Consider the following 57397-nt stretch of genomic DNA (forward strand, 5'->3'; position numbering starts at 1 on the left):
GGAACTGGAAGTATGTGGGGCGGTGATTGGGGATTCGGGATTCGGGATTCGGGATTCGGGATTGGAGATTCGGGATTGGCAAGGGCTGAGAACCCAAACCCAAAGCCGGGACTCGACGGGATCTCGGACGGCGGCGCTGCTGTGAGCTCAGGCAATACCACGAAAATTAGCCCCCTTTGGAAAGGGGGCTGGCGCCTTGCGCGACGATGGGATGCGCAGAGGGAGCGGCGCCGGGGGATCTGCTCCGGGCGCCGCCGCCGAATCAGCGGCGGAAATCCACCGCGAACGCGATCAGCGTGCCGGGGATGCGCGCGGTGCCGGCGGGGCAGGCGGCGTCCAGCGGCACCTGGGTGCGGGTGCCGCCGAGGCGGTCGATGCAGACTTCGAACTGCTCGCCGGCGCCGGTCTGGGTCACGCTGTAGTCGTTGTCGCTGCCGACCAGCACCAGATGGCGGCCGTCGCGCAGGCGCGGGCCGATCGCCAGGCCTTCCAGCTTCTCCGGAACATCGCGTACGCCGGCGCCGTGCAGCGCGGCAAGCAGATCGACCTCCGGCGCCTTGTCGACCGCGCGCACGCCCGCCGGCAGGTCGTTGCTGCCGGCCAGCGAGCGCTGCGACACGTCGCTCGCGCCGCGCAGCGAAATCCGGTAGACGCGCTTGTGCAGGGGCGCTGCGGTGACTTCCACGCCGAGGCCGCGGTTGTCGCGTTCCAGCACCAGGAAATCCTGGTCGCTGAGCGCATGGATCGCGCTCAGGCCGATGCTGCGGCCCTGCTGGGTGGCGGAGAAGTCGTCCCGGGTCGAGGGATCGATCGCGTTCAGCGTCTCGATCGGCTCCAGCCGGTACACGTATTGCGCGCCGGCGCGGCCGCGGCGCAGATCGAACTCGACGATGCGCACGTTGCGGCTGCGGCGCCCGTCGTTGCCCGCGCCTTCATGGACCAGCGGGTCTTGCATCACCGCATAGAGCTTGTCGCCGGAGGCGTTGAGCGTCAGGCCTTCGAAGCCGCGGTTGTCCTGGCGCCCGGCGACCACGCTCTTGCGATCGCCGACATAGTCCAGCGCGCCCTGGGCATTGCGCGGGCGCAGGTTGTCGGGAATCTCGAACGCGCGCAGCAGGCGGCCGTTGGGCGCGAACTCGTACAGGCTGGGGCCGTACTCGTCGGCGACGTAGAAGTGGCCGTTGCGGCCGATGGCCAGGCCTTCGGGATCGAAACTCAGGCCGAGCCGGGATGCGTCGCCGTTGAGCAACTGCGGATTGAGGCCGTTGAGGCTGTCGCGGCGACGAGCGTGGAACAGCACGGTCTTGTCGACGATCGGCTGACCGATGCGGCCGCTGCGGCGATCGTAGGGAATGCGCAGGCGTTGCACGCGAGTGGCGTAGTCGATCACACCGCCGCCCGGGCCGCGGTCGGACAGGGCGTACCAGTAGCCGTCGCGCGGGTTGTAGCTGAGGTCGGAGTAGAAGCCGAAGCGATTGAGGTTGGCCTGGTCCGGCGTGCCCGGCGGCAGGCGCACGGCATCGCGGGTCGTCGCCGCGGTCTCGACCACGTTGCGCAGCGACCAGGAAGCGGCGCAGGCGGGCAGGGCGCAGGCGAGCAGCACGGCGGCGCCGAGGACGGAACGGATCATGCGGGGCTCCAGGGGGCACGGGAAACCGGTCATGCTGAAAGCGGCAGATGTCAGCGGGATGACGGTCCGCCAGCGTCGCGACGACCTACCCCTGTAGGAGCGGCGCAAGCCGCGACCACGGAGCGCGCAGAGGCCTCAAGGCTTGCGTCAACGATCGAAGCCCGGAACCTTCGTCGAAGCGGACGCCACGCAGGCCACGCGCGGGAAATTGCAACATCGGCACCGACGACGCCCTCCGTCGACGCCGCCTCCCGCGCTCAGCGCAGCCGCAATACCGCCAGCATGCCGAAATGATCCGACGCCCACACGCCTTCGCGGCTGCGGTCGAGGACGATTTTGGCTTCGACCAGCTCGAAACGTTGCGGGTCGTAGAACACGTGATCGATGCGTTGCGCCGGTAGATACGCGGGGTTGAGCGTGGTGTGCGCGGCCGGATCGGCGCTCGCCTGCGGATGCGCGCTGCCGTAGGCGTCGCGATAGCGTGCGGCCAAGGCATTCAACTCCGGCGAATCGGCGTCGCTGTTGAAATCGCCGGCGATCAGCACCGGCCCGTCGCCGCGCGTGGCGTCGACGAAGTCGAGCAGACTGGCGACCTGGCGCGCGCGGATCGCGCCGCCCTGGCGGTCGTTGTGCAGATGGGTGGCATAGACCTCGACTGCGCCGGTGCGACCCAGCGCCACGCGCGCATGCGCCGCGGTGCGGTAGTCGTCCAGGGGGTCGAGTTTGCGCTGGTCCCGGGCGCGGCTGCGTGCCCGCGTCAACAACGCATTGCCGTAGCGGCGCGCGGCCTGCGGCGGATCGACCGAAACGAACTGGACCCGGTAGCCCAAGGCGGCGCCCAGATCCTCGGCCTGATTGCGCAGGCCGTCGCGCTGCAGCACTTCCTGCAGCGCGATCACGTCCGGGCGCAGGCGGCGGAGCTCGTCGACGATCAGGGCGCGGCGGCGCGGCCAATCGCCCTTGTCGTGCCACAGATTGAGGCTGAGCACGCGGATCGTCGGCGCTGCACGCACGGCGGTACGCGATGCCGCAGCGGGAGCGGCGGCAGGATCGGTGGCGGAACCGTCCGCTATTGCGGACTCGGCTGCGCCGGCGAGGCAGGCAGACGCCAATGCAAAGGCGGCGAGCGCGGCCTGCGCGAGATGTCGCAAACCTCGCACGAAGCGGTGCGCGGCGACGCCGTCTGCGGGACTTCGGTGCGACGGCGAAACGGGCGCGGAGCGGCTCATGGCGCCCGAAACTCCGCGCAACCGCGATACGTCTGTGCGCCGACTTGCAGCGTCACGCTGGCCGGATAGTCGCGTTCGCTCATGCCGTCGCTGCAGGTCTCGCGCCGATAGCGCAGTTCCACCTCAACGCCGTCGGCGGTGGTGCCGCGATAGCCGGCGTCGCCGAGCCGGGCCGCGGCGGCGACGTCGAGCCTGCGCTCGCCGTAGTCGAGAGTCAGGCGCATGGCCGGCGTGTCGCCGGCCCCGACTTCGACCAGCCAGCCAGGCTCGTTGCCGACCGCGCGCAGTCCGGAAGGCGGAATGGGCGTTGTGCCCGCGGCGGTCGGTACGGCGGCGGTCTGCGTCGCCGCGCCGTGGCAGGCCGGCAGCGCCGTGGCGACCAGCAGGACGAATGCGAGGCGCGAAAGCATGGCAGTCTCCGATCCGAGTCGCAGCGAGCATAGCGTCGGGCGCGTGAATGCCGCCGCGCCGTACCGCCTGTAGGAGCGGCGTGAGCCGCGACCGTCGAAGCGGTGACGCTCCGCGCGGTCGGTCGGGGGGCGGGCGCATCGTCCGCCGCTTTTGCGGGCAGCAAAAGCAGCCCCCTTTGCCCCCTTTGCAAAGAGGGGGCCGTAAACGGGCCTCACGAACCTAGGCGGAAGGCTCGGTCGTAATGCCGCTCAGTGCGGCACGTGCTCGGTGCGCAGCACCGGGTAGAGGTTGTAGCGCGCGTCCCAGGCCGAATGGCGGCGGTAGAAGAACTCCAGCCGGGCCTGCGGGCTCTTGGCGAATTCGGGCTCTTCGCGCAGTTTGCGCTCGAATTCGGCCTTGAGCTGCGGGTCGCGCCCCAGCATTTCGCGGGCGACTTCTTCGGCGACGTAGTCTTCCATGTACTCCTTGCGCTCGAAGGCGTTGTTGAACTCGCCCCAGGACGCCAGCGAGTCCGGCGCCTGCGGTTCCAGCATGGACATGACCACGCGCGCCTTGGGCTGGGCGATCGGCACGAACAACGCGCCGGCGGCCAGGTCCTGGGTTTCCGCCTTCCATTCGCCGTCCAGCGTGGCGCGCTGATGCCCCTCGACCGATTGCGCGGCGAACGCGGCCTTGTCGGCGCGGAACGCCGCCACCGCCGCCTGGCTCAGGGCGTGGTCGAGACGGCGGTAGCTCACGCCGTGGCGGTCCAGGCGCGCCCCGACCCAGGCCGCATGCGCGGCCGGCACCAGGTAACCGCCGCGCGGCGCGGTCACGCTGCGCGCGGGCTGGATGTCGTACTTGAGCGGCAGCTTCCACACGTCCGGCTTGGTCTCGTCGTAACGGGTCATCAGCGCCCCGGAGACGTCCGAAGGCGTGCGCGTATAGGCATAGCCGCGGAAATCGACCGTGCGCACCGCGTCGCCGGTCTTGTAGTCCAGCGCCACCGTCTCCCCGGCCAGGGCTTCGGCGCGCCGGTCGGCGGCATCGGCCTGGCGGCGCCAGCCGGCGCCGTCGCGGGCGACCAGCTCCAGCACGTCGACGATGGTATTGCGGGTGATCCCGACTCGGGTCGGGTAGTCCTTCCAGGAATGGGTCTCGACCAGCATGCCGAGACGGTTGCGCAGGAAGAAATAGCCGTGCGAGAAGCGCGGCGGCGGTACGCCGTCCTCGAAGCCCGAGGCCGGGTTGTCGGCTTCGACGAAGGACGGATAGAACGACAGCGGCAACGAGCCCTGCTTGGCCAGGCGGGCGATGACGCCGTCGCGCAGGGCGAGGCCGGCCTGGCGCAGCGGCGCATCGCCGGCGTGCACCGGCTCGACCTGGATCGACACGTCGTGCTCGAACTTGGCGCCGTCGGTGACGTGCAGGTCGACGTAGACCAGTGGGTCCCAGGCCTCGATCAGCTTGAGCATGGCCTGCATCTCGGCCGAGTCGGCCTTGAGGTAGTCGCGGTTGAGGTTGTAGTTCTGCGCGGTGGTGCGCCAACCCATCTCCTCCGGGCCGCGCTGGTTCGGCCGGTTCCAGCGGCCGAAGCGCTCGTGGCCGTCGATGTTGAACACCGGCACGAACACCAGCACCTGCTTGTCCAGCGCGCCCTTGGCGGCTTGGCCGTCCAGGAGCTGGCGCAGCGCCAGGAAGCCGGCATCCTTGCCGTCGATCTCGCCGGAGTGGATGCCGCCCTGGATCAGGGTCACCGGCAGGCCTTGCGCCTTGGCCTGTGCGGGCGAGAACGCGCCGCTGCGGGTGGCCACCAGCGCTTTCATCGGCCGGCCCTCGGGCGTGACGCCGAAGTCGATGCAGCGCACCGCATCGGCGTAGCGCTCGGCATAGGCGGCGCACAGCGCCAGCACTTCGTCGTAGCGGCCGGTCTTGAGGAAGCCGCTGCGTTCGGCGACGGTGGTCAGCGGCGCCTGCGCGGGCGCGGCGGAAGCGAGCGGAGCGGCGGCGAGCAGGGCGGACAGCAGGGCGGTGCGGGCAACGGTGCGTGGCATCGGATCGGTTCTCCCCGGAATCGCCGTGCATGGTAGCGAAGTGCAGGGCGCGCGAATTGGCCCGAGAGGCCCGTTCGGCGCCGGAAATCGGCGACTGCTGCCAGCGTTTTGGCAGCAATCGCGTCCGCGCCCGGGTCGGGCACGCGCGCGAGCGCGGCGGTGCGGATTAGACTGTCGCGCCCTGCCGCCGCGAGAACGCCGCATGTACGCGCTTTATTACGCCCCGGGCGCCGCCAGCCTGGTCGTGCACTGGTTGCTGATCGAGTTGGGCCTGGAACACGAACTGCGCCGGGTCGACATGCAGGCGCGCGAACAAAAGAGCGCCGAGTATCTGGCGCTGAACCCCAACGGCGTGATCCCGACCCTGATCGTCGACGGCCGCCCGCATTACGAGGCCGCGGCGCTGGCGATGTACCTGGCCGACCGCCATCCGCAGGCCGGCTTCGCCCCGGCGCTGGACGATCCGCAGCGCGCCGAGTATGCGCAGTGGATGTTCAATCTGGCCAGCACCCTGCAGGCGCCGCTGCGGCTGTGGTGGTACCCGTGGGACCTGCAGGCCGACGACGCGGCGGTGCGCGCCGGCGCCCAGGCCCAGATCGAGGCCGCCTGCGCACGCTTCGAGGTTCAGTTGGCCCAGCGCGGCCCCTACCTGCTCGGCGAGCGCCTGAGCGCGGCCGACTTCTACCTGACCATGTTGATGCGCTGGAGCCGCAACCTGCCCAAGCCCGCGCACGACTGGCCGCACCTGGCCGAGTATGCGCGGCGGATGAAGGCGCGGCCCTCGTTCAAGACCCTCTACGAACGCGAAGGATTGACCGAATGGGCCTGAAAGCCGGCGCGATCCTCGGCGTCGTTCTGGCGGCCTGCACGGCGTCGACCGCGATCGCCGCGCCGGCCGCGCCGCAGCCGGTCCCGGCGCCGCTGGGATCCGTCGCCGAGGTCGACGGCGTCGCCGCCGCCGAATGGACGGCGCGCTGGTGGCGCTGGGTCTACGCCTTCCCGGCCGGGCGCGAGCCCTATCGCGACCGCAGCGGCGCGCAGTGCGCGCAAGGCCAGGATGCGGACGGGCCGGTGTGGTTCCTGGCCGGCACCGACGGCCGCTTCGACGTCAAGCGCCGTTGCCGGGTTCCGGCCGGGAGACACCTGCTGGTGCCGGCGATCAACATGTACTTCCATGCGCCGTTGCGCGGCGAGAACGCGATGAGCTGCGCGCGGGTCAAGGCCGAGGCGGCGCTCAACAACCAGGCCCTGGTCAGCGCCGTGGTCTTGCTCGACGGCCGTCCCTTGGCCCGCCCGGTGCGACTGGTCTCGCGCTGTTTCGATACGTTCGCGGCGTCGCGCGATTCCCTGCGCGAGCGGGGCGGCCGGGTGCGCGCCGCGGCCGACGGCTACTGGCTGCTGCTGCCGCCGCTGGCGCCGGGCCGGCATCGGCTGGTGGTCGGCGCCAATTACGGCAACGACGCCGACCCCGACTTCGGCCGCATGATCCAGAATTTCGAGTACGAGCTGGAGATCGGCGAGCCGGCGATCTGAGCGAGGCCTCGCGACGCTGAACGGCGCGGTCCGCCGCACTGCGGAAACCGCCGGCGCGGCCGATCGGTTAGGCTGTGGGGCTGGACTGCCCGGCCGCCTTTGCGCCCGGGCCACGCGATGGAACGCGCGACCCGACCGCCGAGGACCGCCGTAGATGAGCCAAGCCGCCACCGCCCCCGTCACCGCCGATTCGCAGGGCAAGATGCCCCGCCAGATCGCCTTCATCATCGGCAACGAGGCGGCCGAGCGCTTCAGCTTCTACGGCATGCGCAACATCCTGACCGCATTCCTGGTCGGGACCCTGCTGATGGCCTCGACCGGCGACCTGGCCGAGCGCGAGCGCATGGCCAAGGACGTGTTCCACACGTTCATGATCGGCACCTATTTCTTCCCGCTGCTGGGCGGCTGGCTGGCCGACCGCTACTTCGGCAAGTACAACACCGTCATCTGGTTCTCCCTGGTCTACTGCGCCGGCCACGCCTGCCTGGCGCTGTTCGAACACAACCAGACCGGCTTCTTCACCGGGCTGTTCCTGATCGCCTTCGGCGCCGGCGGCATCAAGCCATTGGTGGTGTCGTTCTGCGGCGACCAGTTCGACCAGAGCAACAAGCACAAGGCCAAGCTGGTCTTCGACGCGTTCTACTGGACGATCAACTTCGGCTCGCTGTTCGCCTCGCTGCTGATGCCGATCTTCCTGCGCGAATACGGCCCCTCGGTGGCGTTCGGCATTCCCGGCGCGCTGATGTTCCTGGCCACGTTGATTTTCTGGCTGGGCCGCAAGCGCTATGTCATGGTGCCGCCGACCCGCAGCGCGCCGGACCCGGATTCGTTCTTCAACGTCGCCCGCACCGCGCTGCGCGGCAAGGTCGCCGGGCAGGGCAACCCGGGCGTGGCGGTGGCCGCGGTCGGCGTGGCCCTGGCGGCCGGCGCGCTGGCGCTGATCCCGAGCCTGGGCTTCGTCAAGAGCGCCTGCCTGGCGCTGGGCCTGCTGATCGGCTTCGGCGGCTACGGCATCGCGCTGCAGCTCGAGCGCGCCCGCGGCATCCATCCCGACGCGGCGGTGGACGGCGTGCGCGCGGTGCTGCGGATCCTGATCGTGTTCGCCTTCGTCACCCCGTTCTGGTCGCTGTTCGACCAGAAGGCCTCGACCTGGGTGCTGCAGGGCCAGCGCATGGTGGTGCCGACCGAGCTGTGGTGGTGGCCGAGCTGGCTGATCTCGGGCGAGGGCGGGGCCAAGGCCGCCGCCTCGCAGATGCAGGCGATCAACCCGCTGCTGGTGATGCTGCTGATCCCGTTCAACAACCTGGTGCTGTACCCGGCGCTGCGCAAGATCGGGATCAACCCGACCCCGCTGCGGCGGATGGGGTTCGGCATCGCGGTCTCGGGCCTGTCCTGGGTCGTGGCCGCCTCGATCCAGTTGTATATGGACGCCGGTCACCCCATGTCGCTGGCATGGCAGATCCTTCCCTACGTGCTGCTGACCTTCGGCGAGGTGCTGGTGTCGGCGACCGCGCTGGAGTTCGCCTACAGCCAGTCGCCGCAGTCGATGAAGGGCGTCATCATGGCCCTGTGGTACCTGACCAGCACCTTCGGCAACCTGTGGGTGATGCTGACCAACGCGGCGGTGCGCAACGAGGCGGTGACCTCGCACATCGCCGCCACCGGGCTGAGCGAGAACGCGTTCCTGATGTTCTTCTTCGCCGGTTTCGCCTTCGTCGCCGCGGCCGCGTTCGCCTTGTACGCACGCAGTTACCCGATGCAGGACCACTACCGCAGCGTCTGACCGGCGCCGCGGCCGTCCCCTACGAGACTCCGATCCGATGCTGACCCTGATCCTGATCGCCGTGACCGCCCTGGTGTCGTGGCAGGCGTTCGAGAAGAAGCGCATCTTCGAGCGGCTGGTGCTGTGGCCGCCGGGGGTGGAGCGTTTCCACCAGTACGATCGGCTGCTGACGCACGGCTTCGTGCACGCCGATTGGACCCACCTGCTGTTCAACATGATCACGCTGTATTTCTTCGGCGGCGTGATCGAGCAGGTGTTCGCCCAGACCATCGGCCAGGCCGGATTCGTGCTGTTCTATCTGTCGGCGATAGTGGTGGCGATCCTGCCCAGCTACCTGCGCCATCGCCGCGACAACGGCTACGTCAGCCTGGGCGCGTCCGGCGCGATCTACGGCGTGTTGTTCATGCTGCTGATGGAACCGCGCATCGGCCTGATCTTCCTGCAGCGTCTGGCCAGCCCGAGCTTGCCGAGCTTCTTCGGCGGCTGAGGGGCTGCGGCCGCGATGGCGGCTCAGGCCGCCATCGGGTTGTCGCGGTAGTCGCTCGGGGCTTCGCCGTAAGACGCCATCAGGCCGGCGTAGATCTCGGCGTCGAGTGCTTGCAGTTCGCTGGTCTCCAGATCGCCGACATAGGCGAGTTCGTAGAGGCGGTAGACGATCGCCAGGCTGCGGGGATCGCAATGGAGCGGGGCGACAGGACGCATATGAGACCTTCCTCTCGTATTAACCGGAACTCAATCACAAACAAAGCACATTTCGTGCCAGCAAGGACGGGCTTTTTTTCCCGATTCATGTGACGCGCGAGGTCAAACACGAGCCGGCGGAACGGCGCAGCGTGACGCGACGCGGCGACTCTCACGCCCGCTCACCCGCCTTGAAGGTCGGCCGTGCTACCACACGGTGACGGCCTGGGGGGCGGCCGTTCAACCAGCAAACTCGACAGGAGCGAGGCATGGCGACCAAGAAGGCCGGCAAATCGGCCAAGACCACCGCCAGCAAGGCCGTAAAGAAGAGCGCCGGCAAGACCGCGCGCGCGACGGCCAAGAAGGCGAAACCCCAGGGCGCGGCCAAGAAGGCGGCGACCAAAAAGAACGCCGTCAAGCCGGTAGCCAAGAAGGCGACGACCAAGAAGGTTGCGGCGAAGAAGGCTGCGACCAAGAAGGCCGTGACCAGGAAGGCCGTGACCAGGAAGGCGACGGTCAAGAAGGCGACGGCCAAGAAGCCGGCGGCCAAGCGCGTCGCGGCGAAGAAGACGGCGCGGCCGGCCTCGGTCAAGCAAGCGGCCTCCAGGAAATCGACGGTCGGCAAGTCGGCGGCGAATAAGGCCGCAGGCAAGAAGCTCGCGACCAAGCGCGGCGCCGCGAAGCAGGTTCTGGCGAAGAAGCCATCGGCCAGGACACTCGCGACCCAAAAACCCGCGGCCAAGAAAGCAGCGGCCGGAAAGACCGTCGCGCACAAGGCCGCGACCCAAAAGGCGGCCGCCCGGAAGGCGGCGCCGCAAAAGGCCGCGGCGGTCCAGCGCACGCTCGCCAAGAAAGCGGCCAAGCCGGTCGTCGCAAAGCGTGCCGTCGCGCAGAAGCCGGCGGCCAAGCCGGCAGTGACCCAGCCCGTCGCCAAGCAAGCCGCGGTCAAGCAAGCCGCGCGCAAGCCGGCCGCGCCCAAGCAGGCGCCCGTCAAGCCGGTCGCGGCCGCGAAGCCCGCTCGGGCGACGCCGACCCGCAAGCCGGCGCCGATCAAACCCGAACCCGCGATGCCGGCGATTATCCGTCTGCCGGAACCGGCCGCGCCCGCCAAGGCGGCCAAGCGCGCGCCGACCCGGCCGACGACCGAAGCGAGCGCCCGCTCTGCGCCGGCCGTCGAGGTTCAGGCCGCGGCCGCGCCGGTCAAGGCCAAGGCGCCGCGCAAGCCGCGCGCGCCCAAGCCGCAGCCCATCGCGGCCGGCACCGCGCCGGCCGCCGCGTCGCTGGTGGCCGGCGCCGAAGCCGAAGCGAGCGCGCCGACCTTGCAGCCGGCGAGCCATGAGCCGGCCGCCGGCACCGCCGCCGGTTCGCTGATCGCGCAAGGCGCCGCCGAATCGGCCGCGCCTGTCGAGGGCGAGCAAGACGGCGGCGCGGTGGAAGCCGAGACCGTCGAAGCGCAGGGACGCGAGGACGAGCCGGAGGCGGTGGAGGCTTCGGTCGAAGCGGACGCCGCCGACGCCGCGCCGGCGCGGATCACCCCCGAGCAGGCCTTGGCCAATACCCGCCACCTGCTCGAGGCCAAGCAGGAGCAGGCGCGCGAGCCGCAGCCGTGGCAGCAGTTGGATCCGCAGCACGGCCATGTGCCGGCCCCGGGCCCGCAATCGGGCGCCGCCGCCGACAAGGCCAACGAACTGCACGCCGGCGAAAGCCGCATGCAGGCGATCCAAGGCTCGGTCAGCACCCAGGACCGCCACAACCAGGGCAAGCGCGACAACCGCTGAACGCCGCCAGCCGGAGCCGCCGTATGCGGCTCCGGCGCCGCCGCCACCGTACGAGGATCCCCGGCATGGCCGTCAACGTTCTCCACGACCCCGCCCAGCGCCGTTTCCAGACCGAAGTCGAAGGCGTGCTGGCGCTGCTCGACTACCGCCTCGACCAGGGGCACCTGGTCATCGCCCACACCGGCGTGCCCGACGCGATCGGCGGCCGCGGCATCGCCTCGGACCTGGTCCGGGCGGCGTTCGACTATGCCCGCCAGGCTGGCCTGAAAGTGAGGCCGGCCTGCTCCTACGCCGCCGCCTGGATTCAGCGCCATCCCGAGTACACCGACCTGCTGGGCTGAGCGACCGGCCCCGCCGCGGCCGCCCAGCCGCCGCGGCGATCCCGTGCCCCGGGCACCGCGCCCTCGCACCCGGCGCCGGGCGCGGCGCCCCGAAGCGGCCCTGAGCCGGCCCTGCCGGAACGGCCCGAGGTCCTGCAGATCGCCCCCAGGGGTCGCCAAGCCGGCCCGGCTGTGCCAGCCTACGCGCCCTTCGCCCCACCGGCGGCGTCCGTCCCCTGGTCCTTCCCATGCGTCTGAACAAACACATCAGCGACACCGGTTTCTGCTCGCGGCGCGAGGCGGACAGGCTGATCGCCGAGGGGCGGGTGACGGTCAACGGCCTGCGCGCGCGAGTCGGCGCCGAGGTGGGCGAGGGCGACGAGGTCCGGGTCGATGGCGACGTGCTGCGCGTCCGCGCCGCGGTCAAGGGCAAACGCCAGCACGTCTATATCGTGCTCAACAAGCCGGTCGGCGTCGTCTGCACCACCGAGTCCGGGGTCAAGGACAACATCGTCGACTTCGTCGGCCACGAGCGCCGGATCTTCCCCATCGGCCGCCTCGACAAGGACTCCGAAGGCCTGATCCTGCTGACCAGCAACGGCGACATCGTCAACGAGATCCTGCGCGCCGAGAACAAGCTGGAAAAGGAATACCTGGTCGCGGTCAATCACGAGGTCACCCCGGAGTTCCTGCGCGGCATGAGCCGCGGCGTACCGGTCCACGGCCAGACCACCCTGCCGTGCAAGACCGGCAAGCTCGGCCGCTTCGGCTTCCGCATCGTCCTGGTCCAGGGGCTCAACCGGCAGATCCGCCTGATGGCGGCGCACTTCGGTTTCCGGGTCAAGCAGCTGCTGCGCGTGCGCATCGGCAACGTCAAGCTCGGCCACCTCAAGCCGGGCCAGTGGCGCAACCTCACCGACCCGGAACTGCAGGGCTTGCTGCCGCACCGCAACGAGTGGTGAACGAACGGCGCGGCGCGCGCCGGACACCGCTTCGGCGGACCGCGATCTAGATGTGGGCGTCACGCCCTGCGCGATAATCTCGCGCGAAACATCCATGGACCGCCGTCGAAAAGGATAGCTGCATGAAGCGCGTCATCGCCGTTTCCCTGCTTGCCCTGGCCCTGGCGGCCTGCAAGAAAGAAGCCACGCCGCCGGCGCCGGCCGCGGGGACGCCGGCCCCAGGCACATTGCCCGCACCGGTGGCGACCGACGACGGCCCGGTCGAACTCAAGGAAGTGGTCGAGACCACGCCCGACTACGTGATCGGCATCAGCTACGCCACCCAGGCGGCCAAGTACCCCGGGCTGGCGCGCGAACTGCGCCGCTATGCCGACGCCGCCCGCAGCGAATTGCTGGAGGCGGCCAAGGGCCGCACCGCCAAGGAGAACCCGTCGCCGTACGAACTGTCGCTGACCTTCGACGACGTACTCGACGCGCCGCAGATGATGGCGGTCTCGGCCGACGGCAGCAGTTACACCGGCGGCGCCCATGCCGCGCCGCTGATCGCGCGCTTCGTCTGGCTGCCGCAGCAGAACAAGCTGCTGACCGCGGCCGAGCTGGTGCCGCAGAAGTCCGGCTGGGACGCGATCTCGCGCTATGTGCGCGAACAGCTGCATTCGGCGCTGTCGCAGCGCATCGACGCCGACGACCTGGCACCGGCGGTGCGCGCCGAGCAGATCGAGACCGGCGGCCGCATGATCGACGACGGCACCGCGTCCGACCCGGCCAACTTCGCCATGTTCGAACCGGTCAAGGCCGCCGACGGCAAGCTCGCCGCGCTCAAGTTCGTGTTCGCGCCCTACGAGGTCGGCCCGTATTCGGACGGCACCCAGACCGTGGAAGTGCCGGCCGCGGTGCTGCTGCCGCACGTCGCGCCGGCGTACCGGAGTTTGTTCAGCGGCGGCTGAGGCATGGCGCGGCCGCGGCCGGCCGTGCGGATCGCGTTGCGCGAAATCCACACGATTCGGCACATTGCCGCGCCAGGCGTTTGCTAAGGTGCGGCTCGAACGCGGAACCGGTGCCGGACGGTCGCCGGCGCGTTCGGTTCGCAGGCCGCAGCGCGCCGTCGGGCGCGCCGCGGCGTCGCCGGTTGGTTCGCCGATCCTGAGCGAGGTCCGCATGTCCGTTGCGTCGTTGCGCAAGCGAGTGGAGGAATTGCTGGAGCTGGCCGACGTGCGCATCGACGGCGACCGGCCCTGGGACCTGCAGGTCGACGACGACGCGTTCTACGCTCGAGTGCTGGCGCAAGGCTCGCTGGGCCTGGGCGAAAGCTACATGGACGGCGCCTGGCGCACCCAGGCGCTGGACGAGATGCTGGTGCGGCTGATGCGCGCCCACGTCGACGAGCGCGTGCACGGCTGGGCGGCGATGCTCGACGGCTTGCGCGCGCACTTGATCAACCTGCAGAGCCACCGCCGCAGCTTCACCATCGGCGAACGTCATTACGACCTCGGCAACGATCTGTATGCGGCCATGCTCGGCCGGCGCCTGGTCTACAGCTGCGCCTACTGGCGCGACCGCGACGGCGTGCCGCTGGACGATCTGGATGCCGCCCAGGAGGCCAAGCTGGACCTGGTCTGCCGCAAGCTCGGCTTGCGTCCCGGCATGCGCGTGCTCGACATCGGCAGCGGCTGGGGCGAGGCGCTGAAGTTCGCCGCCGAGCGCTACCTCGTGCGCGGGGTCGGGGTGACGGTGTCGGGCGAGCAACTCGACTACGCCCGGCAGCGCTGCGCCGGCCTGCCGGTGGAGTTCCGCCTGCAGGACTATCGCGAGCTCAACGAGCCCTTCGACCGGATCTTTTCGCTGGGCATGTTCGAACACGTCGGGGTCAAGAACTACGAGACCTATTTCGACGTGGCCCGGCGTTGCCTGGACGGCGACGGCCTGTTCCTGTTGCACACCATCGGCGGCAACCGCTCGGTCGGCCACAGCGATCCGTGGATCGCCAAGTACATCTTTCCCAATTCGATGCTGCCCTCGGCGCGGCAGATCGCCGAGCACGTCGAAGGCCGCTTCGTGATCGAGGACTGGCACAACTTCGGCGCCGACTACGACCGGACCCTGCAGGCCTGGCGTCGCAATGTCGAGGCCGCCTGGGACCGGCTCGGCCCGCGCTACGACGAGCGCTTCCGGCGCATGTGGCGGTTCTACCTGGCCGCCTCGATGGCGACCTTCCGCAGCCGCCACGCGCAGCTGTGGCAGTTGGTGTTGTCGCCGGAGGGCGTGCCCGGCGGCTACGTCGCGCCGCGCTGAAACTTAGAAACGAGTGAAGAGAAACAAGAAACGAGTGAGCGAACCGGTCCCGGCTCTTACTCGTTCCTCTCCACTCGTTTCCGCGTTACTGCTCCTGCGCCAGCTTCGAATGCCGGATGCCGTAGCCGAAATACACCAGCAGGCCCAGCGAGACCCAGATCAGGAAGATCAGCCAGGTGATCGCGGCCAGTTCGGCCAGCAGCCAGATCGAGAAGGCGATGCCGACGATCGGGATCAGCGGCACCAGCGGCGTGCGGAACGAGCGCTCCAGGTTGGGCTTGCGCACCCGCAGCACCCACACCGAGGCGCAGATGACGATGAAGGCCGAGAGCACGCCGATGTTGACCAGCTTGGCGACCTCGCCGATCGGCAGGAAGCCGGCGACCAGGGCGGTGAACACGCCCAGCACGATGGTCGGGCGGTGCGGGGTGCCGTACTTGGGGTGGATCTTGGCGAACCAGCCCGGCAGCAGGCCGTCGCGCGACAGCGAGAACCAGATCCGCGCCGCGCCGAGCATGAACGCGAACAGCACGCTGGCGATGCCGACCACGGCCGAGAACGCGATCGCCTTGGCGATCCACGGCAGGCCCAGCGCGGCGAAGGCGTCGGAGACCGGCGCGTCGCCGCCGAGGGTCGAGTAGTGGGCGATGCCGGTCAGCACCAGCGACACCGCCAAGTACAGCACCATCGACACGCCCAGCGACAGCAGCACCGCGCGCGGCAGGTCGCGCTGCGGGTTCTTGGATTCCTCGGCCGCGGTGGTCAGGGTGTCGTAGCCGAACACGGCGAAGAACACCACCGCCGCGGCGGTGCCGACGCCCTTCCAGCCGAAGTGGCCGACGCCGTCTTCGCCGATCACCCGCTCGGGCACGAACGGCACCCAATTGGCGGTGTTGATGTAGAACACGCCGACGCCGATCACCAGCACCACCGCCAGGATCTTGATCGCCACGATCAGGGTGTTGAAGCGCGCGCCCCATTCGGTGCGGAACACCAGCAGCGCCGAGACGGCCAGGGTGACCGCGGCGGCGATGACGTTGAATACCCGGCCTTCGCCGGTGCCGATCGCGCCCTGCGCCCAGACCGGCAACTGGATGCCGACGCCTTCGAGCAGGACTTGCACATAGCCCGACCAGCCGATCGCCACCACCGCGACGATCAAGGCGTATTCCAGCAACAGGTCCCAGCCGATCAGCCAGGCGGCGAGTTCGCCCAGGGTGGCGTAGCTATAGGTGTAGGCGCTGCCGGTGACCGGGATCATGCCGGCGAACTCGGCGTAGCACAGCGCCGCGGCGGCGCTGGCGATGCCGGCGATCAGGAAGGCGAGGGCGACCGCGGGGCCGGCGTTGGTCGCCGCCTCGTGGCCGGCCAGCACGAACACGCCGACGCCGATGATGCCGCCGATGCCGATCGCGGTGAGCTGCCACAGCCCGAGCACGCGGCGGAAGTCCGAGCGTTTGCCGGCCTCGGCCTGCAGTTGTTCCACCGATTTGTGCCGCAGGACCTTGGCGATCAGGCTCATCGAACGCGTACTCCGCGAGTTGGACGCCGCATCATAGCTGCTGCCGCGCCGGACGGTGGCGCACGGTCGCGGCTCACGCGGCCGCGCCCGGGACGTTGTCACGGATATCCATCGCGAGGGGCCGCGCATGATCCGCTGGAACCGGCAGTTCACCGAGTTGATCCGACGCAGCCGGGCCGGCTACTGGGGCAATTGGGGCCTGGCCATGCACGTGCGCCCGGGGGCGGTCGGCATCGTCGATCCGGCCAGCGGCGATTTCCAACTGGTGCATCCTTCGTTGCCGCAGGTGCAGATCCGCCACGACCGCATGTCCGGGGCCTGGAAGCTGCTGTCCGAACACGTCAGCCGCCAGGAGCTTGCGGTCGACGTCAGCGGCGAAGCCGAGACCGGCGCCGGAGTCCGTGCCGAGGGGGGACTGGAAGTGCGCTGGAGCATGGGGCGGGCCGGCGCGATCGCCTCGGAATTCTCACTGCGCGAGCAGGCGGTGATCGCCGACCTGACCCAGATCCGCAACCAGTTCCGCTGGCTGGCCGAGCAGGCGGCGCGGGTCGGCTTCGGCCGCAACGGCGCCATCCACCAGGGCTTCGGCGTGGTCACTGCGGCGATCTACGCCAACAGCGGGCTCAACGTCGGCTCGCAGAGCGAAAACGCCGAGTTCGCCATCGCCGGCCGCGCCGGCGCGGTGCGCGAGATGCTCGGCGGCGTCGCCGGCAACGGCAGCTACAGCTCGGTGCGGCGGGTGCGCAACGTCGACCGCCAGGTCTGGCCGGCCCAACCCAACAGCCGCAGCCGCGATGCGGTGCCGATCGCCTACGCCTTCGCCTCGTTCGACGGCGAACTGCTGATCCCGAACTGGCAGCGCCGGCTCGGCGCGCTGGAGCTGGTGTTCCGCAACGGCGCCGGCGGCACCTACCGGGTCGAGATCGAGGTCGGCTGGCAGGTCGGCCGGCAGCCGCGCACCGTGCAGCGGGTGGCGGTCAGCGGCGCCATGACCCGCACCGTCGGCAACATCCCGCTGGCGGCGCGCGATCTGCGGGTGTCGGCGCGTTTCGTCGCCTCCGGCAGCTCGCCGATCGTGCGCGAATGGGCCGATCCGCTGCGTCAGTGGAGCAACGGGCGGCGCCATATCGATCTGGGCGGACGTTGGCCCGGACGGATCTCGTTGCAGGTGCGCGAGGAGGACTAGGCGGCGATCGCCACCGGCGTCCGCAGAGCTGTCATCGATTTGCGGCATGCTGGACCCGCGGCGCCGTGCGCCGTTGCGGGCCGGGCGTTCGGCTGCGGCCGCCGAACGAGGAAGCGCTACGCATGCCGCATTGCTTTAAGCTGAGCCGTCCGTTCGCCGCGCTGGTGTGGCTGGCCGGCGCCGTCTTTGCCGGAACCCCTGCCGTGACCGAGGCTTCGCCCCCTGCCGTCTCCGCCGCGGCGCCGCGCCCGATCGTGATCGCCCACCGCGGCGCCAGCGGCTATCGCCCCGAGCACACCCTGGAGGCCTACCGCCTGGCCATCGCCCAGGGCGCCGACTTCATCGAGCCCGACCTGGTCGCGACCCGCGACGGCGAACTGGTGGTGCGGCACGAGAACGAAATCTCCGGCACCACCGACGTCGCCGCGCACCCCGAGTTCGCCGCCCGCAAGACCACCAAGACCATCGACGGCGAGGCGCTGACCGGGTGGTTCACCGAGGACTTCACTCTCGCCGAACTCAAGACCCTGCGCGCGAAAGAACGCATCCCGCAGATCCGGCCCGGCAACACCCGCTACGACGGCCAGTTCCGGATCGCGACCCTGCGCGAAGTGATCGCCCTGGCGCGCGAGGAGAGCCGCGACGGCCGCTCGATCGGCATCTATCCCGAGACCAAGCACCCGACCTGGTTCGCCCACGAAGGCCGGCACCTGGACGGCTCGCCGATCGGCATCAGCCTGGGGCAGAAATTGATCGACATCCTGGTCGCGGAAGGTTTCACCGATCCGCGCCGGGTCTATATCCAGAGCTTCGAAGTCGCCAATCTGATCGAACTCAAGCGCGAGATCATGCCGCGCGCCGGCGTCGACCTGCCGCTGGTGCAGTTGTACGGCGACTTCGAGCGCGACCGGCCCTACGACGTGGTCTATCACCTCGGCCGCGGTGAAGTCCCGGCGGCGCGCTACCGCGGCTTGGAGCGCGCGATCCCCGGGGGCCTGAGCGCCGACACCCGCTACGTCGCATTGACCGAGCCTGCGGCGCTGGCCTGGATGCGCGAGCACTACGCCAGCGGCCTGGGGCCGTCCAAGAGCAGTCTGCTGCCGCGCGCGCCGGCGCCGGCGGGTGGGGCCGGGCTGAAGACCCGCAACACCGGCTACGTGCATCCGCTGCTCGGGCGCGCGCTGGCGCTGGGCTTGCAGGTGCACCCCTATACCGTGCGCGCCGAGGCGCCGTTCCTGAGCCAGAGCGCGAACGGCGTCGACCAGAACGCGCTCGGCGAAGCGCTGCAGCTGTATGCGTTGGGCGTGCAGGGCTTGTTCATCGATCAGCCCGATATCGGTGTCGCCGCGCGCGACCTGTTCCTGCAGCACAGCCGGTTGCCGGACGCCGGCCGATAAATCCGCACCCGCGCCGCTCCTCCCGGTTGCGCTGGCGTACACCGCTTCGGATGTCGCGGCTTACGCCGCTCCTACAGGGGCCGCGCTATGGCTTTGGCGAATCCCCAATCCTCAATCCCTAATCCCCAATCGCGGCGACCAGCGTCGCCGCGCAATCGGCCGGGAGCTTGAGCGTGGCGATGTCGTCGGCGCGGGTGACGCCGCGGTTGAGCAGGGCCAGCGGCAATCCGGCCTCGCGCGCGGCGCGGGCGAAGCGGTAGCCGGAATAGACCATCAGCGAGGAGCCGACCACCAGCATCGCATCGGCCTGGGCCAAAGCCTGCTGGGCGGCAGCTACGCGCGGACGCGGCACGTTCTCGCCGAAGAACACCACGTCGGGTTTGACCAGGCCGCCGCAGGCTTCGCAGACCGGGGCGACGAAGCGTTCGAACGCCAAGCCTTCCAGGTCGGCGTCGCCGTCGGGCAGCAGCGCCGCATCCAGCCCGGTCCAGTCGGGATTGCGCGCGGCCAGTTCGGCCTGCACCGCCTCGCGCGGTCGCTGCGCGCCGCAATCCAGGCACACGACCTGATCCAGGCAGCCGTGCAGGTCGATGACGTCGCGGCTGCCGGCACGGGCATGCAGGCCGTCCACGTTTTGGGTCACCAGGGCCGTGTCCGGCGTGCGCGCCTGCCATTGCGCGAGCGCGGCGTGGCCGGGGTTGGGCCGGGCGCGCGCGAACGCCGGCCAGCCGACGAAGCTGCGCGCCCAATAGCGCGCCCGGGCGCGGGGGTCGCCGACGAAGGCGCGGTACTCGATCGGCGGCTTGCGCTGCCAGGCGCCGGTCTCGTCGCGGTAGTGCGGAATCCCCGAACCGGTGCTCAAGCCGGCGCCGGTGAGCACGAACACGCGCCGATGCGGGCGCAGCCAATCGCGCAGGCGCTGGGCGGCGTCGGTGTGGGGCAGGGCGGCATCGGCGGTCATGACGGGCTCGGCAACGCGGGGCGGGGCTGGACGGGATATGGCGCCCCTCGCGGCCGATAGCAAGGTGGGATTGGGAATTGGGGATTCGGGATTCGCCAACAGCGGTTTTGCTATCTCGTGCCGAACCCCGAACCCCGAACCCCGAACCCCGAACCCCGAATCCTCCAATCCCGAATCCCGAATCCCGAATCCCGAATCCCCAATCACCACATGACGCCGGCGCCGATGGTCACGCCGACATCGCCTTCGGAATTGCTGTTGCCGGAGAACTTGTACACGTAGCGTCCGTCCTCGCTGATGGTCGACACCCCGATGGCGAAGCCGGTTTCGCCGCGGAAGGAACTGGCGGCGACCGCGGCCATGCTCTTGCCCGGCACGTAGGCCTGCGGCAGGCCGGCCACCGCCATCGCCGAGGCGACCCCGGCGCTGGCCTTGTCGTCGAGCTGCCCGATCTCGCGGCGCAAGGTGATGCCCCAATTGTCGGTGTATTGGTTGGAGGTGTTGATCGCGCGGTTGATGCCTTCGTTGAGCTGTTGCACGTTGACTGCGTCGCTGTTGTGGGTGCCCGCGCGGACGTTGCGGATGGTCACCGGGGCGCCGCCGTTGTTGAGCGTGACCTGGGTGGTGTTGACGCTGCCGTCCACGTGGGTGTCGTAGCGCACCGTGCCGCTTTGCGAGGCGCGCAGCTGGGCGAGGTTGACCGCATCGTGGTCCTGCGTGCCGGCGGCGACATTGACCACCTGGCGCTGCTGGCCGGCATTGCCGACCGACACCGTGTTGGCGCGGTCGGCGACCGCGCCCTGGCCGAGCGCGACCGCACCGGAAGCGGTCGCGCTGGCGCTTTCGCCGACCGCCACGGCATTGGTCGCGCCGGCGGCGATGCTGCTGTTGGCGCCGAGCGCGGTGCTGCCGTCGGCCTCGACCCGGGCATTGCCGCCGATCGCGGTGTCGTTGTCGCCGGCGGCATAAGCGTCGCCGCCGACCGCGACCGCGTGGCGGCCGCCGGCGTGAGCGCTGGCGCCGGCGGCGATCGCGCGGGTGCCGGCGCCGACCGAGGCATTGCCGGTCCCGTCGATCGCCAGCCTCGGTTCGGGCGAGGTCGGCCCCGGCAGGTTATCGATGCGGGTGTTGAGCTGGGTCAGGCTGGCGTCGACCGCGGCGAAGGCCGCGCCGACATTGGTGTAGGTGCCGCCTTGCACGGTGAAGTTCGGCGCGCCGAACACGCCGCCGGCGAACAGCGAGCCGCCGCCGAAGATCGAGGCGATGGAATTGCCCATGGCGAAGATCTGCCCGCCGTTGACCGCCTGCAAGCTGCCGGCGGCGATCTGGCCGCCGGCCAGATTGTCGAGCACGCTGCCGGTGCCGGCCGGGCCGCGCAGGGTGATCGAGCCGTAGTCCGGATTGCCGCTGCCGTCGTCGTCGTACTGCACGGCGAAGGCATTGCCGCTGCTCAGGCCGCTGTTCAGGGCGGCGAGCGCGGCGCCGACGTCGGTATAGGTGTTGCCGCCGATGAGGTAGCTGGGCGCGGTGAACGTACCGCCGGCGTTGAAGACCGCGCCGCCGCCGAACAGATTGGCGATCGAGCCGCCGATGCCGAAGATCTGTCCGCCGTTGACCGCCTGCAGGCTGCCGACGGCGATCTGGCCGGCGGCGAGATTGTCGAGCACGCTGCCGACCCCGGCCGGGCCGCGCAGGGTGATCGAACCGTAATCGGGGTTGCCGCTGCCGTCGTCGTCGTATTGCACGGCGAAGGCGTCGCCGGTGCTCAGGCCGCTGTTCAAGGCGGCGAGCGCGTCGCCGACGTTGTCGTAGGGGGCGCCGGCGATGACGTAGCTGGGCGCGGTGAAGCTGCCGCCGGCATTGAAGGCGGCGCCGCCGCCGAACACGGTGGCGATGGAGCCGCCGACGCCGAACAATTGTCCGCCGTTGACCGCCTGCAGGCTGCCGGCGGCGATCTGGCCGGCGGCGAGGTTGTCGAGCACGCTGCCGACCCCGGCCGGACCGCGCAGGGTGACGTGGGCGTAATCGGGATTGCCGCTGCCGTCGTCGTCGTATCGCACCGCGAACGCGTCGGCGGCGGCCAGGCCGTTGTCGAGCGCGGCCAGCGCAGAGCCGACATTGTCGTAGCCGGTCCCGGCGACGAGGTAGTTCGGCGCAGTGACCGTGCCGTCGGCGGCCACGGCGGCGCCCGCGCCGAGGCGCTGGGCATTGGACTGGCTGATCGCGAACAACTGCGCGCCGTTGACCGCCTGGGTGCTGGCGGGATTGATCGCGCCGGCGCGCAGGTTGGCGACGGTCGTGCCGCCGGCGCCCTGCAGGGTGACGTTCTGCAGATCCGGCGCGCCGCCGAGATCGTCGTACTTGACCGCGAACGGATCGGCGACGGCGCCGGCCAACGCCCCCTGCAATTGGGCGAGGTTGACTGCGTCGGTGCCGAGGCTGCCGGCGGCGACGTTGGTCAGCTTGCGCGTCGCGCCGGGCGCGCCGACCGAGACCTCGCCCGCGGAGTTCTGCGGCGCGGCCAGGCCGAACGCGATATAGCCGGTCTGGGCGCCGATCACGGTCGACGAGCCGGCGCCGAGCGCGACGCTGTTGGCGTGGGTGGAGGTCGCGCCGAAGCCGAGCACGGTCTGGCGGTCGGCATTGCCGAAGCTGTTGTCGCCGATCACCACCGAATTGCCCAGGCGCGCGGCGTAGTTGGTGTCGGGGCCGCCGGTGAAGCCGGCCGAGGCGGCGCTGACGGTCGGCAACTGGTGGCGCGCATTGGTGCCCAAGACCACGGTGTTGGAGCCGTTGGCGTAGCTGCCGTCGCCGATGATGACTTGGTTGTTCTGCGCCGGATTCGTGCGCCAGGTGCAGGCCAGGCCGACTATCACGCAGGAGGGATTGTTGTTGTTGCCGAAGTAGTTGCTGTCCTGGAACTGGATGTAGCTGTCGGAATGCACGCTGCCGATCAGGGTCAGATGGTCGGCCGGCTGGTTGCCGTCGAGGTCGGCGACATTGGGCGCCTGGATCAGGTTGAGGATCAGCGACAGGTAGGAGTAGTTGAAGTTGGCCCGGTCGATGGTCAGGCAGTCGCTGCCGAGCAGGCCGCAAGCCTGGTAATCGTTGCCGAGCAGCCAGTTGCTCAGGTAGACGTTGAGATCGGGCAGGCTGCTGGTCGGCGGCGGCGGCTGGATCACGCTCATCGGCGAAACCAGCCCGCCGTCGAACGATTCCTGGTTCCAGGTCGAGCTGTTGGGAATGCCGTCGAACACCAGCGGCAGCAGGGGGCCGGGTTCGGCCCAGGGGTCTTGGTCCGTCGCCGCTTCGGTCGTCGACGCGCTGCCCGTAGCGTCGCTGGGCTCGCTGGCCGCGACGGCGTCGGCCGCCGGCACCGTGACAACGGAATCGGGCATGGCGTCGGCGGCGAGCGCCGGCGGGCAGGCGCAAGCTGCGGCGAGCGCGAGCCAACAGGCTGCGCTCAGATGCGACAACGCCGGAACCATTGGATTCCGGCGCCGGTCGTGGGTGGAAGAAACGGTGCGGTGAGCGGTGCGGGTGCTGCGGGTCCCCTGGGTCATGACACGGCCTCCGTCTGCTGAGCCTACGTAGCGCCGACGGCGGCGATGGAGCGCATGGCGGGCGGCGATGCGCCACCGGTCTCCCCCGTCGCCGCGACCGACCGTGTTCGCTGGCACGTTCGATGCATCGGCCTACGCAGGCTAGAAAAGCGCGTCGCTGTGCGCACTCATGGTGGTTCACGCACGATCACGCCGGCTCACCGAGGTTCACGCAACGCAAAACGCGGCGCCGAGGCGGCGCCGTCGAATCCGGGGGATGGAAGTGGAACGGCGAAGCTCAGCCGGAAGCGCGAACCACCGTGCACAGATAGCCCATGCCGCGCACCGCACGCAGCGGCAACGGCAGCGGGCTCATCAATGCGACTTTCTTGCGCAGCCGGTAGATCAGCATTTCCAGGCGATGCGGATCGAAATCGTAGACGTTGCTGGTCAGCGAGCCGATCAGACTGTCGTGCGAGACCGGATGCTCTCCGGCGCCGGCGTTGACCAGGCGCAGCAGCACGCTGCGCTCGGGCGCGCTGAGGTCGATCGCCGCGCCGTCGGGCGTGCGCAGGGTCCAGCCGTCCGCGGCCAATTCCCAATCCGGCATCGCACCGGTGCCGGCGCGCGCGGGCAGGGCGCGCATGTGGTGCTGCAGGCTGTGCATCGCGGTGACCACCGAGGTCAGCCGGTCCAGGTCGACCGGCTTGGCCAGGCAGGCGTCGGCGATTTCCTCATAGGCATTGCCGCAGACATCGCCCTCGGCGTCGAGCACGACGATGCCGATATCGGAATGCTGGCGCAGGTGTTGGGCGACGACGCGCGGGTTGTCGTCGGGCAGATCGCTGGCGATCACCGCGATGTCGCACGGAGCGTTGAGCAGATTGCGGTACAGGGCCGTGGCGTTGGCGCATTCGAGCACGGCGAACTGTCGGGTTTGCAGCGATTGCAGGATTTGCTGCCGCAGCGCCGGGTCGCGTTCGACCACTGCGATGCGACGCTCGTTGCGGCGGTCGTTGCCGGTGCTGCCGGGCAGGACTGTGGGAATGGCGGCCATCCTGAATTCCCCTGTTGATCGAGCTAACCGACCGGCCCGCGGCTGCGGGACGGTGCCGTCGACGTCCAAAATCAGGTTAATGGGGCTCCACTGAAACCTACAGTGACATAGGTCGGCCTTCGCGGAAAGCACTGAAATCTCAGGGAATCCAGGCCGGTCTTTTAGATCGAGACAACGGTTTTCCAGGCGCTGGTGAGCGTATGAGAGTGGTCTTGTCGGCTCCAACGAAAAAAAAGCCGCCCACCGGACAGGTGGGCGGCTTTCGGGGCGCAGACCGCTGCGGAGGCCGGATTATTGGGCCGGCGCAGCGCCCGCCGGGGCGGTCAGGCCGCGACGCTCCAGCAGCGGCTGGATCTTCGGCTCGTGGCCGGAGAAGTCGCGGAACAGCTGCAGCGCGTCCTTGCTGCCGCCGCGCGAGAGCAGCGTGGCGCGGAAGCGGTCGCCGTTCTCGCGGGTCAGGCCGCCGTGCTGCTTGATCCACTCCACCGTGTTGGCGTCCAGCACTTCCGACCAGATGTAGGCGTAGTAGCCGGCCGCGTAGCCGCCCATGATGTGGCTGAAGTACGGGGTGCGGTAACGCGGCGGCACCGGCGCGTAGGCGATGCCGTCCTTCTTCAGCGCCGCGGCTTCGAACGCCATCACGTCCTTGGCCGCCGGCACCTGCGAAGCGTCGGAGAGTTGGTGCCAGTTCTGGTCGAGCATCGCCGCGCCGAGGTATTCGGTGGTGGTGAAGCCCTGGTTGAACTTGGACGCCGCCAGCACCTTGTCCAGCAACTCCTTCGGCATCGGCTCGCCGGTCTGGTAGTGCTTGGCGTAGTTGGCCAGCACCGACGGCCAGTCGGCCCACATCTCGTTGACCTGCGAGGGGAACTCGACGAAGTCGCGCGGCACGCTGGTGCCGGAGAAGTAGGGGTACTTCACGTTCGAGAACATGCCGTGCAGGGCATGGCCGAACTCGTGGAACATGGTGGTGACCTCGTCCCAGGTCATCAGCGTCGGCTTGCCGGCCGGCGGCTTGGGGATGTTGAGGTGGTTGGCCACGACCGGCAGGGTGCCGAACAGCTCCGACTGCTCGACGTAGGAGTTCATCCACGCGCCGCCGCGCTTGGAATCGCGCGCGTACATGTCGGCGATGAAGATCGCCAGCTGCTTGCCGTCGGCGTCGTACACGTCGTAAACGCTGGTGTCGGCGTGGTACAGCGGCAGGTCGGTGCGCTGCTTGAACTTCAGACCGTACAACTGGCCGGCGGCGTAGAACACGCCGTTCTCGAGCACGTTCTTCATTTCGAAGTAGGGCTTGAGCTGGGCCTCGTCGAAGGCGAACTTCTCCTTGCGCACCTTCTCGGCGTAGAAGGCCCAGTCCCACGGCTCGAGCTTGAAGCTCTTCTCGCCCTTGGCGGCCTGTTCCTTGTCGATCATCGCCTGCAGATCGGCGGCCTCGCGCTGGGCGTTGGCGACCGCGGCCGGGGCCAGCTGGCCGAGCATCTTGTTGACCGCGTCGGCGTTCTTGGCGGTCTCGTCCTCGAGCACGTAGGCGGCGTAGTTCGGGTAGCCCATCATCTTGGCGCGTTCGGTGCGCAGGGTGACGACCTTGGAGACGATGGCGGTGTTGTCGTACTTGTTGCCGCGGCTGCCGCGCGCGACCGAAGCCTTGTGCAGCTTCTCGCGCAGAGCGCGGTTGGTCAGGTCGGTTTCCGGCGGCTGGCCGGTGGTGTTGAGCAGGGTCAGCAGGTACTTGCCTTCCAGCTTGCGCGCCTTGGCCGCTTCGGCCGCGGCGGCGATGCGTTCGTCGGACAGGCCGTCGAGTTCGGCCTTGCTGTCGACCACGATCGCCGAGTCCTTCACTTCCTCGAGCACGTTCTCGCTGAACTTGGCGCCGAGTTCGGCCAGCTCGGAATTGATCGCCTTCAGGCGCGCCTTCTGCGGCTCGCTGAGGGTGGCGCCGCCGCGCACGAAGTCGGTGTAGTAGCGTTCGACCAGGCGCACGCCTTCGGCGTCCAGGCCCAGCGATTCGCGCTGGCCGTACAGGGTCTTGATGCGTTCGAACAGCTTCGGGTTCAGCGCGATCGCGTCGCGGTGCGCGGACAGCTTGGGCGCGTAATCCTGCTGCAGCTTCTGCCGGGCCGGGTTGGTGTCGGTGCCGACCAGGTTGAAGAAGGTCGCGGTGGCGCGGCTGAGGATGCGGCCGGAGCGCTCCATCGCCAGGATGGTGTTGTCGAAGGTCGGCGCCTGCGGATTGTCGGCGATCGCCTGGATTTCCTTGAGCTGCTCGGCCATACCGCGATCGAAGGCCGGCGCGAAGTCGGTGTCCTTGATCTTGTCGAACTGCGGGAACTGCAGCGGCAGCGGGCTTTCCTGGAAGAACGGATTGGCGTGCGATTGGGCGTCGTTTTTCACGGCTTGGGCGGCGGGAGTCTGGGCCTGGGCATTGTGGGCCAGACCGGGAACGGTGGCGACCAGGGCCACGGCCAGCGCCAGGGCGAGGGGATGCTTCATCGTACGAAACCTCGTCAATAGGAGGCCGAAAGCCTAACCGATGGGGGGCGGGCGGACCCATGACGAAAGGCATGGGCCGGCGGGCCGGCGCGTCCGGGACCATCGCGGGAGCCGGCGCCGGGCGGGGGCTGGCACCGACGCGCCGCATGGACGACCCGCTACAGGAGCCCGCATGTCCGCCATCGACGTCCCGTCCGTCGCGCCGCCGAGCGCGGCGCGCTTCGTGCCGATGCTGCACGTCGCCAGCGTGATGCGCGCGGCGCGGTTCTACGCCGCGTTCGACTTCGCGATCGGCGAGGTCCATCGCGAACCGTCCTGCGACGATCCGGACCGCGACGAGCCGGTCTGGGCCTGGCTGGGCAGCGCGGCCGGCGCCGAACTGATGCTGGTGCGGGCCGATGCGCCGGTGGACGCCTCCGCCCAGGGCGTGCTGTTCTATGTCTACTGCGACGACGTCGCGGCGATGCGCGAGCGCACGCTCGCGGCCGGCATCGATGCCGGCGAAATCGCTTATCCGTTCTACCGCCCGCGCGGCGAATTCCGGGTCCAGGATCCGGACGGCTACGTGCTGATGGTCACCCATCAGGACTGAGCCGCGCGTGGCAACGGCCGAATCCCACTTCATGGAGCTGCACCGATGATCCGAACGCTTTCCCCGTCCGCCGTTGCGCCGCGTCGCGGTCGTACCCGGTTAGCCCTCGCGCTGTGCCTGATCGGCGGTTTCGGCGGCAACGCGCTGGCCGCCGAGACCGTGCGCTACCTGGCCCTGGTCGACGGCGGCAAGCAGGCCGGCCAGCAGGTAGTGACCCGCGCCGACGACGGCACCACCACGGTCGATTTCGTGTTCAAGGACAACGGCCGCGGCCCCGAGCTCAAGGAAACCTACACCCTGGCCGAGGACGGCACCTACCGCAGCTACAAGGTGACCGGCCTGGAAACCTTCGGCGCCAAGGTCGACGAGAGCTTCCGCCGAGACGGCGACAAGGCGGTATGGAAATCGACGTCCGACTCGGGCGAGATGCAGGTCCAGGGCACCGGGCTGTATTCGCCGCTGGGCGGCACCCCGGCCGGCTATTCGGTGGCGTTGCAGGCGCTGGCCAAGCGCAAGGACGGCAGCCTGCCGCTGCTGCCCAACGGCAGCCTGAGCCTGCGCAAGCTCGACGAGGCCGAGGTCAGCCGCGACGGACGCAGCCAGAAAGTGGAGCTGTACGCGGTCAACGGCGCCGGCTTCTCGCCGGACTTCGTCTGGGCCACCAGCGGCGCGCAGCCGCGCCTGTTCGCCTCGATCTACCCCGGCTTCCTGCAGTTGATCGAGGACGGCTGGCAGGGCAACGCCGCGGCGCTGGAGGCGCGGCAGAAGGCCGCCGAGGGCAAGTTGCTGGTCGACCTGCGCAAGCAACTGGGCATGCCGCTGCGCGGTTCCAGCGTGATCCGCAACGTGCGCGTGTTCGACAGCGAACACGCGCGCCTGGGCGAGGCCACCGACGTGGTGATCGCCGACGGCAAGATCGTCTCGATCGGCAAGGCCGCCGACCAGGCCAAGTACGACCGGGTCATCGACGGCGCCGGCCGCAGCCTGCTGCCGGGCCTGTTCGACATGCACGGCCACGTGTCGCGCTGGGACGGCGGGCTCAACATCGCCGCCGGTGTGACCACCGTGCGCGACATGGGCAACGACAACGCGTCCCTGCAGCAGATCATCGGCGAGATCCGCGACGGGGCGCTGATGTCGCCGAACGTGGTCCCGGCCGGCTTCATCGAGGGCGAGAGCAACTACTCCGCGCGCAACGGCTTCGTGATCAAGAACCTGGACGAAGCCAAGAAGGCGGTGGACTGGTACGCCGCGCACGGCTATCCGCAGATCAAGATCTACAACTCGTTCCCGAAGGATGCGCTGCGCGACACCGTGGCCTATGCGCACGGCAAGGGGCTGCGCGTCAGCGGCCACGTGCCGGCGTTCATGCGCGCCCAGGACGTCGCCGACCAGGGCTTCGACGAGATCCAGCACATCAACCAGCTGATGCTGAACTTCTTCGTCGACGACAAGACCGACACCCGTACCCTGCAGCGCTTCTACCTGGTCGCCGACAAGACCGCGGCGCTGGACCTGGACTCCAAGCCGGTGCAGGACTTCATCGCCATGCTGGCGAAGAAGCAGATCGCGATCGATCCGACCCTGGCCACGTTCGAGTTCCTGCACCAGCGCAACGGCGAGTTGTGGCCGGGCTTCGCCGAAGTCGCCGAGCACCTGCCGCCGGACGTGCAGCGCGCGCGCCGCGCCGCCGAGCTGGACATTCCCGACGACGCCACCGCGGCGCGCTACCGCCAGTCCTACGACAAGCTGGTCGAGTTCGTCGGCCGCGCCTACCAGGCCGGCGTGCCGCTGCTGGCCGGCACCGACGAGGTGCCCGGCTTCACCCTGCAGCACGAACTGGCCCTGTACGTGCGCGCCGGGCTGACCCCGGCCCAGGCGCTGCAGGTGGCGACTTGGAATGCGGCCAAGGTCGCGCGGGTACTCGACGACCGCGGCTCGATCGCCCCGGGCAAGCGCGCCGACCTGCTGCTGGTCGACGGCGACCCGACCCGCAACATCGGCGATATCCGGAAGATCGCCCTGGTCGTGCAGGGCGACACCGGCTACTACCCCAGCGAGATCTACAAGGCCCTGGGCGTGCGCGCCTTCGCCGAGCCGGCCAAGATCTCCCACTGACGCCGCCCGCGAACGCCCCGCGTTCGCGCGCGTCGCCGAACATGCCCCGGTCGTCAGCGACCGGGGCATCGTTTTTTCCGGCGCCGTGCACGCCCATTGCGCGTCGCGCTTCGCAGTTTTTCCGTGCCTGCGTTGCAAGCCGCCGCGATGTGGCCGCTGCCGCGATCCGCGTGCGTATGTACGGCAGAACCGCGGCGCAGGAGCGCTGCGGCGATTTCGTCGCCGCTGACGCAGTGCGCGGCATCCACGATGCGAGGAGGCAACCATGCACGGAAACGGTATCGCAGACGGCGTTTCGCGCAGGCAGTTCCTGATCGGCTCGGCGCTCGGCGCCGGCGCCCTGGCGCTGCCGCGCTGGGCGCGCACCCAACCCAAGCCGAAGTACCTGCGCCGCAACCTGGCCAAGCCGGGTTTTCCGCTGCGCGTGCTGGCCAGCTACGAGAAGGCGATCAAGGCCATGCTCGCGCTGCCGCCGACCGATCCGCGCAATTGGTACCGCAACGCTTTCATCCACACCCTGGATTGCCCGCACGGCAACTGGTGGTTCGTGGTCTGGCACCGCGGCTACATCGGCTGGTTCGAGCGCATCTGCCGCGATCTTAGCGGCGACGCCGAATTCGCCCTGCCGTACTGGGACTGGACCGCCGAGCCGCGGGTGCCGGCCTCGTTCTACGACGGCCTGTTGAATCCGGCGCATCCGGACTACATCGCCAGCTACGAGCGCTTCTACGATCTGTTCGAGGGGCCGATGAACGATTTCTGGAGCGGCATGAGCGCCGGCCAGATCGCCGAACAGAAGTATCGCCATTACACCTCGATGGCCGACGTGTGGGCGCAGGTCAAGGGCAATCCGATGTTCTTCGACCCGGCCAACGCGCGCGCGCTGACCAAGGCCCACCCGGACTTCGACCCGCAGACCCAGGATGCGGTGTCGATGAGCAAGCTCGAGGAGTCCTTGGCGCCGATCGACTTCGTCGATTTCGGCAGCGACCAGGCCTTGCAGCACAGCCAGATGGTCGGCTTCGCCACCCTGGAGCAGTTCCCGCACAACCAGGTGCACAACGACACCGGCGGTTTCATGGGCGACTTCCTGTCGCCGGTGGACCCGGTGTTCTTCGCCCACCACGCCAACATCGACCGGATCTGGGACGTGTGGACGCGCAAGCAGCAGGCGCAGGGCGGGCCGACCCTGCCCACCGGGGCGGACCTGACGGCCTGGTCGAAAGAACCGTTCCTGTTCTACATCGACGAGAAGGGCCAGCCGGTCGCGCGCAACACCGCCGGCGACTACGCGACCATCGGCGATTTCGACTACGGCTACGAGCCCGGTTCCGGCGAAGAGGTGGTCAAGGCCGCGCGAGTGCGCAGCAGCAATACCGAAGTGGCCGCCAAGATCGAGCCCAGCATGCTGACTCCGGACCAGGACGCGACCGCATCGGTGAAACTGCCGCCGGCGTTGCGCGCGGCCGCGTTGCGCGACGGCCGCGCCGCGCCGGTGTACGTGCGCGTCTACCTGCGCCCGGACGACACCAAGGCGATGCGCTACAAAGTGCTGCTGAACGCGCCGGAAGGGCGTACCGACTACGGCCCGGGCAGCCCGTACTATGCCGGCACGCTGGAGTTTTTCGGCCGTCATCGCGGCCACGGCGAGGCGGTCGCCTTCACCGTGCCGATCAGCGCCAATCTGCGCGGCCTGGCCGAGGCCGACGCGCTGGACGCGCAGGAGCCGTTGCGGGTCCAGGTGGTGGCCGAGCCGCGCGAGGACGCCGGTGCCGCGGCGCCATTGAAGGCGCGGCTGGAAAAGCTCAGCATCGGTCAGTTCTGAGCGGCGGCGCAGTCGCTCGGCGACGGACGCGGACGGCGAGGCGGGCGCAACGATGGCGATGCGGCGGTTGCGGGGATGGCGGGCGTGGGCGGCGGCGGGCGGGCTCGCTTGCGCCGTCCTCGTCGCTGTGTTCGCCGCTGCCGCCACGCCGCCGCCTCTGCGCGAGTTGGCCGTGCCGCCCCGGCCGGCGGGCGCCGCGCGACTGCTGCTGGTGGTCGAGTACCGACCCCTGCAGCCCGGGGAAACCCTGGAAGTGCGCGACGCCGACGGCACCGTGCTCGGGCGGCTGGTTCCGTACGGACGCGCCGAGGCCGAACGCCGCCTGCGTTATCGATTGAGGGTGCCGGCGGCGAGCGTCGGTGGGGCCTCGCTGCGGTTCCGGTTCTGCCGGGTGCCGCCCAAGACCGCGACCGAGCCGGCGCGGCCGCCGGCGCAGCGGGGCCTGGACCCGGCTGCGCTGCCGGCCCATCTGGAATGGCGTCCCTGAACCGACCCGATGGTAATGGGCTTTGGAGCACCAGCTCTTTTAATGATTTGGTAACATTCCCCGGTCAATGAGTCGCCCAGGGGCGCGGGCAGGTCCGCGTCACGGCCGTCAAGGGACGGTCCGATCGCCGAACGCCGCGCGCGCATTCCCGTTGAGGAGCCGCGGCGGTCTTCCCCCCGAACTGGCGCCGCCGCGGCGCCGCGTCCACGAGAAATCCGACCATGCCCCAGCACCTTCGTGCGCTTCGTCGTCATGCCCCGCGCGCCGGCGTCCTCGCCGCCGCCATCGGCCTGAGCCTGGCTTCCGCCGCCGCCTTCGCCCAGGACACCGCGCCCGCCGCGCCGGCCGAAGGCGAAGCCAAGACCCTCGATGCGCTGATGGTGACCGCGCAGCGCAAGGTCGAACGCGCCAAGGACGTGCCGGTCGCGCTGACCACGGTCGACCGCGAGAAGCTGCACGTGCTCGGCTCCGGCGGCGGCGACATCCGCTTCCTGTCGGGCCGCCTGCCCAGCCTCAACATCGAATCCTCGTTCGGCCGCGCCTTCCCGCGCTTCTACATCCGCGGCCTGGGCAACACCGACTTCGATCTCAACGCCTCCCAGCCGGTGTCGCTGGTGTACGACGACATCGTCCTGGAGAACCCGCTGCTGAAGGGCTTCCCGGTGTTCGACCTGGAGAACGTCGAACTGCTGCGCGGCCCGCAGGGCACCCTGTTCGGCCGCAATACCCCGGCCGGCGTGGTCAAGTTCGAATCGGCCAAGCCGACCCGCGAGCTGGAAGGCTACGGCCAGATCTCCTACGGCACCTACGGCACCACCAACTTCGAAGGCGCGATCAGCGGCCCGCTCGGCGCCAACTGGTCCGGCCGCGCCTCGGGCATGTACCAGCGCCGCGGCGACTGGGTCGACAACACCAATCCGAACGCGCGCAGCAACCGCGAGCTGGAAGGCTACGACGAGTCGGCGCTGCGCCTGCAGCTGCAGTACGACGGCAGCGACACCTTCGATGCGCTGTTCAACGTCCACGCGCGCCACCTCAAGGGCACCGCGCGCCTGTTCCGGGCGATGCTGTTCAAGCCGGGCAGCAACGACCTGGTCGACGGCTTCGACGTCGACAAGGTCGGCATCGACGGCCGCAACTTCCAGAAGCTGGACACCTTCGGCGCCAGCGCGCGCCTGAGCTGGGACCTGTCCAACGACCTGACCCTGTACTCGATCACCGGCTACGAGTCGGCCGACTCGCTCAGCCGCGGCGACATCGACGGCGGCATCGGCGCCGAGTTCCTGCCCGGCGGCAGCACCCCGCGCGGCATTCCGTTCACCGCCGAATCGGCCGACGGCCTGCCGGACCACCGCCAGTGGACCCAGGAATTCCGCCTGGAGTCGAACTACGCCGGCCCGTTCAACTGGCAGGCGGGCCTGTTCTACTTCGACGAAGACATCACCGTCGACAGCCTGAACTACGACACCCTCGGCGGCGGCGCGCAGGCCGGCCATGCGCAGCAGAAGCAGCGCAACAAGGCCTGGGCCGCGTTCGGCTCGGTCGAGTACGCGGTGACCGATCGCTTCAAGCTGCGCGGCGGCCTGCGCTACACCCAGGACGAGAAGGATTTCAGCGCCAGCGTGCTGCAGAGCGCGCCGTTCGGCGCGCCGGTGTCGGGCCCGTTCAAGGTCAACACCGACGTCGACGACGTCAGCTGGGACGTCAGCGGCGTGTTCCAGGCCACCGACGACATCAACCTGTACGCGCGCGTCGCCAAGGGCTTCCGCGCGCCGAGCATCCAGGGCCGCCTGCTGTTCCAGGTGCCGCCGAGCCCGTCGGTGGCCGACGCGGAGAAGGTGATCTCCTACGAAGCCGGCCTCAAGGCCGACCTGTGGGACAAGCGCGCCCGCCTGGGCGTGGCGCTGTTCCGCTACACCGTCGACAACCAGCAGCTCAACGCCGTCGGCGGCGCGCTCAACCAGACCATCCTGGTCAATGCCGACAAGACCGTCGGCCAGGGCTTCGAAGTCGACCTCGACGCCTACCTGACCGACAACCTCATGGTCACCTTCGGCGCCAGCTACAACGACACCGAGATCCAGGACGGCAACCTGTTCGTCGCCCCCTGCGGCGGCGGCTGCACCGTGACCGATCCGCTGGTGGTGCGCAACGGCCAGACCCTGGCGGCGATCGACGGCAATCCGCTGCCGCAGGCGCCGAAGTGGGTCTACAACCTGACCGCGCGCTACACCCTGCCGCTGGCCAACGGCAACGAGTTCTACGTCTACACCGACTGGGCCTATCGCAGCGAAGTGAACTTCTTCCTGTATGAGTCCAAGGAGTTCCGCGGCAAGTCGCTGACCGAAGGCGGCCTGCGCGTGGGCTACATGTGGGACGGCGGCCGTTACGACCTGGCCCTGTACGGCCGCAACATCCTCGACGAAGTGCGCGCCGTCGGCGGCATCGACTTCAACAACCTGGTCGGTTTCGTCAACGACCCGCGCATCGTCGGCGTGGAGTTCAAGGCTTCGTTCTGAGCCGAGGCGCGGGCTGAGCCCCCCAAAAAAAGAACGGCCCGCTTCGGCGGGCCGTTTTTTTTGGGCTGGGATTCGGGATTCGGGATTGGGGATTCGGGATTGGGGATTCGGGATTGGGGATTCGGGATTCGGGATTGGGGATTGGCTAAGTGAAAGCGGGATTTGATCTCGATCTCCAATCGCACTTGCCTTTTCGCCCGTGAAAAAGGGGGAGGGGGATTGGTTTTTTTGCTTTCGCGCGCTCTGCCCGGACAACGTCATCCCGACGCGCTATGGTGGGCCATCCCCACGGCCGCGAGCCCGCCATGACCACCGCCTACGACTTCTCCGCCAACGACATCGACGGCCAGACCCAGTCGCTGGACCGTTACCGCGACAAGGTCCTGCTGATCGTCAACGTCGCCTCCAAATGCGGCTTCACCCCGCAGTACACCGGCCTGGAAAAACTGCAGCGCGAGTACCATGCCCGCGGCTTCGAAGTGCTCGGCTTCCCCTGCGACCAGTTCGGCCACCAGGAGCCCGGCGACGAGGCCGAGATCAAGAACTTCTGCTCGCTGACCTACGACGTGACCTTCCCGATGTACGCCAAGATCGACGTCAACGGCGACGCCGCACACCCCTTGTGGAAATGGCTGAAGGACGAGAAGGGCGGCTTCCTCGGCATCGATGCGATCAAGTGGAACTTCACCAAGTTCCTGGTCGGCCGCGACGGCAAGGTGATCAAGCGCTACGCGCCGACCGACAAGCCCGAGTCGATCGCGGCGGACATCGAGAAGGCCCTGGCCTGACGCGGGGCCGCTCGCGGACATGCCGCCGGGTGCGTGGTGGTTGGCGCCGATCGCCTATGCGCTGACCGTGGCGGCCGCCGCCGCGCTGCAGCGGCGCGAGTTCGCCCGCGCGCCGGGCAAGGCGCGCCGCTACCGCGCCTTGCCGTGGCCGTACAAACGCGCCGGCTGGGGCGGGGTGGCGCCGTTGTTCGCCGCCGCCTGGGCTGCGCCGCTGTTGTTCGCGCCCGCATGGTGGGCGTCGGCGGCCTTCGGCGCGATGGGGGCGTGCGCGCTCGCCACGCTCGACATCGCCTGTGTGCGTTGGGATCGCCGGAACGGACTGTAAGCCGGGCGCTCTTGCGGCCGCGAACCGTCGGTTCGGTAACCGTCTCTTCGACGATCGGACGCGAACCGCGGCCGCGAGGTCGGTCCGGATCGCGCGCTCAGTCGCGCCGGCCGGTAGACGGCAGCAAGCCGCGCAGTTCCCGGGCCAGCGCGTCGATCTTCTCCGGCGAGTAACCTCGCTGTTGATGAGTCAACCGCCCTTGCGCGTCGATCAGGAACACCTGCGGCACCGCGCGCACGCCGTAATGGCGCGCCACCGTGCCCGGGTCGTGGACGAATTCGAAGTCCAGGCCGGGGTTGAGCCGGACGAAGGCATCGAAGTCCTGGCGCGATTCGGCGTGGTTGATCGCGACCACGGCCAAACGTTCGCGGCCGAAGCCGCGGTGCAGCGCCGCCAACAGCGGCAGTTCGCTGCGGCATTGCCCGCACCAGCCGGCCCAGAACACCACCAGCAGGGCCCGGCCGCGATACTGACCGACCTGCAGCGAGCGGCCGTTGCGGTCCAGGCCCAGCCATTCCGGTGGGGCCTGACCGATCCGCAAGGCGGTACGGGGGGGCGGTGCAGCGGAAACCGGCGGCGGGGTCAGCGGCGCGCCGGCGAGTTCGGCGGCACAGGCGGCGCCGGACAGGCCGAGCAACAGGGCGGCGAGCGCGCCACGCCGCCGGCGTCGCGCGCCGGCCGCGTCGGGCCGCGTGACCGATGCGGGAATCACTTCTCGACGAAGGCGCGTTCGAACACGTACTGGCCCGGCGTGCCGATCCGCGGTGCGGCGACGAAGCCGCGGCGGTCGAGGATTTCGCGGAAGTCGGCCAGCATCTGCGGGCTGCCGCAGATCATCGCCCGATCATGCTCGGCGTCCAGCGCCGGCAGGCCGAGCTGCTGCATCATCCGGCCGCTGTCCATCATGTCGGTCAGGCGGCCGCGCTGGTCGCGGCCGTCGAACACGAAAGCCTCGCGGCTGACTGCCGGGTAGTACTTCAACTTGGCGGCGATCTGCTCGCCGAGGAACTCGTGGCGCGGCAGCTCGTTGACGATGTAGTCGCGGTACGCCAAGTCCTGTTCGCTGCGCACGCCGTGGCACAGCACCACGTTCTCGAAGCGGTCGTAGGTTTCCGGGTCCTTGATCACCGACAGCCACGGCGCGAAACCGGTGCCGGTGCCGAGCAAGTACAGGTTGCGGCCGGGGTGCAGGTCGTGGATCAGCAAGGTGCCGGTCGGCTTGCGTCCGATCAGCACGCTGTCGCCGGGCCGGATCGACTTCAGGCGCGAGGTCAGCGGGCCGTTGGGCACCTTGATGCTGAAGAACTCGAGCTGTTCTTCCCAGTTCGCGCTGGCGATCGAGTACGCGCGCAGCAGCGGCTTGAACGAGCCGTCCGCCTGCTCGACTTGCAGACCGATCATGACGAACTGGCCGTTCTCGAAACGGAAGCCGTCGTCGCGGGTGGTGGTGAAGCTGAAGTAGTCGTCGGTCCAGTGACGGACGTCCAGCACCGTCTCGGTGCCAAAAGCGGAGGACATGCCGGTGAGGTCGGGTGGCGCGGGGCGGCCATTGTAGCCGATGGATGAGAGCGGTTCTTATCTGGGGCAGGGGATAGCGGCCGGGCGACAGGACGCGGCAAAGTCCCGGACCGCTTTGCGCCATCGCCGGTCCGGTCCGTCATTCGCCGGTGCCTGCCCGCGTCCCTTTCCGGCCGCAAAAATCCAGCCCTGTCAATGGGTTTCGTCTTCACGCCGGCATTGCCACAATCGTCCCGTCCCCCGCCCGGCGGGGCCAGCCGATTGGAAACGATGCAAGACAAGAACGCGCAGTCCGCACAGGTCGCCAAGAAGATCGCCCTGCTCATCGCCGCCGAAATCAACGCCCAGCCCGCCCAGGCCCAGGCCGCGATCGGCCTGCTCGACGAAGGCGCCACCGTGCCCTTCATCGCCCGCTACCGCAAGGAAGTGACCGGTGGGCTCGACGACACCCAACTGCGCGATCTGGAAAGCCGGCTGCGCTATCTGCGCGAGTTGGAAGACCGTCGCGCCGCGGTGCTGGAGAGCATCGCCGAGCAGGGCAAGCTCAGCGACGAACTGCGCGCCGACATCGAGGCCGCCGACAGCAAGGCGCGGCTGGAAGACCTGTATCTGCCGTACAAGCCCAAGCGCCGGACCAAGGCCCAGATCGCCCGCGAGGCCGGCCTGGAACCGCTGGCCGACGCACTGCTCGCCGATCCCATGCTCAAGCCGGAGGAGTGCGCTGCCGGATTCGTCGACGCGGACAAGCAGGTCGCCGACGTCAAGGCGGCGCTGGACGGTGCGCGCGCGATCCTGATGGAGCGCTGGGGCGAAGACGCCAAGCTGGTCGGCGAACTGCGTACCTGGCTGACCGAAGTCGGGGTGATCCGCGCCCGCGTCGCCGAGGGCAAGGAGAACGAAGGCGCCAAGTACCGCGACTACTTCGACCACGCCGAACCGCTGGCCAAGATTCCTTCGCACCGCCTGCTGGCGCTGTTCCGCGCGCGCCGCGAAGAGGTGCTGTTCCTCGACCTCGACCCAGGCAGCGACGCCGAGGCCGGGCATCAGCAGGGCGAAGCGCGGGTCGCGCTCAACGCCGGCATCCGCGACCAGGGCCGTCCGGCCGATCGCTGGCTGCTCGACTGCTGCCGCCTGACCTGGCGCGCCAAGCTGCACCTGCACCTGATGTTGGACCTGTTCGGCCAGGCGCGCGAGAAGGCCGAGGCCGAGGCCATCGATGTGTTCGGCGACAACCTCAAGGACCTGTTGCTGGCCGCGCCGGCCGGTCCGCGCGCGACCCTGGGCCTGGACCCGGGCCTGCGCACCGGGGTCAAGGTCGCGGTGGTCGACGCCACCGGCAAGCTGGTCGCCACCGACACCATCTACCCGCACGAACCGCGCCGGCAGTGGGATCAGTCGCTGCACGCGCTGCGCGCGTTGTGCGCCAAGCACCAGGTCGAGCTGATCGCGATCGGCAACGGCACCGCTTCGCGCGAGACCGACAAGCTCGCCGGCGACCTGATCAAGCTTGCGCCCGAACTCAAGCTGACCAAGGTCGTGGTCAGCGAAGCCGGCGCTTCGGTGTACTCGGCCTCCGAGTTCGCCGCCAAGGAGTTCCCCAACCTCGACGTCAGCCTGCGCGGCGCGGTGTCGATCGCACGGCGCCTGCAGGACCCGCTCGCCGAACTGGTCAAGATCGAGCCCAAGGCGATCGGCGTCGGCCAGTATCAGCACGACGTCGACCAGTACCGCCTGGCGCGCGCGCTCGACGCCAAGGTCGAGGACTGCGTGAACGCGGTCGGCGTCTACGTGAACACCGCTTCGGCGGCGCTGCTGGCGCGCGTGTCCGGGCTGTCCTCGACGGTGGCCGAGAACATCGTCCGCCACCGCGACGAGAACGGCCCGTTCGCGTCGCGCAAGGCCCTGCTCAAGGTGCCGCGCCTGGGCGAGAAGACTTTCGAACAATGCGCCGGATTTCTGCGCATCGTCGGCGGCGAGGAGCCGTTGGATGCGTCGGCGGTGCACCCGGAGGCCTATCCGGTGGTCGAGCGCATCGTCAAGCAATGCGGCCGCGAGGTGAAGCAGTTGCTCGGCGATCCGCAGTTCGTGCGCAGCCTCAAGCCGGAGTCGTACACCGACGAGAAGTTCGGCGTGCCGACCGTGCGCGACATCCTCAAGGAAATGGAGAAACCCGGTCGCGACCCGCGCCCGGAGTTCAAGGCGGCCAAGTTCGCCGACGGCGTGGAGGAGCTCAAGGACCTGCAGGTCGGCATGATCCTGGAAGGCGTGATCAGCAACGTCGCCGCGTTCGGCGCCTTCGTCGACATCGGCGTGCACCAGGACGGCCTGATCCACATCTCGGCCTTGTCGGACAAGTACGTCAAGGACCCGCGCGACGTGGTCAAGGCCGGCGACGTGGTCAAGGTGCGGGTGTTGGAAGTCGACATCGCGCGCAAGCGCATCGCCCTGACCCGTCGTCTGGACGACCCGCTGCCGGCGGCGCCGCGTGCGCCGGGCGAGCGCAGCGAGCGTCCCGAGCGCAACGCCGGCCGCGGCCACGACCGCGGCGGCCGGCGCGACAATCATGCGCGCGGCGGATCGTTCTCGCCGCCGGGCAAGGCCGCCGCCGCGCCGCTGGGCGGCGCCCTGGCCGACGCTTTCGCGCGGGCCAAGCAGAAGAGCTGACGTGGCGGCGCGGCCCTCGCCCCGGGCACGTGGCCCTCATCCCAACCCCTCTCCCGCAAGCGCGAGAGGGGCTATCCATTGCCGCGGCGAGACGAGTTTGCGCCTGGGGGTAGGAGCGGCGCGAGCCGCGACCAAGGGACGCGCATAACTCCCAGGGCCTTAGAAAACGATCGAAGCCGGCAACCAGCGCCCGTAGGGGCGGCGTCCCACGGGATTTCCTGCGGTCGCCGGCCGCGACCGCGGTAGCGGTGAAGTACCACGCCTGCCGCCGGCGCCGCGCGGCTGCCGTCGCCGTACAACACGGCGTCGCTTCCCGACTGCCCGGGCTTCGCCGTTGCGCTTGTGTACGTCGCTGCGGTTGTCGCGGCTCGCGCCGCTCCTACAAAAGCCTGGGCCCGCCGCTCACTTCGCCGCCGGCGGGTCCAACCGCAGCAGCTTGCCGTCGGTTTCGTCGGTCAGCACGAACACCTTGCCGTCGGACGACACGCGCACGTCGCGGATGCGCCAGTCCAGTTCTTTCAGCAAGCGCTCCTCGGCGACGATCTTGTCGCCGTCCAGGCTCAGCCGGATCAGACTGCCGTCGGCCAGCGCGCCCAGGAACAGGCTGTCGTTCCAAGGCGACTGCGGTTGATTCACGTAGAACGCCATGCCCGACAAGGCCGGCGATTTTTCCCAGACGTGGTAGGGCGATTCCATGCCCGGCTTTTCCTTGCCTTCGGCTTCGGAAATCTTCAGCCCGCTATAGTCGATGCCGTGGGTGACGATAGGCCAGCCGTAGTTCTTGCCGGCCTGCGGCAGATTGATTTCGTCGCCGCCGCGCGGACCGTGCTCGGCTTCCCACACGGTACCGGTGCGTGGGTCGACCGCCAGCGACTGCATATTGCGATGGCCGTAGCTCCAGATCTCCGCACGCGCGCCGTCGCGGCCGACGAAGGGGTTGTCGGCGGGCACGCTGCCGTCGGCGTTGATCCGCACCAGCTTGCCCTGCAGTTTGTCCAGTTCCTGCGAGGCCATGCGTTGCTGGCGCTCGCCCTGGCTGACGAACAAATGCCCTTGCCGATCGAAGGCCAGGCGCGAACCGAAGTGGTTCGGCCCTTCGAGCTTGGGCTGCTGGCGATAGATCGTTTTGACCTCGCTCAATGCGGCATCGCCGAGCGTGGCCGAGGCCACCGCCGTGCCGGCGCTGCCGTCCGGGCCCGGCTCGGCGTAGCTGAGATAAATGCGTCGGCTGCTGGCGAAATCCGGCGCCAGGATCACATCCAGCAGACCGCCCTGTCCCTGCGCCCAGACTTGCGGTACGCCGGCGATCGGCGCGGAAATCGCGCCGTCGGCGCCGACCCGGCGCAGGCGGCCGGGCCGCTCGGTGACCAGGAAGCCGCCGTCGGGCAGCAGCGCGACGGCCCAGGGGTGCTCCAGACCGGTGGCGACTTCGACTACCCGCACGGTGCCGCGCTCGCTTGCGACGTCGTGCGCGATCTGCTGCTTCGGCGCCGGTTGCGCGGTCGCCGCGGCGGCGTCCTGGCCGCGCTGGCAGGCGGCCAGGGCGGCGATCAGGGCCAGGCCGAGGACGGCGCGGCGGAACATCGGCTCGGGTCGGACGGCGGTCATGCATGGCTCCCGGTTTTCAAGCGGATCGTGGATTCGGATCTTTCGATCGGATCGGCTGCGGCGGCGTCGCGACGGCTCAGCGATAACCGGCCGCCTGCAATTCGAACAATTCGGCGTAGCGCCCGCCCTGGGCGAGCAGCTCGGCATGCGTGCCGCTGGCCTCCAGGCGGCCCTCGGCCAGCACCAGGATACGGTCGGCCATGCGCACGCTGGAGAACCGGTGCGAGATCAACACCGCGGTGCGTTGCGCCGACAGTTCCTTGAAACGCTGGAATACCTCGAACTCGGCGCGCGCGTCCAGTGCCGCGGTCGGTTCGTCCAGGATCATGACTTGGGCGTCGCGCATGTAGGCACGGGCGATGGCGATCTTCTGCCATTGTCCGCCCGACAGGTCGACCCCGGTTTTGAAGCGGCGCCCGATCACTTGGTCGTAGCCGCGCGGCAGCGATTCGATCACTTCGTCGGCGAGCGCGCGCCGCGCCGCATCGCGGATCCGCGCCCGGTCGTGCATGGCGTCGATCTGGCCGACGCCGATGTTCTCGCCGGCGGTGAGGTGATAACGGACGAAATCCTGGAACACCACGCCGACGTTGGCGCGCAACTCATCCAGGTCGTACTCGCGCAGGTCGCGGCCGTCGAGCAGGATGCGGCCTTCGTCGGGGTCGTACAGTCGCGCCAGCAGCTTGACCAGGGTGGTCTTGCCGGCGCCGTTCTCGCCGACCAGCGCCAGCACTTCGCCGGCGCGCAGTTCGAAGTTCAGCCCGCGCAGGGCCCAGCGTTCGGCATCGGGATAACGGAAGCCGACGTTCTCGAACGCGAAGCCGTGCCGGATCGGCCGCGGCACCGGCCGCGGCAACGCCGGCGACACGATTTCGGGCTTGATTTCGAAGAACGAGAACAGATCGTCCAGATACAGGGCCTGGCCGGCGACTTGCGAGAAGCCGACCAGCAGTCCTTCCAGCAACTGGCGCAGGCGCAGGAAGCTGCCGGCGAGGAAGGTCAGGTCGCCGATGCTGAAATCGCCGCGCACCGTGCGCCAGGCGATGTAGCCGTAGGCGACGTAGTAGCCCAGCGTACCCAAGGCGGCCAGCAGCGTGCCCCAGAATGCGCGCCGACGGGCCAGGGCGCGGCTGGCGCGGTAGAACTTCTCCGCCAGCGCGCGATAGCGCGCGATCAGGAACCGGTGCAGGTTGAAGATCTTCACTTCCTTCGCCGTCTCGACGCTGGCGCCCATCTGGCGCACGTACTCGAGCTGGCGGCGCTCCGGGGTCCAGGCGTAATTGAGCGAATAGCTCAGCGCGTTGAAATGGGCTTCGCCGACGAAGGCCGGCACCAGGGCGATGGCGAGCAGGGCGATCAGCCAAGGCGCATACACCAGCAGACCGATCGCGAACGCGACCACGGTGATGCTGTCCTGCACCTGGCCGAACAACTGGCTCATCAGGTTCATCCGGCCCATGGTCTGGCGGCGGGCGCGATCGAGCTTGTCCTGCAGTTCGGGGTCTTCGAAATCCTCCAGATCCAAGGTCGCCGCGTGCTCCATCAGGCGCACGCTGGTGGCGTTGGTGAACAGTTCCGACAGCAGCGCGTCGCCATAGCTGACCAGGCGGCCGAGCAGGTCGGAGGCGACCGCGAGCCCGAACTCCAGCGCCAGCAACGCGAGCAAGGTGTCGAGCTGGCCGCCGTGCCAGGCGGCGGCCAGCGAATCCACGTCCGGCCCCGCCGCGACCAGGCGCACGGCTTCGTCGATGATCAGCTTGCCGACGTACAGCGTGGCGATCGGCAGCAAGGCCCGTATCAGCCGCAGGCTCAGCGTCATCAGGGTCAGGCCCGGACTGGTGCTCCAGATCTGGCGCAGGAACGGCGGCAAGTTGCGCAGGGCGTCGAAACGTTCGCGCAGGCTGGGCTTGCCGTCGCCGGAACGGGGCGGAACGCGGGATTCGCTGGCGGCTGAATTCATGTCGCGATTGTGCCGCGAACGGCGGACGCTCGCGTGCACGCGCGGGGAAGGGCGGGTCGATGCGGCGAACAGTGAGCGCGCGCACGTCCCGCCGCCGGGGCGTGCTGCACTGCGGCTACCCTTGTCCGGACACAGCGGCTAACGTGGGCCGGTCGCGCCCAGGCTGGCGCAAGTGCACCGGCGCGGACTCCGGCGAGTTCCGCCCGCGCCACGACGACAGGGAGTGTCCGCATGCCGATCCGCCCGCTGCTGCCCAGTCCGGTCCTTTTCGACGTGGAACGCCGATTGCGGTCGTCGCCCATCGATGGCGCGACGGGCCTGACGGGTCTTCTGCTTTAAGCCGCTTCGTCCTTTCGTCGCGCGTGCGCAGCCCGCGCGCGGCGTGCGTCGTCTCCGGCCCGGCCGGACAGGCTGTGCAAGCCTCGCTACCTCAACGAAAGATCCACCATCCGAAAAGGAGAGTTCGAATGAAGATCAAGCTGTTCGCCGTGGCCGTGGCCGCGTTCGGTTTCGCCTTCGGCGCCACCGCGTCCTCGCGCGACATCATCGTCTGCGCCGGCGGCGTGTACTGCGACCAGGAAGTCCGTCAGCCCTGCCTGGACGGCGGCGGCAGCCCGTCGATGTGCGATGTGTTCTGGCGCTCCTGCGTGCTCGACGCTTGCCCGCAGTAAGCCGCACCGCGGCCCGCCTCCGTGAGGGGGCGGGCCGTCGCGCCGGCGGCTTACAGCGTCGCGGCGAGCTGGTAGATCGGCAGGTACGGCGCGACCAGCGCCGCCGCCAGTCCGGCGAGCCAGGCGCCGATGCCGAACAGGCAGGCCGCCAGGTCGCGCCGCCGCGGGGCTCAGGACCCAGACCGCAGCGGTCAGCAGCGGCAGCAGGCACAGGGCCCAGGGGCCATCTAGCAGCCGGGTCGGCCAGGGCAGGCCGGCGCCGAGGGACGCGTGGACCGGTGCGAACTGCGGCGCCGCCGACAGCGCAAACAGCCCGCACAGCAGGCGAACCAGCGCGCCCAGTGCCGCCACGGGATTGAACGGCGCAGCGGGCGGAGCAGGGGACGGGGACACGGGCGACCTGCCGGCACGGGCTGCCCCGGCGTCGGGCAGACGCGGAACTGGTTACCGAGGAACTGGCTGTCTAGAAGCGGGCCGTCGAGAAGCGGGCCGTCGAAAAGCGAACCGTCGAGAAGCGGGGCCATTGGCCGAACCGGGCCGCTGCACGGGGCCGCGGGCCCGGGCCGGCCGGGGCAGGTAGAATAATCGCCCCACCGCCAGCCTTACGCCCGCCGTGACCGCTTCTTCGTCCTCCTCCGCTCCCGCCGTTTCGGGCCCGGTCGTCGTCCGCCAGGACGACCTGATCCAGTCCGTCGCCGACGCCCTGCAGTACATCAGCTACTACCACCCGGTCGACTACATCAAGAACCTCGCCGCCGCCTACGAGCGCGAGGAATCGCCCGCGGCCAAGGACGCGATCGCGCAGATCCTGATCAACTCGCGCATGTGCGCCGAAGGCCACCGGCCGATCTGCCAGGACACCGGCATCGTCACCGTGTTCCTGGAAATCGGCATGGACGTGCGTTGGGACGGGGCGACGATGGGCGTGGAGGACATGGTCAACGAAGGCGTGCGCCGCGCCTACAACCATCCCGACAACAAGCTGCGCGCCAGCGTGCTGGCCGATCCGGCCGGCAAGCGCAGCAACACCCGCGACAACACGCCGGCGGTGGTCAACGTCAAGGTCGTGCCCGGCAACACCGTGGACGTGATCGTCGCCGCCAAGGGCGGCGGCTCGGAGGCCAAGTCCAAGTTCGCCATGCTCAACCCGTCCGATTCCATCGTCGATTGGGTGCTCAAGACCGTGCCCACCATGGGCGCGGGCTGGTGCCCGCCGGGCATGCTCGGCATCGGCATCGGCGGCACCGCCGAGAAGGCGATGCTGCTGGCCAAGGAATCGCTGATGGAGCCGATCGACATCACCGACCTGCAGGCGCGCGGGCCGAGCAATCGCGCCGAAGAGCTGCGCCTGGAGCTGTACGAGAAGGTCAATGCGCTCGGCATCGGCGCACAGGGCCTGGGCGGCCTGACCACGGTGCTCGACATCAAGGTCAAGGACTATCCGACCCACGCCGCCAACCTGCCGGTGGCGATGATCCCGAACTGCGCCGCGACCCGCCATGCCCACTTCACCCTCGACGGCAGCGGTCCGGTCATGCTCGACCCGCCGTCGCTGGAGGACTGGCCGGAACTGACCTACGACTCGTCCAAGGGCCGTCGCGTCGATCTCGACACGGTCACCGCCGAAGACGTGGCCAACTGGAAGCCGGGCGAAGTGCTGCTGCTCAACGGCAAGCTGCTGACCGGCCGCGATGCCGCGCACAAGCGCATGGTCGACATGCTCAACAAGGGCGAGCCGCTGCCGGTCGACTTCAAGGGCCGCTTCATCTACTACGTCGGCCCGGTCGATCCGGTTCGCGACGAGGTCGTCGGCCCGGCCGGCCCGACCACCGCCACGCGCATGGACAAGTTCACCGAACAGGTGCTGGCGCAGACCGGCCTGCTCGGCATGGTCGGCAAGGCCGAGCGCGGCCCGGCCGCGATCGAGGCGATCCAGAAGCACAAGTCGGTCTATCTGATGGCGGTCGGCGGCGCGGCCTATCTGGTGTCGAAGGCGATCAAGGCCTCGCGCGTGGTCGGTTTCGCCGACCTGGGCATGGAAGCGATCTACGAATTCACCGTGCAGGACATGCCGGTGACGGTCGCGGTCGACAGCGCCGGCGAGTCGGTGCACAAGACCGGGCCGAAGGAATGGCAGGCGCGGATTTCGGGCGGAATGCTCGGCAAGATTCCGGTGGTGGTCGAATCGGCCTGATCGGCCGCCGCATCCGCCTGCGAAAACGCCCGGCCTCGCGCCGGGCGTTTTCGCATTGGCGATGCCACTCGCCTCTGTAGGAACGGCGCGAGACGCGACAACCGAAGCGGTGCAATACCGCGCCTTTTACGAAGCCGTGTCGCGCGTCGAAACCGGCGGTCCCGGCGTCGGTGGCGGCGCTTGCGTACATCGCTCCGGTTGTCGCGGCTTACGCCGCTCCTACGGAAAAGCGGCGCGGCTCAGTACCACTCCAGCAAGGAGATGCCCAGGCCGACGTAAGTGGCGCGATGGTTGTAATCGATCATGCTCTCCCCGTAGCCGTCGAAGATCTGCAGATGGCCGCGCAGCTGGTTGTGGATCGGGAAGCCCCAGTCGAACTGCAGCGCCCCGTGCGAACGGTCGCCGCCGCGCAGCGAATGCCGCGCCATCAGCGAGAACTCGTGGCCGCCGCGGGTATGGACGATGGTCAGGTCGCCGCGGCCGATGTAGTCCTCGATATCCGGATTGTCGTCGTCGTTGCCGTCCGACAAACGCCACCACGGTCGCGCCACGACCGCCCAGTTGTCGCGGTCCCAGCCGATCTGGCCGATCACCCGGTTCCAACTGCGCGAGAACGGATCGGCGCGGCCGTTGGACTGGTGGTTGATGCCGATCCCGGCCATGCGCCCGTTCCAACCGCCGATGCGGTAGTTGTTGCGGAACACCAGCATCACTTCGGGTTCGTAATTGGTTTCGCGGAACGGGCGCGAATCCTCGCCGTTGTAGACCTGCCAGCGCGAGGACTGGGTGTAGCCCATCCAGATGTCGCCGTTGTCGCCGAACAGGTTTTCCACCGCCTTGGTCTTGAAGCTGATCTGGAACTTGGCCTCGACGTCCTTGAGCGATTGCGGCTGGGTCACCGTGTTGCGCGGGTTGGGCGAATGCGGCAGCACGTTGGGCTTGTTGCTCCAGAACGCCGGCAGCAGATACACCGGCTTGTAGGCGCGGAAGTTGAACACGCCGAGCTTGGAGTCCTTGGCCAGTTCCCAGCGGCTGTCGAGCAGGCCGCCCTTGCCGGCGTTGGCGATCGCGCTGTCGAGCGCTTCTTCGTGACTGAACAGGTCGTTGGCGCCGACCGCGCGCTTGGCCCGCTCGCCCAGGCCGGGCTTGGGCGCGCCTTCGAGCTGGTCGCCGAGTTCCAGGTTGCGCTGGATCGCCTTGGCTTCCTTGGCGGCGATATCGGCCTGGCGCACGCCGGCCGCGCTGCGGCCCAGCGCGCTGTCGTAGCAGCTCAGGCGATCGGCGTCGTTGGCGATCGCCAGACAGGCTTCGGGCGTCGCCGGTTGCGGCTTGGCCTCCTGCGCGCCGGCCGCGATGGGGGCGATGGCCAGGAGCAGACAGGGCAGCGATCGGGTTCGGGACAGAGCAGAGGTCATGGCGTCGGGTCGGCGTACGGCAAACCGCTGCAGTCTTGCATCGGCGTGCGAACGAGGCGTGAACCGGCCGCGTCGCCGCGGCCGGTCGGTTCAGCAGAACCGGCGAAGGGCCGGTACCGGCAGGGCGCCGTTCAGAAGAACCAGGCCAGGGCGAACAGGCCGACCATGGCGAAGGCCAGGCCGAACTTGAGCACGGTGCCGACGATGATGCCGACCCAGGTGCCGATCCCGACCTGGGTGGCCTTGGACAGTTCGCGGGTGTGGATCAGCTCACCGATCAGGGCGCCGACGAAGGGGCCGACGAAGACCCCGACCAGACCGAAGGCGAGACCGGCGAAGGTGCCGATCACCGAGCCGATCAAGGCCAGCTTGCTGGCGCCGACCCGCTTGGCTCCCATCGCCGTGGCGAGGAAGTCGATCCCCAGGGACAGCGCGGTCAGCAGGCCCAGGACGACCAGGGTGACCCAGCCGACTTTCTCGAAATCCGAGGCCCAGGCGGCCAGGGCCATGCCGACGAAGACCAGGGGCAGGCCGGGCAGGGCCGGGAGCACCGTGCCGACGATTCCGATCACCACCAGGACGGCGGCCAATATGTAATAAAGTGTCTGCAAATCCATGCTTATTCCCTGTCCGGACGGGGTGTCCGGCCGGTTTGCATTTTCACCGATGTCGGGGTACGTTGCGGTCGCTGCGTTTGCCAAGGGTCACCGTGAATCGTGGCCCGATGCGGTTGATCCGTCGATCCGCTACATCGTTGCACCTCGCTTCCTCCTTGCAACCAGCACGCGAGTCCAGTCGCGTTAACAACACCACGTTTCAAGGAGAGAGTAGCGATGTCCGCGAAAGAAACCGGGACCGTCAAGTGGTTCAATGACGCCAAGGGGTTTGGCTTCATCAGCCGTGAAAACGGCGAGGACGTGTTCGTGCACTTCCGCGCGATCCAGGTCCAGGGCTTCAAGAGCCTGAAGGAAGGCCAGAAGGTCAGCTTCAACGTCGTCCAGGGCCAGAAAGGCCTGCAGGCCGACGCGGTCGAGCCGATCTGACGCACCCCCTAAGATCCGTCGCGACGCCGCAGGCGACGCGATCGCATCGGAAAGACCCGGCCCCGGCCGGGTTTTTCTTGTTTTGAAGTTCGATAAACATCACAAAATCGCCGATTGCTTGCGCGATCGTCACGCGAATGTTTCAAAGCGTGCGCGCGATCGGTGTAGTTCCGTTTGAAACCAAGACGGTCGTCGCGCTTGAATCGATCCAAGCCCGCAGCGCGATCGCAGGGTAAACCCGCTGGCGACCCGCCCGGATTCCCTCTTTCGATGGCCCGATGGCGTGCATGCATGCCGCCTGCGTGGGCGGCGCGGCTGAATCCGGCCGGGCTGTGGACGCAGGACGGGCGGCTCGACCGAACGGCATGGGCGGTCCGGACGAGCCGGGGGCGCGAAGCCCCCGACCCGCCGACCGCCGCCTCATCGACGGCCGGCGCCTCCGTGCCGGATCGCACGCATCCGATATCTCGCCTTGTTGCGTGCGTCGCGGCCCTCCTGGCCGCGCCGAGCCCGGTCGACGGCGCGGCGGCCTCGTCTTCCGCCGCGCCCTCCGCCTCCTTGCCGTTCGCTGCGACTTCCTGCCGCCGGGCCCGATGGTTGCAACGCATCGGTGCGGGCAATGGGGTCGACGGCCTTGGCAGGAATCGGGAATCGGGGACGGGCGAAGCCTCGGACTTTGAGCCTGGAGTTCGACTCAGGAGGCGGGGAGGCGGACAGGAGCCTATGACCTGGACGGGCAGGCCGATGCGCGCTGCGCAGCAGGAGACTCGGCGATTCCGGCCCCTGCGCGAGCCGCGGCGCGGAAGACCTGCCGACGTCCGTATGCCGAAGCGCATCCCCGGCCAATGGCCAACGTCGCCGCCTATCGCCTCCTTTGAAACAACGGGGGCAGGGGGATTTGCGCTTTGCTTCCGATCCGGCCGCCGACGCGCGAACGCGCCGGCGGCGGCGGGCTCAGTTCTGGTACGGCGTGTTCTCGGCGAAATACTCGTGGTTGTCGGCGTTATCGAGCGCCGCATTGGGGTTGGTGGCGGCCAGGTTCTGCGCCGCTCCCTGCCCGTAAGCGTGATCATCGGTGCCGGCGACGACGGTGAAGTGACTCATTTCGTGGATCAGGGTGCCGGCCTTGGAATCGGTGCCGGTCTGCGGCGCATTCCAGAACGCGTTGCAGACGTAGATCTGATACGGCTGATTGGGATACACGTACGCGTAGGCGCTGCTGCTGCAACCGCAGTTGATGGTGATCTGGCCGCTGTTCTGGTCCATCGCCTGATCGATGGCGACGAAGTGTTGGCGCGCGGTGGCGTAGCGACTGTCGGCGTAGGCGCCGAACCAGCTGGTGTAGCGTGGGCCGACCGAGCCGCCGTTGAGGTAGCCCTTGGCGTTCTCGGAGTAGCCGCGCGCCGACACCACCGCCTGCCCGGCGGCGCTGATGCGCGAGGTGGTGCAGCCGACGTAGTTGACGCCGTTGACCACCGCGGTCGGCCCGATCGGCTTCTTCGCCGCCGCCGCGATCTTGCTGCCGCCGAGCTGGTCCAGGCCGTCCACCCACAGGCTCAGCGGCACGCTCTGCGCGCTCATCGGCAGGCCGTTGTTCTGCCGCAGCATGGCGCGGTCGGACGTCGAGGCATGCTGCAGCGGCGCATTGAAACGCACCACGTACTGGCCGGTGCGCGAGAGGTCGTAGCCGGCCGACAGGTCGATGGTGCGGCGATAGGTTTCGCCCGGTTGCAGGATCGCGAAATCCTCCGCGCTCGGCAGGCCGCGCTTGACCAGCGCGCCCTCGTAGGCGACCGGTTTGCCGGCATAGCTGATGTCGAACAGGCGCGCGTCGAACTCGTCCGAAGGCAACTGCCACTTCGGCAGGCGCACCGCCTTGCGGCCGGTGTTGGTGATGCTGATTTCGACCGCGCCCAGGAAATCGTCGGCGGCGCCGTTCACCGCGACCAGGCCCACGCGCAGCGGATTGTTCTGGGCCGCGCCCGGGGCGGCGACGGCGGCGGCGATGGCGCCGGTGAGGACGGCGCCGGCGGACACCACGGGCAGGAAGCGAAGTTTCATTGCACGATCTCCTGAGCTTGCGTTGGCTGGTATCGACTTGGGCTCGCCGCGCGGACGCGAGCGACGGCCTGCGTCCGCAGTGCGGACGCGAACGACCGTAGCGCAACGCGGCGGTCATGGAGACAGCGATAGGTGCGCCAGTTCCGCGCGCAATCGTGACGCGGGTCGGGAACGCGACGCGCGGCGTCGGCGGCGCGGACGGCGCGCAAAAAAACGGCCCGCGATGCGGGCCGTTTTTCGCTTCGTTTCGTTACTTTGTTACATCGCCGCCGAGCGCGGCGATGTCGGCACGGCTCAGCGAATGTAGGCGCGGCCGTTGGCGACGCGGACGTAGGTGTTCTCGCGGATTCCGCCGATGTCCTTCTGTGTGACCACGACGGTGCGGCCGTCGTTCATGCGCACATAGAGGTTGTAGCTCGGCGCGCCGACCCGGTTCTGGATCGCGTTGCCGGCCATCGCGCCGGCGACCGCGCCGGCCACGGTGGCGGTGTTCTTGCGGCCCTTGCTGTCGGTGTGGTCGTCGGCGATCTCGCGGCCGGCGACGGCGCCGACCAGGCCGCCCAGCACGGCGCCGGTGGCGCGCGGGGCGGTACTGGCGGGGCTGATCTGTTCGATCCGGGTGACGACGCCGCAGTCGTAGCAGTTGTTCTGGTTGTAGCTCGGCTGCGAGGGCGGCGGATAGCTGTTGTAGCCGCCGCCACTGTAGCCCGGCGAGGTCGCGCAGCCGGCGAGCGCCAAGGTGGCCGTCGCGGCCAGGCCCAGCAGTCGGAATTGATTGGTGTTCATTCGAGGCTCCTGCGCTAGAGGCATGTGGCGGGCATCGCCACGCGCCTGCCACGCTATCCAGCCCTGCGTGAACACGTGTTCAATTTCGCCACCCGTTCGTGCACCGCGCGCGGCTGCGTTCAGCTCGCGGCGGGGAAGGCGACGAATGCGGTGGGGCGATCGCGGCGCCGGCGTCGCGCGACGCCGGCGCCGTGCCGCGGGCTCAGCCGCGGAAATCCTGGTGGCAGGCCTTGCAGGCTTCGCCGATCTGCTCCGACACGGCGCTGACGCCGGCGCAGTTGAGCGGCGGGCTGGCCAGCGCGCCGTCGAGCGCCGCACGCATCTTGCTGGCGTGCTGGCCGAAGCGTTGGTCGTCCTTGAGGTCGGGGAAGGCCGGCTCGAGATCGTCGGCCATGGTCCGCAGCGCCTTCATGTGCGGCAGGGTGTCGGTGGCGGCGCAGCGGTTCTGCTCGACCTTGCTCTTGAGCTGTCCCAGATGCCATTGCTGCACGTGCATGACGCTGTCGGGGAAATGATCCTTGCGCTGTTCGAGCGCGCGCACCGCCATGACCGTGGCGACCACGCCGCCGATCAGGCCGATCAGGAACAAGAACAGATATTTCGAACCATTGCCTTTGCGCTTGGGTGCTGCATCTGTGGGCTGGGTATTGCTCATTGCCTGGCCTCCGTCCAATTGCCCGCGAACATAGCATGGGGGCGTGTGAGGCCGGAGTCGGCGCGGGGACGGGCCCGCGATCGGTCGATCCGGCCGGCCGGACGGTATGTGCCACGGCCCCGGCAACGCTGCGCCCGCCATCCGCAGCATTCCCTCGCCGGCGCCGATCGCAGGGCGCCGGCGAACTACAATGCGCGGATGAATGCAGCCATTTCCGAACCCCCTGCCGACGCCGTCTGGCAGGAACGCTTCGCCGGCGTCGACCGGCTCTACGGCCGCGGCACGGTCGCGCGCCTGCGGCGCTGCCGGGTTGCGGTGGTCGGCATGGGCGGGGTCGGGTCCTGGGCGGTGGAGGCGCTGGCGCGGACCGGCGTCGGCCACCTGACCCTGATCGATGCCGACGACCTGTGCGTGTCCAACACCAACCGCCAGTTGCCGGCCCTGGAGGGCCAGTACGGCCGGGCCAAGGTCGAGGCCATGGCCGAGCGCTGCCGCGCGATCAGCCCGGCGATGGAGGTCGAGGCGGTGCAGAGCTTCCTGACCCCGGCCAACCTCGACGAACTGCTCGACCGCGGCTTCGACCTGGTACTGGACGCCTGCGACAGTTTCCGCAGCAAGGTCGAGCTGATCGCCTGGTGCCGGCGGCGCAAGCTGCCGGTGATCGCGGTCGGCTCGGCCGGCGGCCGCACCGACCCGACCCTGGTGCGGGTGCGCGACCTCTCGCGCACCGAGCACGACGCGATGCTGGCGCTGATCCGCAAGAAGCTGCGCGGCGAATTCAATTTCCCCAAGAACCCGGACCGCTACTTCGGCGTATCGGCGATCTATTCGCTGGAGAACGTGAAGTACCCGCAGCCCGACGGCACGGTCTGCGGCCTGCGGCCCAAGCTCGACGGCGATGCCGCGCTCAAGCTCGATTGCGGCGCCGGCCTCGGCGCGGCCACGCACATCACCGGGGTGTTCGCGTTCGCGGCGGTGGGGCGGGCGCTGGAGTTGCTGCTGAAGAAGCAGGCGTGAGCGAAGAGGCGTTGAGCGGGCAGGGCGATGTGTTCCGCTCGCTCCTTGCGCCCCACGTCCGCCCCTGCCTCCTAAGCGGCTAGCTCAAGCCGAACAGCCGCGCCGCGTTGGCGCTGGTCGCCTCGGCGATGCGTTCCGGGGTCTCGCCGCGCAGTTCGGCCACGGTCGCGCAGATCGTCGCCAGCCGCGCCGGCTCGTTGCGCTGACCGCGGATCCCGGAGTCGGGTTGGTCCGGGGCGTCGGTTTCCAACAGCAATTGCTCCAGCGGCATGCCGGCGACGATCCGGCGCAGGCGCTTGGCGCGATCGTAGGTCAACGGCCCGCCGAGGCCGAGCAGGAAACCGAGTTTCCACAACTGCGCGGCTTGTTCTTCGCTGCCGGAATAGCTGTGGACCACGCCGCGCAGGCCGCCGACGCGGCGGATCGCGGCGATCGTCGCGTCGACCGAATGCCGCGCATGCACGATCACCGGCAGGCCGTATTCGCGCGCCAGGGCCAGTTGGCCGTCGAAGTAAAACGCCTGCCGCTCGCGGTCCAGCCCTTCGACGAAGAAATCCAGGCCGCATTCGCCGACCGCACAGGGGCGCTCGCGCTCGATCCAGTCGCGCAGTTCGCGCAAATGCTCGGGGCGGTGCGCGTCCAGGTACATCGGGTGCAGGCCGTAGGCCGGATGCAGTCCGGGCGCGGCGGCGCAGACATCGCGCAGCTTGGGCCAACTGCCGGCGTCGACCGCGGGCACCACCTGGCGGGTCACTCCGGCGGCCGCGGCACGTGCGATCACCGCCTCGCGGTCGCGGTCGAATTCGGCCGCGTCGAGGTGGCAGTGGCTGTCGGTCAGGCTCACGTTCAGCGCGTGCCGGGCGCCGGCGGCTCCAGCGGCGGCTGCGGGCTCTTGCGGTTCTTCCAGTTGGCCAGCAGCAAGGTGCCCAGGCCGAGCAGCAGTTCGTCGGCGAAGGGCACGAAGTCCGGGACTACCACGTCCAGCGCGAACAGCGCGGCGGTGACCATGAACAGCCGCGGATAACTCAGGCGGCCGAGGAAGCCCATCAGGGGAGCGAGCAGCGGATTGGTCATGGCGGCGGTCGGATAGGGCGTCGATAGGGTGTGACGGCGTTCGCGAACACGCTAGCACGCGTGCGCAGCGGGGTTCATGCCGGGGACAGACTGGCGAAAATCAATAGGCACCGGTTCAGCTTTCCGGTGGTGGAATTAGCACACACATAACGCGCGGCCCGCCATGCCCCGGCGGTCCGCACCCACCCACGCTGTACCTCAGGTCCCCCGCTGGAGGCTCCAAATGAACAAGAACATGATTGCTGTCGCGATCGCGTCGCTGCTGGTCGGCGGCGTCGCCGTCGCAGCCTTCCAGAGCTTCCGCGGCCCGGCCGTCGCCGACGCCGCGCTGACTCCGGCTCCGGCCGGCCAGTTGCAGCCGGGCAACGGCGCCGGTGGCGACATCGCCGCCAGCGGCGCGATCGACGCCACGCCGCAGGTCGAATACGCCGACGTGGTCAAGGTCGACCCGATCAATCAGAAGGAAAAGCTGTACGCGACCGTGATCGGCACCGATCCGGTGCGCGAGACCAATACCGTCTCGACCCCGCGCGAAGTCTGCGAGGACGTGGTCGTGCAGGAGCGCCTGCCCGAGCGCGACGGCAACGTCGGCGGCACGGTGGCTGGCGCGGTCATCGGCGGCCTGCTCGGCAACCAGGTCGGCGGCGGCAACGGCAAGAAGGCCGCGACCGCGGCCGGCGCGGTGGCCGGCGGCTTCATCGGCAACCGCGTCGACCGCAACCATGTCGGCGGCCGCGTGGTGAACCGCACCGAGCGCCAGTGCCATACCGTGTCCGATACCTCGCAGTCCTCGCGCGTGGTGGCTTACAACGTGACCTTCCGCAACCCGGACGGCACCACCGGCACCATGCGCACCGAGAGCAAGCCGGGCAGCCGCATCGCCCTGGGCAGCGAAGACAAGGTGGTCGGCTACAACGTGACCTACCGCTATCAGGGGCAGGAGCAGACCATCCGCATGGACGAGCGCCCGACCCAGCGTCTGCCGGTCATCAACGGCGAGGTCGTGACCCAGACCGCTTCGGCGTCGGCGACCAACCGCGGCTGATCCGCGCCAGCGCGATACCCGCAACGGGGCCGGCCAGTCCGGCCCCGTTTTTTTTGCCCCGGCGTTGCCCGCCGGCTGCGCGCTTCGCGCGGATGCGATCGCGCGGGCCGGATGCGCCGGCGCGCGGCAGGAGGGACACGCACGCAAGCCTGACCGGCGAGCGCATCCGAGTGGCTCGAAACGGGGCTCGGCGGGCGATCCGCGATAAACCCGCCCGTTATCCCCAGGCCCCGCGCAAGAATTCCCCGCATACCGCGCAGTGCGGGTTCTTCAGGGGTTTTTGACCTTACCCGCGCTGCGAGGGGCCATTACAATGGCCGTCTTTCTGTCCATACAGGTCTCCTGAGCGCGCCATGGCCCTGCATCCTTACGATCTCTACGACGTCCGTTCCTTGCTCAGCGAAGAGGAGCGCGCCGTACAGGACACCGTGGCCCGCTTCACCGACGAACGCGTGATTCCGATCATCGGCGATGCCTTCGACCAGGGGCGCTTCCCGAAGGAACTGGTGCCGGAAATCGCCGAACTCGGCCTGCTCGGTTCCTCGCTGCCGGAACAATACGGCTGCGCCGGCCTCAACGCGGTCAGCTACGGCCTGATCTGCCAGGAACTGGAGCGTGGCGACAGCGGCATCCGCAGCTTCGTCAGCGTGCAGTCCTCGCTGTGCATGTACCCGATCTACGCCTACGGCACCGAAGAGCAGCGCCAGCGCTGGCTGCCGGGCATGGCCAAGGGCCAGATCATCGGCTGCTTCGGCCTGACCGAGCCGCACGGCGGTTCCGACCCGGCCAACATGAAGACCAACGCCAAGCGCGACGGCGGCGACTGGATCCTCAACGGCTCCAAGATGTGGATCACCAACGGCAACCTGGCCGACATCGCCATCGTCTGGGCGCAGACCGAGGACGGCATCCAGGGCTTCGTGGTCGAGAAGGGCATGCCCGGTTTCGCCGCGCAGGAAATCAAGCACAAGATGAGCCTGCGCGCGTCGGTGACCTCGTCGCTGTTCTTCGACAACGTGCGCGTGCCGGAGGCCAACCGCCTGCCGAACGTGAAGGGCCTCAAGGGCCCGCTGGGTTGCTTGACCCAGGCCCGCTACGGCATCACCTGGGGCCCGATCGGCGCCGCCATCGCCTGCCTGGACGAGGCGCTGAACTACTCCAAGGAGCGCATCCTGTTCGACCGTCCGGTCGCGGCGACCCAGTCGGCGCAGATCAAGATGGCCGAGATGGCGCGCCGCATCACCCTGGCGCAGCTGCTGGTGGTGCAGCTCGGCCGGCTCAAGGACGCCGGCAGCATGCAGCCGACCCAGGTGAGCCTGGCGAAGTGGAACAACTGCCGCATGGCGATCGACATCGCGCGCGAATGCCGCGATCTGCTCGGCGGCGCCGGCATCACCACCGAGCACGCCGCGATCCGTCATGCGCTGAACCTGGAGTCGGTGATCACGTACGAAGGCACCGAGACCGTGCACCAGCTGGTGGTCGGCCGCGAACTGACCGGCATCAACGCGTTCTGAAGCTTCGCTCCCGCGCGTGCGGGAGCCGCTGATTCCTTCTCCCGCTCGCGGGAGAAGAGGGCCCGAAGGGCCGGATGAGGGCGCGCGGGAGCAGTACGTCGCTTGCGTCGCCTCGCCGGCCTTCACCCCAGGCCTTCTCCCACACGCGGGAGGGGCTTTCGCCGGAGACGAGGGGATTATCGATGCGTAGGAGAAGGCGCCTGTGATGACGATTCCCGACATCGAACTGGAAACGCCGCGGCTGATCCTGCGCCCGCCGCGCCTGGACGATTTCGACGCTTGGGCCGGCTTCATGGACGCCGGCGACTATCTGCGCTACATCGGCGGGCCGCAGCCGCGGCCGACGGCCTGGCGCGGGCTGATGTCGGTGATCGGTTCCTGGGCCGCGCTGGGCTACGGTTTCTTCTCAGTTTACGAAAAATCCTCCGGGCGCTGGGTCGGCCGGCTCGGCCCGTGGCAGCCGGAAGGTTGGCCGGGCACCGAAGTGGGTTGGGGCATCGTCGAAAGCGCAGGCGGCAAGGGCTACGCCAGCGAAGGCGCCGCGGCGACCATCGACTGGGCCTTCGACCACCTGGGCTGGAGCGAGGTGATCCACACCATCGACGCCGACAACGCGCCGTCCAAGGGCGTGGCGCGCAAGCTCGGTTCGCGCTATCTGCGCCAGGATCGGCTGCCCGAGCCGTTCCACGAAAAAGAAGTCGA

General features: G+C 69.1%; 48 protein-coding genes (1 of these 48 running past the window's edge). 26 read left to right on the forward strand and 22 right to left on the reverse strand.

Annotation, left to right across the window (positions count from 1 at the left end):
* Window positions 1-262: 262 nt before the first annotated feature.
* The 4 genes from TX83_RS08475 to TX83_RS08490 form a co-directional block, all read right to left on the reverse strand.
* Window positions 263-1630 (reverse strand): esterase-like activity of phytase family protein, encoded by a 1368-nt coding sequence (locus TX83_RS08475; protein ID WP_064747521.1) that lies wholly within the window; start codon window positions 1628-1630, stop codon window positions 263-265.
* 257 nt (window positions 1631-1887) lie between these two features.
* Window positions 1888-2643, reverse strand: coding sequence for an endonuclease/exonuclease/phosphatase family protein (locus TX83_RS08480; protein ID WP_261370069.1), 756 nt, complete (start codon window positions 2641-2643; stop codon window positions 1888-1890).
* 212 nt (window positions 2644-2855) lie between these two features.
* Window positions 2856-3269 (reverse strand): hypothetical protein, encoded by a 414-nt coding sequence (locus TX83_RS08485; protein WP_064747522.1) that lies wholly within the window; start codon window positions 3267-3269, stop codon window positions 2856-2858.
* Between the two features lie 249 nt (window positions 3270-3518).
* On the reverse strand, window positions 3519-5303 hold the full coding sequence (locus tag TX83_RS08490) for a M14 family metallopeptidase (protein ID WP_064747523.1): 1785 nt from the start codon (window positions 5301-5303) through the stop codon (window positions 3519-3521).
* A 202-nt stretch (window positions 5304-5505) separates the two neighbouring features.
* Here TX83_RS08490 and TX83_RS08495 point away from each other — a divergent pair, with 202 nt between their 5' ends.
* The 4 genes from TX83_RS08495 to TX83_RS08510 all read left to right on the forward strand — a co-directional run bounded on the left by TX83_RS08495 (window position 5506) and on the right by TX83_RS08510 (window position 9106).
* Entirely contained in the window at window positions 5506-6132 is a 627-nt protein-coding gene (locus TX83_RS08495; RefSeq protein ID WP_064747524.1) for a glutathione S-transferase family protein, read from the forward strand.
* Window positions 6123-6836, forward strand: coding sequence for a hypothetical protein (locus TX83_RS08500; protein ID WP_064747525.1), 714 nt, complete (start codon window positions 6123-6125; stop codon window positions 6834-6836). The genes TX83_RS08495 and TX83_RS08500 overlap by 10 nt, the downstream gene beginning before the upstream one ends.
* A gap of 154 nt (window positions 6837-6990) precedes the next feature.
* Window positions 6991-8619 (forward strand): oligopeptide:H+ symporter, encoded by a 1629-nt coding sequence (locus TX83_RS08505; RefSeq protein WP_064747526.1) that lies wholly within the window; start codon window positions 6991-6993, stop codon window positions 8617-8619.
* A gap of 37 nt (window positions 8620-8656) precedes the next feature.
* Window positions 8657-9106: a rhomboid family intramembrane serine protease gene (locus TX83_RS08510; protein ID WP_064747527.1), complete on the forward strand. Its 450-nt coding sequence runs from the start codon at window positions 8657-8659 to the stop codon at window positions 9104-9106.
* A 23-nt stretch (window positions 9107-9129) separates the two neighbouring features.
* Here the strand turns inward: TX83_RS08510 and TX83_RS08515 are convergent, their stop codons facing one another.
* Together TX83_RS08515 and TX83_RS23275 are read right to left on the reverse strand one after the other, a co-directional pair.
* Complete coding sequence (locus TX83_RS08515) at window positions 9130-9321, reverse strand: hypothetical protein (RefSeq protein ID WP_064747528.1); 192 nt, start codon at window positions 9319-9321, stop codon at window positions 9130-9132.
* 151 nt (window positions 9322-9472) lie between these two features.
* The gene (locus TX83_RS23275; RefSeq protein ID WP_186442555.1) at window positions 9473-10207 is read right to left on the reverse strand and encodes a hypothetical protein; all 735 of its coding nucleotides are present in this window, start codon (window positions 10205-10207) and stop codon (window positions 9473-9475) included.
* 7 nt (window positions 10208-10214) lie between these two features.
* On the opposite strand from TX83_RS23275, the gene TX83_RS23280 reads away from it, so the two are divergent.
* From TX83_RS23280 to cfa, 5 genes are all read left to right on the forward strand, one after another.
* The gene (locus TX83_RS23280; protein WP_079248123.1) at window positions 10215-11078 is read left to right on the forward strand and encodes a hypothetical protein; all 864 of its coding nucleotides are present in this window, start codon (window positions 10215-10217) and stop codon (window positions 11076-11078) included.
* Window positions 11079-11143: 65 nt separating this feature from the next.
* Complete coding sequence (locus TX83_RS08525) at window positions 11144-11419, forward strand: GNAT family N-acetyltransferase (RefSeq protein ID WP_064747529.1); 276 nt, start codon at window positions 11144-11146, stop codon at window positions 11417-11419.
* 227 nt (window positions 11420-11646) lie between these two features.
* Window positions 11647-12360, forward strand: a complete 714-nt coding sequence (locus TX83_RS08530) for a pseudouridine synthase (RefSeq protein ID WP_064747530.1) — start codon at window positions 11647-11649, stop codon at window positions 12358-12360.
* Window positions 12361-12482: 122 nt separating this feature from the next.
* Window positions 12483-13307, forward strand: a complete 825-nt coding sequence (locus TX83_RS08535; RefSeq protein WP_064747531.1) for a DUF3298 and DUF4163 domain-containing protein — start codon at window positions 12483-12485, stop codon at window positions 13305-13307.
* 211 nt (window positions 13308-13518) lie between these two features.
* Window positions 13519-14652: a cyclopropane fatty acyl phospholipid synthase gene (cfa, locus tag TX83_RS08540; protein ID WP_064747532.1), complete on the forward strand. Its 1134-nt coding sequence runs from the start codon at window positions 13519-13521 to the stop codon at window positions 14650-14652.
* An 85-nt stretch (window positions 14653-14737) separates the two neighbouring features.
* Here cfa and TX83_RS08545 read toward each other — a convergent pair whose 3' ends face one another.
* Complete coding sequence (locus TX83_RS08545; RefSeq protein ID WP_064747533.1) at window positions 14738-16174, reverse strand: amino acid permease; 1437 nt, start codon at window positions 16172-16174, stop codon at window positions 14738-14740.
* A gap of 127 nt (window positions 16175-16301) precedes the next feature.
* Here TX83_RS08545 and TX83_RS08550 point away from each other — a divergent pair, with 127 nt between their 5' ends.
* Both TX83_RS08550 and TX83_RS08555 read left to right on the forward strand, forming a co-directional pair.
* Window positions 16302-17360, forward strand: coding sequence for a hypothetical protein (locus TX83_RS08550; protein WP_064747534.1), 1059 nt, complete (start codon window positions 16302-16304; stop codon window positions 17358-17360).
* Between the two features lie 122 nt (window positions 17361-17482).
* On the forward strand, window positions 17483-18757 hold the full coding sequence (locus tag TX83_RS08555) for a glycerophosphodiester phosphodiesterase family protein (RefSeq protein WP_064747535.1): 1275 nt from the start codon (window positions 17483-17485) through the stop codon (window positions 18755-18757).
* A 118-nt stretch (window positions 18758-18875) separates the two neighbouring features.
* Here the strand turns inward: TX83_RS08555 and TX83_RS08560 are convergent, their stop codons facing one another.
* From TX83_RS08560 to TX83_RS08575, 4 genes are all read right to left on the reverse strand, one after another.
* Complete coding sequence (locus TX83_RS08560) at window positions 18876-19718, reverse strand: NAD-dependent protein deacetylase (protein WP_064747536.1); 843 nt, start codon at window positions 19716-19718, stop codon at window positions 18876-18878.
* Window positions 19719-19921: 203 nt separating this feature from the next.
* On the reverse strand, window positions 19922-23116 hold the full coding sequence (locus TX83_RS08565) for a YadA family autotransporter adhesin (protein ID WP_186442556.1): 3195 nt from the start codon (window positions 23114-23116) through the stop codon (window positions 19922-19924).
* 442 nt (window positions 23117-23558) lie between these two features.
* A complete protein-coding gene (locus tag TX83_RS08570) occupies window positions 23559-24317 on the reverse strand; it encodes a response regulator transcription factor (protein ID WP_064747538.1) in 759 nt (252 codons plus the stop codon).
* A gap of 291 nt (window positions 24318-24608) precedes the next feature.
* On the reverse strand, window positions 24609-26813 hold the full coding sequence (locus tag TX83_RS08575; protein WP_064747539.1) for a M3 family metallopeptidase: 2205 nt from the start codon (window positions 26811-26813) through the stop codon (window positions 24609-24611).
* Between the two features lie 172 nt (window positions 26814-26985).
* On the opposite strand from TX83_RS08575, the gene TX83_RS08580 reads away from it, so the two are divergent.
* From TX83_RS08580 to TX83_RS08610, 7 genes are all read left to right on the forward strand, one after another.
* Window positions 26986-27405 carry a VOC family protein gene (locus TX83_RS08580; RefSeq protein ID WP_064747540.1) on the forward strand — a complete coding sequence of 140 codons (420 nt, stop codon included), beginning with the start codon at window positions 26986-26988 and terminating at the stop codon, window positions 27403-27405.
* A 45-nt stretch (window positions 27406-27450) separates the two neighbouring features.
* Window positions 27451-29523: an amidohydrolase family protein gene (locus TX83_RS08585; protein WP_064747541.1), complete on the forward strand. Its 2073-nt coding sequence runs from the start codon at window positions 27451-27453 to the stop codon at window positions 29521-29523.
* 265 nt (window positions 29524-29788) lie between these two features.
* Complete coding sequence (locus TX83_RS08590; protein WP_064747542.1) at window positions 29789-31348, forward strand: tyrosinase family protein; 1560 nt, start codon at window positions 29789-29791, stop codon at window positions 31346-31348.
* Window positions 31349-31520: 172 nt separating this feature from the next.
* Complete coding sequence (locus TX83_RS08595) at window positions 31521-31835, forward strand: hypothetical protein (RefSeq protein WP_141233424.1); 315 nt, start codon at window positions 31521-31523, stop codon at window positions 31833-31835.
* A gap of 221 nt (window positions 31836-32056) precedes the next feature.
* Complete coding sequence (locus tag TX83_RS08600) at window positions 32057-34354, forward strand: TonB-dependent receptor (RefSeq protein ID WP_064747544.1); 2298 nt, start codon at window positions 32057-32059, stop codon at window positions 34352-34354.
* A gap of 305 nt (window positions 34355-34659) precedes the next feature.
* Window positions 34660-35142 (forward strand): glutathione peroxidase, encoded by a 483-nt coding sequence (locus tag TX83_RS08605; RefSeq protein ID WP_064747580.1) that lies wholly within the window; start codon window positions 34660-34662, stop codon window positions 35140-35142.
* Window positions 35143-35161: 19 nt separating this feature from the next.
* Entirely contained in the window at window positions 35162-35467 is a 306-nt protein-coding gene (locus TX83_RS08610) for a hypothetical protein (RefSeq protein ID WP_141233425.1), read from the forward strand.
* Window positions 35468-35564: 97 nt separating this feature from the next.
* Here TX83_RS08610 and TX83_RS08615 read toward each other — a convergent pair whose 3' ends face one another.
* Window positions 35565-36104 carry a TlpA family protein disulfide reductase gene (locus TX83_RS08615; RefSeq protein WP_222423740.1) on the reverse strand — a complete coding sequence of 180 codons (540 nt, stop codon included), beginning with the start codon at window positions 36102-36104 and terminating at the stop codon, window positions 35565-35567.
* Between the two features lie 71 nt (window positions 36105-36175).
* Window positions 36176-36985: a ferredoxin--NADP reductase gene (locus TX83_RS08620; protein WP_064747547.1), complete on the reverse strand. Its 810-nt coding sequence runs from the start codon at window positions 36983-36985 to the stop codon at window positions 36176-36178.
* Window positions 36986-37255: 270 nt separating this feature from the next.
* On the opposite strand from TX83_RS08620, the gene TX83_RS08625 reads away from it, so the two are divergent.
* Entirely contained in the window at window positions 37256-39649 is a 2394-nt protein-coding gene (locus tag TX83_RS08625; RefSeq protein ID WP_064747581.1) for a Tex family protein, read from the forward strand.
* Between the two features lie 402 nt (window positions 39650-40051).
* Here TX83_RS08625 and TX83_RS08630 read toward each other — a convergent pair whose 3' ends face one another.
* Window positions 40052-41257 carry a PQQ-dependent sugar dehydrogenase gene (locus TX83_RS08630; RefSeq protein ID WP_261370071.1) on the reverse strand — a complete coding sequence of 402 codons (1206 nt, stop codon included), beginning with the start codon at window positions 41255-41257 and terminating at the stop codon, window positions 40052-40054.
* Window positions 41258-41333: 76 nt separating this feature from the next.
* Window positions 41334-43217: an ABC transporter ATP-binding protein gene (locus TX83_RS08635; RefSeq protein WP_064747548.1), complete on the reverse strand. Its 1884-nt coding sequence runs from the start codon at window positions 43215-43217 to the stop codon at window positions 41334-41336.
* A gap of 467 nt (window positions 43218-43684) precedes the next feature.
* Between TX83_RS08635 and TX83_RS08640 the strand changes: the two genes are divergently transcribed.
* Window positions 43685-43888 carry a hypothetical protein gene (locus tag TX83_RS08640; protein WP_064747549.1) on the forward strand — a complete coding sequence of 68 codons (204 nt, stop codon included), beginning with the start codon at window positions 43685-43687 and terminating at the stop codon, window positions 43886-43888.
* A 613-nt stretch (window positions 43889-44501) separates the two neighbouring features.
* A complete protein-coding gene (locus tag TX83_RS08645; RefSeq protein WP_064747550.1) occupies window positions 44502-46082 on the forward strand; it encodes a fumarate hydratase in 1581 nt (526 codons plus the stop codon).
* A 239-nt stretch (window positions 46083-46321) separates the two neighbouring features.
* Here TX83_RS08645 and TX83_RS08650 read toward each other — a convergent pair whose 3' ends face one another.
* Together TX83_RS08650 and TX83_RS08655 are read right to left on the reverse strand one after the other, a co-directional pair.
* Window positions 46322-47497, reverse strand: coding sequence for a phospholipase A (locus tag TX83_RS08650; protein WP_064747551.1), 1176 nt, complete (start codon window positions 47495-47497; stop codon window positions 46322-46324).
* A 131-nt stretch (window positions 47498-47628) separates the two neighbouring features.
* The gene (locus TX83_RS08655; RefSeq protein ID WP_064747552.1) at window positions 47629-48114 is read right to left on the reverse strand and encodes a DUF456 domain-containing protein; all 486 of its coding nucleotides are present in this window, start codon (window positions 48112-48114) and stop codon (window positions 47629-47631) included.
* Between the two features lie 216 nt (window positions 48115-48330).
* Here TX83_RS08655 and TX83_RS08660 point away from each other — a divergent pair, with 216 nt between their 5' ends.
* Window positions 48331-48540, forward strand: a complete 210-nt coding sequence (locus TX83_RS08660) for a cold-shock protein (RefSeq protein WP_064747553.1) — start codon at window positions 48331-48333, stop codon at window positions 48538-48540.
* A gap of 954 nt (window positions 48541-49494) precedes the next feature.
* Here the strand turns inward: TX83_RS08660 and TX83_RS08665 are convergent.
* From TX83_RS08665 to TX83_RS08675, 3 genes are all read right to left on the reverse strand, one after another.
* Window positions 49495-50601 (reverse strand): M35 family metallo-endopeptidase, encoded by a 1107-nt coding sequence (locus TX83_RS08665; protein WP_064747554.1) that lies wholly within the window; start codon window positions 50599-50601, stop codon window positions 49495-49497.
* A 294-nt stretch (window positions 50602-50895) separates the two neighbouring features.
* Complete coding sequence (locus TX83_RS08670) at window positions 50896-51387, reverse strand: glycine zipper 2TM domain-containing protein (protein ID WP_064747555.1); 492 nt, start codon at window positions 51385-51387, stop codon at window positions 50896-50898.
* A 202-nt stretch (window positions 51388-51589) separates the two neighbouring features.
* A complete protein-coding gene (locus TX83_RS08675; RefSeq protein WP_064747556.1) occupies window positions 51590-52042 on the reverse strand; it encodes a cytochrome c in 453 nt (150 codons plus the stop codon).
* Window positions 52043-52240: 198 nt separating this feature from the next.
* Between TX83_RS08675 and TX83_RS08680 the strand changes: the two genes are divergently transcribed.
* Complete coding sequence (locus TX83_RS08680; RefSeq protein ID WP_064747557.1) at window positions 52241-53059, forward strand: tRNA threonylcarbamoyladenosine dehydratase; 819 nt, start codon at window positions 52241-52243, stop codon at window positions 53057-53059.
* 79 nt (window positions 53060-53138) lie between these two features.
* On the opposite strand, the gene TX83_RS08685 is transcribed toward TX83_RS08680, so the two are convergent.
* Together TX83_RS08685 and TX83_RS08690 are read right to left on the reverse strand one after the other, a co-directional pair.
* Complete coding sequence (locus tag TX83_RS08685) at window positions 53139-53903, reverse strand: TatD family hydrolase (RefSeq protein ID WP_428992547.1); 765 nt, start codon at window positions 53901-53903, stop codon at window positions 53139-53141.
* A 2-nt stretch (window positions 53904-53905) separates the two neighbouring features.
* Window positions 53906-54133, reverse strand: a complete 228-nt coding sequence (locus tag TX83_RS08690) for a DUF6116 family protein (protein ID WP_064747558.1) — start codon at window positions 54131-54133, stop codon at window positions 53906-53908.
* 223 nt (window positions 54134-54356) lie between these two features.
* Between TX83_RS08690 and TX83_RS08695 the strand changes: the two genes are divergently transcribed.
* The 3 genes from TX83_RS08695 to TX83_RS08705 all read left to right on the forward strand — a co-directional run.
* On the forward strand, window positions 54357-55178 hold the full coding sequence (locus TX83_RS08695; protein ID WP_064747559.1) for a glycine zipper 2TM domain-containing protein: 822 nt from the start codon (window positions 54357-54359) through the stop codon (window positions 55176-55178).
* Between the two features lie 353 nt (window positions 55179-55531).
* A complete protein-coding gene (locus TX83_RS08700) occupies window positions 55532-56695 on the forward strand; it encodes an acyl-CoA dehydrogenase family protein (RefSeq protein WP_064747560.1) in 1164 nt (387 codons plus the stop codon).
* 205 nt (window positions 56696-56900) lie between these two features.
* A protein-coding gene (locus TX83_RS08705) for a GNAT family N-acetyltransferase (RefSeq protein WP_064747561.1) crosses the window boundary here: on the forward strand, window positions 56901-57397 show its 5' portion. It continues 58 nt past the right edge of the window; only the first 497 of its 555 coding nucleotides appear in the window; the start codon lies at window positions 56901-56903; the stop codon falls past the right edge of the window.

It is taken from the genome of Lysobacter antibioticus HS124 (genome assembly GCF_000336385.2).
Classification (GTDB): domain Bacteria; phylum Pseudomonadota; class Gammaproteobacteria; order Xanthomonadales; family Xanthomonadaceae; genus Lysobacter; species Lysobacter firmicutimachus.

Coding starts and splice junctions, on each gene's coding strand:
- TX83_RS08475 (WP_064747521.1), bottom strand. CDS start 1,630: ATGATCCGTTCCGTCCTCGGCGCCGCCGTGCTGCTCGCCTGCGCCCTG.
- TX83_RS08485 (WP_064747522.1), bottom strand. CDS start 3,269: ATGCTTTCGCGCCTCGCATTCGTCCTGCTGGTCGCCACGGCGCTGCCG.
- TX83_RS08490 (WP_064747523.1), bottom strand. CDS start 5,303: ATGCCACGCACCGTTGCCCGCACCGCCCTGCTGTCCGCCCTGCTCGCC.
- TX83_RS08495 (WP_064747524.1), top strand. CDS start 5,506: ATGTACGCGCTTTATTACGCCCCGGGCGCCGCCAGCCTGGTCGTGCAC.
- TX83_RS08500 (WP_064747525.1), top strand. CDS start 6,123: ATGGGCCTGAAAGCCGGCGCGATCCTCGGCGTCGTTCTGGCGGCCTGC.
- TX83_RS08505 (WP_064747526.1), top strand. CDS start 6,991: ATGAGCCAAGCCGCCACCGCCCCCGTCACCGCCGATTCGCAGGGCAAG.
- TX83_RS08510 (WP_064747527.1), top strand. CDS start 8,657: ATGCTGACCCTGATCCTGATCGCCGTGACCGCCCTGGTGTCGTGGCAG.
- TX83_RS08515 (WP_064747528.1), bottom strand. CDS start 9,321: ATGCGTCCTGTCGCCCCGCTCCATTGCGATCCCCGCAGCCTGGCGATC.
- TX83_RS08525 (WP_064747529.1), top strand. CDS start 11,144: ATGGCCGTCAACGTTCTCCACGACCCCGCCCAGCGCCGTTTCCAGACC.
- TX83_RS08530 (WP_064747530.1), top strand. CDS start 11,647: ATGCGTCTGAACAAACACATCAGCGACACCGGTTTCTGCTCGCGGCGC.
- TX83_RS08535 (WP_064747531.1), top strand. CDS start 12,483: ATGAAGCGCGTCATCGCCGTTTCCCTGCTTGCCCTGGCCCTGGCGGCC.
- cfa (WP_064747532.1), top strand. CDS start 13,519: ATGTCCGTTGCGTCGTTGCGCAAGCGAGTGGAGGAATTGCTGGAGCTG.
- TX83_RS08545 (WP_064747533.1), bottom strand. CDS start 16,174: ATGAGCCTGATCGCCAAGGTCCTGCGGCACAAATCGGTGGAACAACTG.
- TX83_RS08550 (WP_064747534.1), top strand. CDS start 16,302: ATGATCCGCTGGAACCGGCAGTTCACCGAGTTGATCCGACGCAGCCGG.
- TX83_RS08555 (WP_064747535.1), top strand. CDS start 17,483: ATGCCGCATTGCTTTAAGCTGAGCCGTCCGTTCGCCGCGCTGGTGTGG.
- TX83_RS08560 (WP_064747536.1), bottom strand. CDS start 19,718: ATGACCGCCGATGCCGCCCTGCCCCACACCGACGCCGCCCAGCGCCTG.
- TX83_RS08565 (WP_186442556.1), bottom strand. CDS start 23,116: ATGCCCGATTCCGTTGTCACGGTGCCGGCGGCCGACGCCGTCGCGGCC.
- TX83_RS08570 (WP_064747538.1), bottom strand. CDS start 24,317: ATGGCCGCCATTCCCACAGTCCTGCCCGGCAGCACCGGCAACGACCGC.
- TX83_RS08575 (WP_064747539.1), bottom strand. CDS start 26,813: ATGAAGCATCCCCTCGCCCTGGCGCTGGCCGTGGCCCTGGTCGCCACC.
- TX83_RS08580 (WP_064747540.1), top strand. CDS start 26,986: ATGTCCGCCATCGACGTCCCGTCCGTCGCGCCGCCGAGCGCGGCGCGC.
- TX83_RS08585 (WP_064747541.1), top strand. CDS start 27,451: ATGATCCGAACGCTTTCCCCGTCCGCCGTTGCGCCGCGTCGCGGTCGT.
- TX83_RS08590 (WP_064747542.1), top strand. CDS start 29,789: ATGCACGGAAACGGTATCGCAGACGGCGTTTCGCGCAGGCAGTTCCTG.
- TX83_RS08600 (WP_064747544.1), top strand. CDS start 32,057: ATGCCCCAGCACCTTCGTGCGCTTCGTCGTCATGCCCCGCGCGCCGGC.
- TX83_RS08605 (WP_064747580.1), top strand. CDS start 34,660: ATGACCACCGCCTACGACTTCTCCGCCAACGACATCGACGGCCAGACC.
- TX83_RS08610 (WP_141233425.1), top strand. CDS start 35,162: ATGCCGCCGGGTGCGTGGTGGTTGGCGCCGATCGCCTATGCGCTGACC.
- TX83_RS08620 (WP_064747547.1), bottom strand. CDS start 36,985: ATGTCCTCCGCTTTTGGCACCGAGACGGTGCTGGACGTCCGTCACTGG.
- TX83_RS08625 (WP_064747581.1), top strand. CDS start 37,256: ATGCAAGACAAGAACGCGCAGTCCGCACAGGTCGCCAAGAAGATCGCC.
- TX83_RS08630 (WP_261370071.1), bottom strand. CDS start 41,257: ATGACCGCCGTCCGACCCGAGCCGATGTTCCGCCGCGCCGTCCTCGGC.
- TX83_RS08635 (WP_064747548.1), bottom strand. CDS start 43,217: ATGAATTCAGCCGCCAGCGAATCCCGCGTTCCGCCCCGTTCCGGCGAC.
- TX83_RS08640 (WP_064747549.1), top strand. CDS start 43,685: ATGAAGATCAAGCTGTTCGCCGTGGCCGTGGCCGCGTTCGGTTTCGCC.
- TX83_RS08650 (WP_064747551.1), bottom strand. CDS start 47,497: ATGACCTCTGCTCTGTCCCGAACCCGATCGCTGCCCTGTCTGCTCCTG.
- TX83_RS08655 (WP_064747552.1), bottom strand. CDS start 48,114: ATGGATTTGCAGACACTTTATTACATATTGGCCGCCGTCCTGGTGGTG.
- TX83_RS08660 (WP_064747553.1), top strand. CDS start 48,331: ATGTCCGCGAAAGAAACCGGGACCGTCAAGTGGTTCAATGACGCCAAG.
- TX83_RS08665 (WP_064747554.1), bottom strand. CDS start 50,601: ATGAAACTTCGCTTCCTGCCCGTGGTGTCCGCCGGCGCCGTCCTCACC.
- TX83_RS08670 (WP_064747555.1), bottom strand. CDS start 51,387: ATGAACACCAATCAATTCCGACTGCTGGGCCTGGCCGCGACGGCCACC.
- TX83_RS08675 (WP_064747556.1), bottom strand. CDS start 52,042: ATGAGCAATACCCAGCCCACAGATGCAGCACCCAAGCGCAAAGGCAAT.
- TX83_RS08680 (WP_064747557.1), top strand. CDS start 52,241: ATGAATGCAGCCATTTCCGAACCCCCTGCCGACGCCGTCTGGCAGGAA.
- TX83_RS08690 (WP_064747558.1), bottom strand. CDS start 54,133: ATGACCAATCCGCTGCTCGCTCCCCTGATGGGCTTCCTCGGCCGCCTG.
- TX83_RS08695 (WP_064747559.1), top strand. CDS start 54,357: ATGAACAAGAACATGATTGCTGTCGCGATCGCGTCGCTGCTGGTCGGC.
- TX83_RS08700 (WP_064747560.1), top strand. CDS start 55,532: ATGGCCCTGCATCCTTACGATCTCTACGACGTCCGTTCCTTGCTCAGC.